The 57671-nt window shown below is 58.7% G+C and carries 46 protein-coding genes (2 of these 46 cut by a window edge); 26 read left to right on the forward strand and 20 right to left on the reverse strand.

Features of this window, described 5'->3' with window-relative positions; translation table 11 throughout:
- The 3 genes from FTW19_RS23095 to FTW19_RS23105 form a co-directional block, all read right to left on the reverse strand.
- A protein-coding gene (locus FTW19_RS23095; RefSeq protein ID WP_147645881.1) for an IS5 family transposase crosses the window boundary here: on the reverse strand, positions 1–586 show its 5' portion. Its footprint begins 491 nt before the window's first position; the window shows 586 of its 1077 coding nt (coding positions 1–586); it begins with the start codon at positions 584–586; the stop codon falls past the left edge of the window.
- A gap of 142 nt (positions 587–728) precedes the next feature.
- Positions 729–1880, reverse strand: coding sequence for an IS481 family transposase (locus FTW19_RS23100; RefSeq protein WP_147645759.1), 1152 nt, complete (start codon positions 1878–1880; stop codon positions 729–731).
- Positions 1881–2212: 332 nt separating this feature from the next.
- On the reverse strand, positions 2213–2653 hold the full coding sequence (locus FTW19_RS23105; protein WP_147649932.1) for an REP-associated tyrosine transposase: 441 nt from the start codon (positions 2651–2653) through the stop codon (positions 2213–2215).
- A 137-nt stretch (positions 2654–2790) separates the two neighbouring features.
- On the opposite strand from FTW19_RS23105, the gene FTW19_RS23110 reads away from it, so the two are divergent.
- Complete coding sequence (locus FTW19_RS23110; RefSeq protein ID WP_147645881.1) at positions 2791–3867, forward strand: IS5 family transposase; 1077 nt, start codon at positions 2791–2793, stop codon at positions 3865–3867.
- Between the two features lie 397 nt (positions 3868–4264).
- Here the strand turns inward: FTW19_RS23110 and FTW19_RS23115 are convergent, their stop codons facing one another.
- The 3 genes from FTW19_RS23115 to FTW19_RS23125 form a co-directional block, all read right to left on the reverse strand.
- The gene (locus FTW19_RS23115) at positions 4265–5416 is read right to left on the reverse strand and encodes an IS481 family transposase (protein WP_147645759.1); all 1152 of its coding nucleotides are present in this window, start codon (positions 5414–5416) and stop codon (positions 4265–4267) included.
- 160 nt (positions 5417–5576) lie between these two features.
- On the reverse strand, positions 5577–6215 hold the full coding sequence (locus tag FTW19_RS23120) for a Vgb family protein (RefSeq protein ID WP_147649933.1): 639 nt from the start codon (positions 6213–6215) through the stop codon (positions 5577–5579).
- 27 nt (positions 6216–6242) lie between these two features.
- Positions 6243–7463 (reverse strand): helix-turn-helix domain-containing protein, encoded by a 1221-nt coding sequence (locus FTW19_RS23125; protein WP_147649934.1) that lies wholly within the window; start codon positions 7461–7463, stop codon positions 6243–6245.
- Between the two features lie 103 nt (positions 7464–7566).
- Here FTW19_RS23125 and FTW19_RS23130 point away from each other — a divergent pair, with 103 nt between their 5' ends.
- Together FTW19_RS23130 and FTW19_RS23135 are read left to right on the forward strand one after the other, a co-directional pair.
- Complete coding sequence (locus tag FTW19_RS23130; RefSeq protein WP_147649935.1) at positions 7567–8334, forward strand: DUF899 domain-containing protein; 768 nt, start codon at positions 7567–7569, stop codon at positions 8332–8334.
- Between the two features lie 356 nt (positions 8335–8690).
- Entirely contained in the window at positions 8691–8924 is a 234-nt protein-coding gene (locus FTW19_RS23135) for a hypothetical protein (protein ID WP_147649936.1), read from the forward strand.
- A 1-nt stretch (position 8925) separates the two neighbouring features.
- On the opposite strand, the gene FTW19_RS23140 is transcribed toward FTW19_RS23135, so the two are convergent.
- Positions 8926–9384 carry a cupin domain-containing protein gene (locus FTW19_RS23140; RefSeq protein ID WP_147649937.1) on the reverse strand — a complete coding sequence of 153 codons (459 nt, stop codon included), beginning with the start codon at positions 9382–9384 and terminating at the stop codon, positions 8926–8928.
- Positions 9385–9840: 456 nt separating this feature from the next.
- Between FTW19_RS23140 and FTW19_RS23145 the strand changes: the two genes are divergently transcribed.
- Positions 9841–10956: a homocysteine S-methyltransferase family protein gene (locus FTW19_RS23145; protein WP_147649938.1), complete on the forward strand. Its 1116-nt coding sequence runs from the start codon at positions 9841–9843 to the stop codon at positions 10954–10956.
- On the forward strand, positions 10953–13673 hold the full coding sequence (gene metH / locus FTW19_RS23150) for a methionine synthase (RefSeq protein WP_147649939.1): 2721 nt from the start codon (positions 10953–10955) through the stop codon (positions 13671–13673). Before FTW19_RS23145 ends, metH begins: the two co-directional genes overlap by 4 nt.
- Positions 13674–14036: 363 nt before the next feature.
- Here the strand turns inward: metH and FTW19_RS23155 are convergent, their stop codons facing one another.
- Together FTW19_RS23155 and FTW19_RS23160 are read right to left on the reverse strand one after the other, a co-directional pair.
- Positions 14037–15188 (reverse strand): IS481 family transposase, encoded by a 1152-nt coding sequence (locus FTW19_RS23155; protein WP_147649897.1) that lies wholly within the window; start codon positions 15186–15188, stop codon positions 14037–14039.
- A gap of 410 nt (positions 15189–15598) precedes the next feature.
- On the reverse strand, positions 15599–16663 hold the full coding sequence (locus FTW19_RS23160; protein WP_147649940.1) for a hypothetical protein: 1065 nt from the start codon (positions 16661–16663) through the stop codon (positions 15599–15601).
- A gap of 165 nt (positions 16664–16828) precedes the next feature.
- On the opposite strand from FTW19_RS23160, the gene FTW19_RS23165 reads away from it, so the two are divergent.
- From FTW19_RS23165 to FTW19_RS23185, 5 genes are all read left to right on the forward strand, one after another.
- Complete coding sequence (locus FTW19_RS23165) at positions 16829–17338, forward strand: winged helix-turn-helix domain-containing protein (RefSeq protein WP_147649941.1); 510 nt, start codon at positions 16829–16831, stop codon at positions 17336–17338.
- Positions 17331–17663 carry a hypothetical protein gene (locus FTW19_RS23170; RefSeq protein WP_147649942.1) on the forward strand — a complete coding sequence of 111 codons (333 nt, stop codon included), beginning with the start codon at positions 17331–17333 and terminating at the stop codon, positions 17661–17663. Before FTW19_RS23165 ends, FTW19_RS23170 begins: the two co-directional genes overlap by 8 nt.
- An 88-nt stretch (positions 17664–17751) precedes the next feature.
- The gene (locus FTW19_RS23175) at positions 17752–18039 is read left to right on the forward strand and encodes a hypothetical protein (protein ID WP_147649943.1); all 288 of its coding nucleotides are present in this window, start codon (positions 17752–17754) and stop codon (positions 18037–18039) included.
- 4 nt (positions 18040–18043) lie between these two features.
- Positions 18044–18991, forward strand: coding sequence for a LysR substrate-binding domain-containing protein (locus FTW19_RS23180; protein ID WP_246153460.1), 948 nt, complete (start codon positions 18044–18046; stop codon positions 18989–18991).
- Positions 18992–19037: 46 nt separating this feature from the next.
- Positions 19038–19520, forward strand: coding sequence for a lipocalin-like domain-containing protein (locus FTW19_RS23185; RefSeq protein ID WP_147649944.1), 483 nt, complete (start codon positions 19038–19040; stop codon positions 19518–19520).
- A 622-nt stretch (positions 19521–20142) separates the two neighbouring features.
- Here FTW19_RS23185 and FTW19_RS23190 read toward each other — a convergent pair.
- Positions 20143–20916, reverse strand: coding sequence for a hypothetical protein (locus FTW19_RS23190; protein ID WP_147649945.1), 774 nt, complete (start codon positions 20914–20916; stop codon positions 20143–20145).
- 215 nt (positions 20917–21131) lie between these two features.
- Here FTW19_RS23190 and FTW19_RS23195 point away from each other — a divergent pair, with 215 nt between their 5' ends.
- The 9 genes from FTW19_RS23195 (at position 21132) to FTW19_RS23235 (ending at position 34833) form a co-directional block, all read left to right on the forward strand.
- Positions 21132–21458 carry a PadR family transcriptional regulator gene (locus FTW19_RS23195; RefSeq protein WP_147649946.1) on the forward strand — a complete coding sequence of 109 codons (327 nt, stop codon included), beginning with the start codon at positions 21132–21134 and terminating at the stop codon, positions 21456–21458.
- Positions 21455–22174, forward strand: coding sequence for a hypothetical protein (locus FTW19_RS25950; protein WP_187143143.1), 720 nt, complete (start codon positions 21455–21457; stop codon positions 22172–22174). Before FTW19_RS23195 ends, FTW19_RS25950 begins: the two co-directional genes overlap by 4 nt.
- Positions 22175–22391: 217 nt before the next feature.
- A complete protein-coding gene (locus FTW19_RS23205) occupies positions 22392–23450 on the forward strand; it encodes a tetratricopeptide repeat protein (protein WP_147649947.1) in 1059 nt (352 codons plus the stop codon).
- A 408-nt stretch (positions 23451–23858) separates the two neighbouring features.
- Positions 23859–24812 (forward strand): RNA polymerase sigma factor, encoded by a 954-nt coding sequence (locus FTW19_RS23210; RefSeq protein ID WP_246153461.1) that lies wholly within the window; start codon positions 23859–23861, stop codon positions 24810–24812.
- On the forward strand, positions 24809–26146 hold the full coding sequence (locus tag FTW19_RS23215; RefSeq protein ID WP_147649948.1) for a carboxypeptidase regulatory-like domain-containing protein: 1338 nt from the start codon (positions 24809–24811) through the stop codon (positions 26144–26146). The genes FTW19_RS23210 and FTW19_RS23215 overlap by 4 nt, the downstream gene beginning before the upstream one ends.
- A 483-nt stretch (positions 26147–26629) precedes the next feature.
- On the forward strand, positions 26630–31954 hold the full coding sequence (locus FTW19_RS23220) for an alpha-2-macroglobulin family protein (protein ID WP_147649949.1): 5325 nt from the start codon (positions 26630–26632) through the stop codon (positions 31952–31954).
- A 6-nt stretch (positions 31955–31960) separates the two neighbouring features.
- Positions 31961–32494, forward strand: coding sequence for a hypothetical protein (locus FTW19_RS23225; protein WP_147649950.1), 534 nt, complete (start codon positions 31961–31963; stop codon positions 32492–32494).
- A 67-nt stretch (positions 32495–32561) separates the two neighbouring features.
- Positions 32562–34559 carry a hypothetical protein gene (locus FTW19_RS23230; RefSeq protein WP_147649951.1) on the forward strand — a complete coding sequence of 666 codons (1998 nt, stop codon included), beginning with the start codon at positions 32562–32564 and terminating at the stop codon, positions 34557–34559.
- Between the two features lie 25 nt (positions 34560–34584).
- On the forward strand, positions 34585–34833 hold the full coding sequence (locus tag FTW19_RS23235) for a hypothetical protein (RefSeq protein ID WP_147649952.1): 249 nt from the start codon (positions 34585–34587) through the stop codon (positions 34831–34833).
- A 122-nt stretch (positions 34834–34955) separates the two neighbouring features.
- Here FTW19_RS23235 and FTW19_RS23240 read toward each other — a convergent pair whose 3' ends face one another.
- The gene (locus FTW19_RS23240; RefSeq protein WP_147649953.1) at positions 34956–35279 is read right to left on the reverse strand and encodes a hypothetical protein; all 324 of its coding nucleotides are present in this window, start codon (positions 35277–35279) and stop codon (positions 34956–34958) included.
- Between the two features lie 485 nt (positions 35280–35764).
- Complete coding sequence (gene eat, locus FTW19_RS23245; RefSeq protein ID WP_147649954.1) at positions 35765–37141, reverse strand: ethanolamine permease; 1377 nt, start codon at positions 37139–37141, stop codon at positions 35765–35767.
- Positions 37142–37589: 448 nt separating this feature from the next.
- On the opposite strand from eat, the gene FTW19_RS23250 reads away from it, so the two are divergent.
- Positions 37590–39299, forward strand: coding sequence for an alpha/beta hydrolase-fold protein (locus tag FTW19_RS23250; RefSeq protein WP_147649955.1), 1710 nt, complete (start codon positions 37590–37592; stop codon positions 39297–39299).
- Between the two features lie 192 nt (positions 39300–39491).
- Complete coding sequence (locus FTW19_RS26515; RefSeq protein WP_147649956.1) at positions 39492–39932, forward strand: REP-associated tyrosine transposase; 441 nt, start codon at positions 39492–39494, stop codon at positions 39930–39932.
- 175 nt (positions 39933–40107) lie between these two features.
- Here FTW19_RS26515 and FTW19_RS23260 read toward each other — a convergent pair whose 3' ends face one another.
- Entirely contained in the window at positions 40108–41184 is a 1077-nt protein-coding gene (locus FTW19_RS23260; protein WP_147645881.1) for an IS5 family transposase, read from the reverse strand.
- 234 nt (positions 41185–41418) lie between these two features.
- The gene (locus FTW19_RS23265; RefSeq protein WP_147649957.1) at positions 41419–42309 is read right to left on the reverse strand and encodes a transaldolase family protein; all 891 of its coding nucleotides are present in this window, start codon (positions 42307–42309) and stop codon (positions 41419–41421) included.
- Between the two features lie 382 nt (positions 42310–42691).
- Between FTW19_RS23265 and FTW19_RS23270 the strand changes: the two genes are divergently transcribed.
- The 5 genes from FTW19_RS23270 to FTW19_RS23290 all read left to right on the forward strand — a co-directional run bounded on the left by FTW19_RS23270 (position 42692) and on the right by FTW19_RS23290 (position 46351).
- Complete coding sequence (locus FTW19_RS23270; RefSeq protein WP_147649958.1) at positions 42692–43630, forward strand: alpha/beta fold hydrolase; 939 nt, start codon at positions 42692–42694, stop codon at positions 43628–43630.
- A gap of 15 nt (positions 43631–43645) precedes the next feature.
- Positions 43646–44299 carry a leucine-rich repeat domain-containing protein gene (locus tag FTW19_RS23275; RefSeq protein ID WP_147649959.1) on the forward strand — a complete coding sequence of 218 codons (654 nt, stop codon included), beginning with the start codon at positions 43646–43648 and terminating at the stop codon, positions 44297–44299.
- Between the two features lie 476 nt (positions 44300–44775).
- The gene (locus FTW19_RS23280; RefSeq protein WP_147649960.1) at positions 44776–45321 is read left to right on the forward strand and encodes a hypothetical protein; all 546 of its coding nucleotides are present in this window, start codon (positions 44776–44778) and stop codon (positions 45319–45321) included.
- Positions 45322–45323: 2 nt separating this feature from the next.
- Complete coding sequence (locus tag FTW19_RS23285) at positions 45324–45569, forward strand: ATP-binding protein (RefSeq protein WP_147649961.1); 246 nt, start codon at positions 45324–45326, stop codon at positions 45567–45569.
- Positions 45566–46351: a LytR/AlgR family response regulator transcription factor gene (locus tag FTW19_RS23290; RefSeq protein WP_147649962.1), complete on the forward strand. Its 786-nt coding sequence runs from the start codon at positions 45566–45568 to the stop codon at positions 46349–46351. Before FTW19_RS23285 ends, FTW19_RS23290 begins: the two co-directional genes overlap by 4 nt.
- A gap of 453 nt (positions 46352–46804) precedes the next feature.
- Here the strand turns inward: FTW19_RS23290 and FTW19_RS23295 are convergent, their stop codons facing one another.
- The 6 genes from FTW19_RS23295 to FTW19_RS23320 form a co-directional block, all read right to left on the reverse strand.
- Complete coding sequence (locus FTW19_RS23295; RefSeq protein ID WP_147645759.1) at positions 46805–47956, reverse strand: IS481 family transposase; 1152 nt, start codon at positions 47954–47956, stop codon at positions 46805–46807.
- A 153-nt stretch (positions 47957–48109) separates the two neighbouring features.
- Positions 48110–49498 (reverse strand): hypothetical protein, encoded by a 1389-nt coding sequence (locus FTW19_RS23300; RefSeq protein WP_147649963.1) that lies wholly within the window; start codon positions 49496–49498, stop codon positions 48110–48112.
- 121 nt (positions 49499–49619) lie between these two features.
- Entirely contained in the window at positions 49620–51203 is a 1584-nt protein-coding gene (locus FTW19_RS23305; protein WP_147649964.1) for a M28 family peptidase, read from the reverse strand.
- An 18-nt stretch (positions 51204–51221) separates the two neighbouring features.
- A complete protein-coding gene (locus FTW19_RS23310; protein ID WP_147649965.1) occupies positions 51222–54449 on the reverse strand; it encodes a TonB-dependent receptor in 3228 nt (1075 codons plus the stop codon).
- A gap of 686 nt (positions 54450–55135) precedes the next feature.
- Positions 55136–56287: an IS481 family transposase gene (locus FTW19_RS23315; RefSeq protein ID WP_147645759.1), complete on the reverse strand. Its 1152-nt coding sequence runs from the start codon at positions 56285–56287 to the stop codon at positions 55136–55138.
- A gap of 211 nt (positions 56288–56498) precedes the next feature.
- Positions 56499–57671: the 3' portion of a GGDEF domain-containing protein gene (locus FTW19_RS23320; RefSeq protein WP_147649966.1), read on the reverse strand. It continues 360 nt past the right edge of the window; the window shows 1173 of its 1533 coding nt (coding positions 361–1533); the start codon falls outside the window, past its right edge; the stop codon is at positions 56499–56501.

The following is a 57671-nucleotide window of genomic DNA, read 5'->3' on the forward strand; positions in this document are numbered from 1 at the left end:
TCTTGCGATACAGCCGCGCTTCCGGATCGGTAGAGGACTCATGAGTATCACGCAGTAGCTTTTTACCACCCGCTCCCGTCCCACGGTCCGGAGGATCGGCCTTCTCATGGAAGCTGCGCCGGTTGGCCCATGCCTGGATCAGCGTGCCGTCCACCGTGAAGTGTTCTTCGCTGAGCAGCTTGTGCTGGCTAGCTTCCTCCAGCACCGCCAGCAGAAGCTTCTGGCTGGCTTCGCCGGCGATCAGACGCTCCCGGTTCTTGGTAAATACCGTCACGTCCCACACCGGATCGTCAATCTCCATGCCCACGAACCAGCGGAACAACAGGTTATAGTTCAGCTGCTCCATCAACTGCCGTTCCGAGCGAATCGAGTACAGCACCATCAGCAACTGCGCACGCAGCAGACGTTCCGGCGCGATCGATGGTCGCCCTGTCGCCGCGTAAAGCTGCGACAACTCACCATCCATCCGCTTCAGTGCCGCATCCACCATAGTCCGGATCCTCCGCACCGGATGATCCGATGCGATCCGCTGCTCCATCGTTACGTAACTGAACATCCCGCTCTGCTTCGCTTCTTCTCCCCGCATACCTCTCTCTTACGACAATCCCCGAAAAACGAAAAGAGTTTTTCCGCAAACTGTAAAGCCGCGTGCTTTGCGGCTTTTTTTACGGCACGGCTGAAGCTGTCTAGTCTCCAGAGATGGTTTACAGTTTGTCTCCAGACATCCTTTACAGATTGAGTGAGTTTGCGGGGCAGGGTTCCACGATCGTGGAACCCTGCCCCGTGAGGTCGAGTTCCCGGATGGGCGTGTCACCGTAGAAGATCAGGATGCGTTGATCGATGCGAGCGAGACGGACAGGCTGATGAGCCAGGGCTCCGGCTACCTGCCAGCTGCGTCCGTCCAGCCAGAGCGCTCCGTTGCTGTTGAGCTCGCGCACTTCGGCATCCGGGGCATACGCGGGGTTACGTGGTTCGGTGTACTCTCGCTGGCTGGGGTGCCAGTGGTCTGCTGGCGTTTCCATGTCCAGCGCTTCATGGGGACGAACATGGTTGTACTCTTCCCGGAAGCGGTCCAGCCATGACTGGCCAGGCGGCGTATCCATCGGCCCGCACCTTCTCCGTGCCCGCTCCAGGGCACCGTGGAAGCGTTCCACCTTACCCTGGGTCTGCGGGTGGCGGACTCCGGAGAAGTACAGCCGGATGCCCAGCCGCATCAGCCACACGGATAGCTGCGTCCATCCTCCTGGTGACTGCGCGTTCCACCAGGGCTGGCCGTGATCCATCAGCATGGCCTCGGGCAACCCACAGTCAGAGAACGCCTTATCCAGCCTCTGTTGGACGACGAGACCTTCACCCGAGGACAGTTGCTCCAACACCAAGGCATAGCGGCTGTGGTCATCCAACACGGATAAGGGGCCAAGATGCGCGTTCCATCCCTTAGGGCTTTTGAAATCCATCTGCCAGAGCTGATTAGGCGCCTCGCGACAGAAGCTGCCAGTGGCCTGTGGATGGCTGTCCAGCCGGTGGATCAGACCGTGCCGACGCAACACTCGATGTACGGTCGACGATGGCACCTTCACCCCAGATCGGCCGAGCAGAACGCGAAGCTTACGTGCACCCCAGTCAGGATGCTGGCGCCGTAAAGACACGATCTGCTCTTCCAACTCGGCAGGGCTCTGACGGGGACTCAGCAGAGGCCTGCGGCTGGCTTCCTGCATGCCGGCCGCTCCATGCTCACGGTATCGCTTCAGCCACAGATAACCCGTCGGACGGCTAATCTCGTACTCCACACACAGAGACGAAAACGATCGCTCTCCAATCATCGCCGCCTCCACAAACCGCAATCGCTGCGCTTCCACTTCCACCTTCCTCCATGCCATCCAAAAACACCCCTAAACAGGCATAAACCTGTAAAGGATGTCTGGAGACAAGGTGTAAAGGATGTCATGGAACTGAACAGCTTCAGCCGTGCCCTTAAGCAAGGCATTCGCGCCTGCGGTGCGAAATGGTCGCGCTACGCGCAACGGCTGGTTTGGCCAATGCTGAAGATCATTCGAAGATTGAGTACCGCAAAGCTTCAAACGAGATGCGACGTCAGAATGTTGAGAATTATTATCGAGAGGCGTTTTCTCCGTTCGCGCGAAGCGCGAATGTCTTGCTTAAGGGGACGGCTTTAGCCGTCCCGTACAGAGAGCTGGGGAGGAAGGCGGCTTTAGCCGCTGAGGTACTCGTCCAGCCGAATCGTTGGATTGACGGAAGAATACGGATACTCCTCCGCAGCAGTACACAGCCTAGCTCGCACAGGATTCTGAGCGATGTATTCAAGGCGCGTTGCATAGTCCTCTGCATTCCGAATCCGATGGTCCGTAAATCCTCGCTGCCATACAGGTTGCGATGCATGAAAACGATGAGAGAACCCTCCCTTGACCAGTTGCATTGTTCGTTCGAGCGTTATCTGTGTCGGAGTCAGCAGCAGATGGATATGGTCGGGCATGACGACGTACGCGTGTAGAAGATAGTTCTCACCGTAATGATCCAGGGTTTCAAGAAGCAGCTCGGCATTGCGCGTAACTTGAAAGACTCTACGTCGATTGGCTACTAAGGATGTGATGAAGTACGTCCCGGGTCTCGCAGTACGTGTCGGGATCGCCATAACGTGAATTGTATTTGACGTTGACGAATTAGCCCTCAGCGGCTAAAGCCGCGTGTTTCGCGGATTTTATACGGCACGGCTGAACAGTTTGCGGAAAAACTCTTTTCGTTTTTCGGGGATTGTCGTAAGAGAGAGGTATGCGGGGAGAAGAAGCGAAGCAGAGCGGGATGTTCAGTTACGTAACGATGGAGCAGCGGATCGCATCGGATCATCCGGTGCGGAGGATCCGGACTATGGTGGATGCGGCACTGAAGCGGATGGATGGTGAGTTGTCGCAGCTTTACGCGGCGACAGGGCGACCATCGATCGCGCCGGAACGTCTGCTGCGTGCGCAGTTGCTGATGGTGCTGTACTCGATTCGCTCGGAACGGCAGTTGATGGAGCAGCTGAACTATAACCTGTTGTTCCGCTGGTTCGTGGGCATGGAGATTGACGATCCGGTGTGGGACGTGACGGTATTTACCAAGAACCGGGAGCGTCTGATCGCCGGCGAAGCCAGCCAGAAGCTTCTGCTGGCGGTGCTGGAGGAAGCTAGCCAGCACAAGCTGCTCAGCGAAGAACACTTCACGGTGGACGGCACGCTGATCCAGGCATGGGCCAACCGGCGCAGCTTCCATGAGAAGGCCGATCCTCCGGACCGTGGGACGGGAGCGGGTGGTAAGAAGCTACTGCGTGATACTCATGAGTCCTCTACCGATCCGGAAGCGCGGCTGTATCGCAAGAGCTCCAGCGGAGCATCGGTTCCCAGCTATCTGGGCCATGTGATCACCGAGAACCGCAACGGTCTGGTGGTGGCGGCCATGGCCACACAGGCCGGGACGACAGAGGAACGTGCAGCGGCTCTGAAGATGTTGAAGCGGATCAAGCGTAAAAAGCGGATCACGCTGGGAGCCGACAAGGGCTATCAGTACGAGAAGTTCATCAAGGCCCTGCGCCGTCGCAAGGTCAGGCCGCACGTGGCCGAGTATGAGCCGAACCCCAAATGGCCCAACTGGCTCAACAGCAAGGAACGCAGCGAGCCGGGATATGCGATCAGTCAGAGGAAACGCAAACTGGTTGAGAAGGTCTTCGGTTGGATGAAGCTGGACCGTTCGATGCGACAGACCAAGCTGCGTGGGCTACGCAAGGTGGACTGGATGGTACAGCTCATGGCCGCAGCCCATAATCTCCTGCGGCTGGTGAAGCTGATACCTCCCATCCCAGCACAGTCATGACACGGCCGTAGTGTGTCTAAACACCCTCTAAACCCACCCAAACCGCATAACAACGTGCCATAGAGAACCAAAACAACTCACCGATCCCTCACAACAGACTGACCCGCAGGCGAAAAGACGCGTTTTTCCGCAAACTGTGAAGCCGTCCCCTTAAGCAAGGCATTCGCACCTTCGGTGCGAAATGGTTGCGCTACGCGCAACGGTTGGTTGAGCCAAACGCAGGAATCATCTGGAGCTTGAACTACACTCCGGCTTCCAAGAAGACGCGGCGTCAGATCTTGCGGATTATTCCCAGGGCAGTCTCTCAGTTCGCGCGAAGCGCGAATGTTTTGCTTAAGGGCACGGCTTCAGCTGTCTAGTCTCCAGAGATGGTTTACAGTTTGTCTCCAGACATCCTTTACAGATTGAGTGAGTTTGCGGGGCAGGGTTCCACGATCGTGGAACCCTGCCCCGTGAGGTCGAGTTCCCGGATGGGCGTGTCACCGTAGAAGATCAGGATGCGTTGATCGATGCGAGCGAGACGGACAGGCTGATGAGCCAGGGCTCCGGCTACCTGCCAGCTGCGTCCGTCCAGCCAGAGCGCTCCGTTGCTGTTGAGCTCGCGCACTTCGGCATCCGGGGCATACGCGGGGTTACGTGGTTCGGTGTACTCTCGCTGGCTGGGGTGCCAGTGGTCTGCTGGCGTTTCCATGTCCAGCGCTTCATGGGGACGAACATGGTTGTACTCTTCCCGGAAGCGGTCCAGCCATGACTGGCCAGGCGGCGTATCCATCGGCCCGCACCTTCTCCGTGCCCGCTCCAGGGCACCGTGGAAGCGTTCCACCTTACCCTGGGTCTGCGGGTGGCGGACTCCGGAGAAGTACAGCCGGATGCCCAGCCGCATCAGCCACACGGATAGCTGCGTCCATCCTCCTGGTGACTGCGCGTTCCACCAGGGCTGGCCGTGATCCATCAGCATGGCCTCGGGCAACCCACAGTCAGAGAACGCCTTATCCAGCCTCTGTTGGACGACGAGACCTTCACCCGAGGACAGTTGCTCCAACACCAAGGCATAGCGGCTGTGGTCATCCAACACGGATAAGGGGCCAAGATGCGCGTTCCATCCCTTAGGGCTTTTGAAATCCATCTGCCAGAGCTGATTAGGCGCCTCGCGACAGAAGCTGCCAGTGGCCTGTGGATGGCTGTCCAGCCGGTGGATCAGACCGTGCCGACGCAACACTCGATGTACGGTCGACGATGGCACCTTCACCCCAGATCGGCCGAGCAGAACGCGAAGCTTACGTGCACCCCAGTCAGGATGCTGGCGCCGTAAAGACACGATCTGCTCTTCCAACTCGGCAGGGCTCTGACGGGGACTCAGCAGAGGCCTGCGGCTGGCTTCCTGCATGCCGGCCGCTCCATGCTCACGGTATCGCTTCAGCCACAGATAACCCGTCGGACGGCTAATCTCGTACTCCACACACAGAGACGAAAACGATCGCTCTCCAATCATCGCCGCCTCCACAAACCGCAATCGCTGCGCTTCCACTTCCACCTTCCTCCATGCCATCCAAAAACACCCCTAAACAGGCATAAACCTGTAAAGGATGTCTGGAGACAAGGTGTAAAGGATGTCATGGAACTGAACAGCTTCAGCCGTGCCGTACAGAGCCTGAATGAGTGTGCGGCTTTAGCCGCTGAGGTACTGAGAGAGTCTCCAAATTCACCGTCTATTTCTTCGACTTCCTCCGTACGGCGCGGATCACGCCGCTGCGGCCGCCGCCGCAGTAGAACTGGTCGCTGCCGTTCGATTCCAGGCCGGAGACGACTGTGCCCTGTGGCATCTCGATCTGTTCCAGTACCTCGCCGGTCTTTGGGTCGATGTGGCGCAGGTTGCTCTCGTCGCCTTCCCATGTGCCGTGCCATAGCTCGCCGTCGACCCATGTCACACCCGTAACGAAGCGGTTGGACTCGATGACGCGGAGCACCTTGCCCGTCTCAGGATCGACCTGGTGGATCTTGCGGCTGCGGTATTGGCCGACCCAGAGCGAGCCTTCGGCCCAGGCCATGCCTGAGTCGCCACCGCCGCCGGGAGCGGGAATGGTCGCAAGCACCGTGCCGGTCGTTGGGTCGATCTTGTGGATGCGGTCTTCGGCGATCTGGAAGAGATGCTTGCCGTCGAAGGCAGTTCCGGCGTGTCCGGCGACGTCGAGGGTGCGGACCGTCTCACCGCTTGCTGGATCGAGCGCGTTGATGCTGCCGCCTGCGGCGAACCAGATGTTCTGCCCGTCGAAGGTCACTCCGTGGACCTGGTCAACGCCCGGGAATGGGCCGTACTCGCGGACGATCTCTGCTTTGGTGCGGTTCATGGTTCGATCCTCTCGTCAGCTCAAATCTTAGTCACCGGGAAGAGGAGATGGGAGTAACAATGTGGTCGTGAATCCCGGCAACGGTGGCGTCATCCAACGGCGGGCGCGTCCGTGTCCGAACCACTGTGTCTTGCCCGATGCCGCCAGTGAATCCAGCGCGCGCTGCACGGTGCGTTGACTGGTTCCCAAAGCAAGCGCCAGCGCCGAGCTGGACCACGATTCCCCATCCGCCAGAAAGGCTAACACCGCGGCATGTTCTTCTTCGACCGGCCGTGCCAGCACCACCACTTCGCGCGGGTGTGGAAGGGAGAAAGCAAAGCCCTTCTTCGTTGCATGGATGTCGGTGACAGGGCGAAGCATGCGGCGCAGGCGGCCTATCTCCACCCGCAGGCGGCCGCGGTGCGACTCATCCACGAACCTTGCTCCGAAGGCTCGTGCCAGCAGCACATCGCGTGCGACGTCGCCGGGCCAGGCCTCTGCCAGAGCCTGTGCCAGCGCGAAGAGCACCGGGCGGGTGGTCAGTGGGATTACAGTGCTGCCGCTGCGTACGGCATAACGGCAGGCGTCAACGACCACTGTCTTTGAGGCAAAGAGAGCCTCTACCTCTTCCAGCAACAATGGACGTTCTTCGCCGTTGGCAATGCGGCGCGCCGCTGGTGTCTGCAAGGTGCTCCAGGCGTTTTCTACTTCCGCGAGCAGCATGGGGATGCGTGCCTGGCGAGCGGCCTGTTCTGCGCGAGTGAGTGCGGCGCGGGCGGGGCTGGTCTGCAGGCGGCGGAGGGCGATGCCGGCTACGGCCAGTTCGTGCACCGTCCGCAGGGCGGGCGGGAGAGGCGCGGGGTCGAGCGTGGAGAGCAGCTCCTCTGCATCATCGAGCCGGCCGATCAGCAGCAGACGGCGGACCTCGAGATAGCGTGCGTGGGCGGCGTTGAGGTGGTCGCCGTGTGCTTCCAGCACCGCCCGGGCGGCATTGAGCGTCTTTGCAGACCAGCCCAGGTCACGCGAGGCCAGGGCGATCTCGGTTTCGGCGACGAGGCAGCGGGCGCGGGCGACAGCCTCCCTTGGCCCAAAGGCGCGGGCGGCGTTGCGCAGCAGCAGCTTTGCCCGGGCGAGGTCGCCGAGCTGGGCCATGGCGATACCACGAAGGGCGAGGGCCGGCGGGTCGTCGCGGAGGGCGATGCGCTTCAGGGCTCCAAGGGGATCGCCGGCGGCCAGGGCACGGGCGGCGGCGGTGATCAATGAGTCCATCGGAATCCCGCCACAGTTGTCACTCCCACCCCGCGTTTGCCCTGCGCTAAATCTATCTCATCCTCGGTGCTGGATAGAGCGTGCCGACGAGAGGGAGAAGCCAATGCCGACATTGACGAAGCACAAGGTAGGAACGCGGGAAGAGTGGCTGACGGAGCGGATCGCGCTGCTGGAGGCCGAGAAGGAACTGACACAGCGCAGCGATGAGCTGGCGCAGATGCGGCAGGAGCTGCCGTGGCTGCGTGTCGAGAAGGAGTACCGGTTCGATACTGAGGCCGGCACGGTCTCGCTGCCCGAGCTGTTTCAGGGGCGCTCGCAGCTGATGGTCTACCACTTCATGTTTGGGCCGGAGTATGCGGCGGGATGCCCCTCCTGCTCGATGATCGCGGACGGCTTCAACGGCTTTGTTCCGCACCTGGCGAATCATGATGTGACGCTGTGCGCCGTATCGCTGGCTCCGCTGGCGAAGCTGAAGGCTTACGAGCAACGCATGGGATGGAGCTTCCCCTGGGCCTCGTCGCACGACAGCAGCTTCAATCACGACTTCAACGTATCCATCACGGAAGAGCAGCAGAAGCAGGGCGGCTTTGAGTACAACTACCGCCGCAGCCGCCAGAAGATGGATACGCTGCCGCCTCCGGTGGTGCAGTTCGCGACGATGTGCGGAACGGATGGACCGACGTATATCCGCGAGCGCCCTGGGATGAGCACGTTTGTGATGGAGGATGGCGTTGTGTATCACACGTACTCCACCTATGCCCGTGGGTTGGATGGTTTGTGGGGTGCATACCAGTGGCTCGATCGCGCTCCGAAGGGACGGAATGAGAGTGGGGTGTGGTGGAAACGGCGGGATGAGTATGGACGGGTTTGAGTAGCGATGGATGAAGGTTTTATTGATTCAAGGTCTTGTTCGGTTCTTGTTTTGCTTAAGGGCACGGCTTTTAGCCGTGCCGTAACAGGTGGGCAAGGAATGCGGCTTTAGCCGCTGAGGTCATGGCTTTGAGTACCTCAGCGGCTAAAGCCGCGTAGTTGCAGGGCTTTTTGCGGCACGGCTAAAAGCCGTGCCCTTAAGCAAAACGAAAAGCGATTCGAGCTTCGCTCGAACGTCCCACATAAGCTTCGCGTATGTGGGGCACCCAGTGTGGTGGTTAGTCAGATGTGAGGTGAAGGATGAATTGCTTACAGAGAGACGATCGGGCTTGCTGCCGTGCGGTGTCACAACACGGCATGTTGCAGCGCTGGTGGAAAAACGCAGGTGCATCCGCCGGTTCCGGCGTGCTGCTGCTCCTGTTGCCGAAGTGCCCGTTGTGTCTGGCCGCGTATCTTGCCGTGTGGATGGGAGCCGGCGCGGCGATGTCGATCGCCACGCAAGCCAAACCGGTGTTGGAGCTGCTGTTTGTTGCTTCCCTGATTCTGCTGGCCATACGCTTCTGGCGGCAGCCACGCAGAGTTGTGTCCTGATCTACTTCTTGTCCTTGTTCGGCGACCAGTTGATGACGTGGTACTGGGCGGGAACCTTGCCGACGTTGCGGAACTGGTGCAGGCTGTTCGAGGCGTTGAAGATGATGTCGCCCTTGGTCACCTTGATCCACTTGCCGTCGGAGAGCGTCTCGCACTCGCCGCTGTCCATGATGATGAGCTCTTCGTTCACGTGACGATGCGCGGGGTGTGAGGTCTGGCCCGGGTTCAGCGTGGTGATGTGCATCTCCAGTTGGTCGACGGTGGCCGTGGGCTGCTTGACCACGGAGCGGACCTCGCCGGTGGCATTCTTCGTGACCGGCAACTGGTCGAACTTGAAGACCGTGGGGCCGAGGATGGAGGTCTTTTCTACGCCGACGGCCTCAGGGGCCTTGTTCTGCGCCAGGGCAGAGACTGCGGTCAGCAGAACTGCGGCCGCAATGCTGCGAATCTCAAGCTTCATTGTCGTGCTCCTTTTTTTGTGACGAGACCATCGTAGATCAGGAGGGTTGGTTGGGGTTGATGGGGGCTGAAGCAGGGGTTTCTTGTCTTACGGTTGAAGGTCTTGTTGGGGTTCTTGGTCTTGCTTAAGGGCACGGCTTCAGCCGTGCCGAACGGGGTTGAGAAGAAGCGCGGCTTTAGCCGCTGAGGGCATAGTTCTGGGTACCTCAGCGGCTAAAGCCGCGTCTTTGCAGGGCTTTTTACGGCACGGCTGAAGCCGTGCCCTTAAGCAAAACGGTTCGCGCGAAGCGCGAATGCCCAGGTCCCTTTAGGGACCCCGGGGCACCCAGCCCTTGCCTATCAGACCTGTCGATACGTGACCGGCCATGACCACACCCCCACTTGCCATGAATGAGATAATGAAGAGTGGCCTACAGGCGCTGTTGCGTGGGTCAGGATATGGGGGCATTCGGAAGCTATGACCAATCCACAGCATCCTCTTCAGAAGATTCTGGAAAATCGGATCGCCATCATCGATGGAGCGATGGGTACCACCATTCGCACCTACGGGATGAAGGAAGCCGATATCCGTGGAGAGCGCTTCAAGAATGCCACCAAAGACCTGCTGAACAACGGCGACCTGTTCTCGCTGACGCAGCCGGAGATGATCGGCGATATCCATCGCCGCTTCCTCGAAGCCGGTGCCGACATCATCGAAACCAATACCTTTGGCGCCACCAGCATTGCGCAGAGCGAGTTCTTTGTCGACGATCCGCGTGAGCATGGCGGCCGTAAGGACCCTGAGTTCTACCAGAAGATCATCGACGATGCTTCGCTGAGCGCGCTTGCGTGGGAGATCAATGAGCAGTCGGCGCGGCAGTGCCGTGAGTGGGCCGACCGCGTCGGCAACGACACCGGACGCCAGCGCTTTGTCGCCGGAGCCATCGGGCCGTTGACCGTCTCGCTGTCGAACTCGCCGGATGCTGACGATCCCGGTTTCCGCGTCGTGACCTTCGACCAGGTGAAGAAGGCGTACACGGAAGAGGTACGCGCCCTGATTGCCGGTGGAGTCGATCTACTGCTGGTGGAGACCATCTTCGACTCACTGAATGCCAAGGCGGCATTGGTCGCCATTCAGGAGGTCTTCGAGGAGGATGGCAAGAAGCTGCCCATCATGATCTCCGCGGCGGTTGGCCGTGGCGGTGAGACGATGATCTCTGCGCAGACGGTTGAGGCCTTCTGGAATGCGGTCAAGCATGTGAAGCCGCTCTCGGTGGGCCTGAACTGCTCGCTCGGTCCGGACCTGATGTATCCGTTCCTGGAAGAGCTTTCCGGCAAGGCTGATGTCGCTATCTCGGCGTATCCAAATGCTGGTCTGCCCAATCCGCTTTCGCCCACGGGCTTCGATCTGGAGCCCGCCGATATGGGCCGTTATCTTGGCGACTTCGCCAGGGGTGGACTGATCAATATCGCCGGCGGATGCTGCGGCAACACGCCGGAGCACATCGCCGCTATCGCCAAGGCTCTGGCACATCTGGAGCCGCGCAGCCTGGAGCACCATCAGGAACCGGAGGCCGTGGGAGCCAAGGGATGAGTATCGACACGACAGAATCAAAGCCTCTTCGCCTCTCAGGATCGCAGCCCTTCACCCAGCAACCCGGCGTCTTCATCATGATCGGCGAACGTACGAACGTCGCCGGCTCGCCGAAGTTTGCCAAGCTGATCAAAGAGGGCAAGTACGAAGAGGCCGTCAGCGTCGCCCGCCAGCAGGTGGAGAACGGCGCCAACGTCATCGACATCTGCATGGACGAGGGCATGATCGACGGCGTTGCCGCCATGTCGCGCTTTCTGCAGTTGCTGGCCAGCGAGCCCGAGGTTGCCAAGGTTCCGTTCATGGTCGACTCCTCCAAGTGGGAGGTGATCGTTGCCGGCCTGAAGTGCCTGCAGGGCAAGGGCATCGTGAACTCCATCTCGCTGAAAGAGGGTGAGGAGAAGTTCCGCAAGAACGCCGCCACGGTGCAGCGCTATGGCGCTGCCGTGGTTGTGATGGCCTTTGACGAACAGGGCCAGGCGGCGACCTACGAAGATAAGATCCGCATCTGTGAGCGCGCTTACCGCATTCTGGTGAACGAGGTTGGCTTTGCTCCCGAAGACATCATCTTCGATCCCAACATCCTGACGGTTGCGACCGGCATGGAGGAGCACAACAACTACGCGGTCGACTTCATCAACGCGACTCGCTGGATCAAGCAGAACCTGCCGCATGCCAAGGTGAGCGGCGGCGTCTCCAACATCTCATTCAGCTTCCGCGGCAACAACAAGGTCCGCGAGGCGATGCACGCGGCCTTCCTCTATCACGCCATTGCGGCTGGTATGGATATGGGCATCGTCAACGCCGGCATGCTGGAGGTCTATGAAGAGATTGAGCCGGAGCTGAAGGAGCTGGTCGAGGACGTCCTACTCAATCGCAGGCCCGATGCGACGGAACGCCTGGTTGAGTTCGGCGAGCAGTTGAAGGCCTCGGCCACTACGGGCGGCGCCACCACCGAGAAGAAGACCGAGGAGTGGCGCAACGGCACCGTCGAAGACCGGCTGGCACATGCGCTGGTCAAGGGCATCGACACCTATATCGCTGCCGACACGGAAGAGGCGCGCGCGAAGCTGGGCCGTCCGCTGCTGGTAATTGAAGGTCCGCTGATGGCGGGCATGGGCATCGTTGGCGATCTGTTCGGTGCGGGCAAGATGTTTCTGCCGCAGGTGGTGAAGTCCGCCCGCGTGATGAAGAAGGCTGTCGCCTATCTGACGCCCTTCATGGAAGCCGAGAAGGAAGCGATGGCCGCCGCCGGCATCGAGGTAAGGACGCAGGGCAAGATTGTGCTGGCCACCGTCAAAGGCGACGTGCACGACATCGGCAAGAACATCGTCGGCGTAGTGCTGGCCTGCAACAACTACGAGGTCATCGACATGGGCGTGATGGTGCCCGCCGAAAAGATCCTCGAACGCGCCAAAGAGATTCGCGCCGACATCATCGGTCTGAGCGGCCTGATTACGCCGTCGCTCGATGAGATGGTGCATGTCGCCCGCGAGATGGAGCGGCAGAACTTCAAGATTCCGCTGCTGATCGGCGGTGCGACCACCAGCCGTGCGCATACAGCGATCAAGATCGCTCCGCACTACAGCGAGCCGGTCGTACACGTTCTGGATGCCAGCCGCGCTGTGCCGGTAACCACCAGCCTGCTGAGCGAAGAGAGCCGGCAGAGCTTCATCGATCAGCATCGCGCCGAGTATGAGGGCGTGCGTAAGGCTCATGCTGCTCCGAAGCTGAAAGCCGTTCCGATTGAAGCGGCGCGCGCGCGGCATACACCGATTGAGTGGCGGGCGGAGGATATCTCGCAGCCTGCATTTACCGGTGTTCGCGTGCTGGATAACTTCCCGCTCGAAACGCTGCGTGAGTTTATCGACTGGTCGCCGTTCTTCCATGCCTGGGGTTTGAAGGGGATCTATCCGCGCATTCTGGATGATGAGAAGCAGGGCGCTCAAGCCCGGCAGATCTTCACCGAGGGCAATGCCCTGCTGGACAAGATCATTGCAGGCAAGCTGATTACGGCGCGTGCGGTGTATGGCTTCTGGGCTGCCAACGCTGTTGGTGACGATGTTGAGCTGTACACCGATGAGACACGCTCCACGGTGCTGGATCACTTCTACTTCCTTCGTCAGCAGGTAAACCGCGAAGGCAAGGAACCGTGCCGCTGCCTGTCAGACTTTGTCGCACCAAAGGAGACCGGACTGCAGGATCACGTCGGCGCCTTTGCCGTCACCAGCGGTATTGGCCTGCGTGAACTGTGCGACCGCTTCAAGGCGGATCATGACGACTACAGCGCCATCATGGCGGAGGCCCTGGCTGATCGCCTGGCCGAGGCCTTTGCCGAGTGCCTGCACAAGCGTGTGCGTGAGGAGTGGGGCTATGGCTGTGAGGAGAATCTCACCAACGACGAGTTGATCCAGGAGGAGTATCGCGGTATTCGTCCTGCTCCGGGGTATCCGGCCAGCCCCGACCATACGGAGAAGGGCACCATCTGGAAGCTGATGGATGTGCAGGCGAAGACCGGCATCATGATCACGGAGTCGTACGCGATGTGGCCGGGTTCGAGCATCAGCGGGATTTACTTCGGGCATCCGGAGTCGCGGTATTTCAGCGTCGGTAAGATCGATCGCGATCAGACGCAGGATTACAGCCAGCGTAAGGGATGGACATTGAGTGAAGTCGAGCGGTGGCTGGGACCGAATCTTAATTACGATCCTGAGAGGTAGTCGGTTGCGTAGCGAGGATCTCGATACCCCATTCTTTCGCGAAGCGAAAGGGTAGCGTATCGCGCTATGCGCGACCGTTTTTCTTCAAGCATGTACCTCAGCGGCTAAAGCCGCGTTTGCTCTTAAGTCTTATACGGCATGGCTAAAGCCATGCCCTTAAGCGAGGCGTTCGCACCCTCGGTGCGAAACGGTTGCGCTTGCGCGCAACAGAACAATACAGCAAAACTCGCTACCTCCATTCGCGCGTTGCGCGAACGAGAAACCATCTTTCGTTTGAAGAGGCTGTCTTTTTGTTTTGCTTAAGGGCACGGCTTCAGCTGTCTAGTCTCCAGAGATGGTTTACAGTTTGTCTCCACACATCCTTTACAGATTGAGTGAGTTTGCGGGGCAGGGTTCCACGATCGTGGAACCCTGCCCCGTGAGGTCGAGTTCCCGGATGGGCGTGTCACCGTAGAAGATCAGGATGCGTTGATCGATGCGAGCGAGACGGACAGGCTGATGAGCCAGGGCTCCGGCTACCTGCCAGCTGCGTCCGTCCAGCCAGAGCGCTCCGTTGCTGTTGAGCTCGCGCACTTCGGCATCCGGGGCATACGCGGGGTTACGTGGTTCGGTGTACTCTCGCTGGCTGGGGTGCCAGTGGTCTGCTGGCGTTTCCATGTCCAGCGCTTCATGGGGACGAACATGGTTGTACTCTTCCCGGAAGCGGTCCAGCCATGACTGGCCAGGCGGCGTATCCATCGGCCCGCACCTTCTCCGTGCCCGCTCCAGGGCACCGTGGAAGCGTTCCACCTTACCCTGGGTCTGCGGGTGGCGGACTCCGGAGAAGTACAGCCGGATGCCCAGCCGCATCAGCCACACGGATAGCTGCGTCCATCCTCCTGGTGACTGCGCGTTCCACCAGGGCTGGCCGTGATCCATCAGCATGGCCTCGGGCAACCCACAGTCAGAGAACGCCTTATCCAGCCTCTGTTGGACGACGAGACCTTCACCCGAGGACAGTTGCTCCAACACCAAGGCATAGCGGCTGTGGTCATCCAACACGGATAAGGGGCCAAGATGCGCGTTCCATCCCTTAGGGCTTTTGAAATCCATCTGCCAGAGCTGATTAGGCGCCTCGCGACAGAAGCTGCCAGTGGCCTGTGGATGGCTGTCCAGCCGGTGGATCAGACCGTGCCGACGCAACACTCGATGTACGGTCGACGATGGCACCTTCACCCCAGATCGGCCGAGCAGAACGCGAAGCTTACGTGCACCCCAGTCAGGATGCTGGCGCCGTAAAGACACGATCTGCTCTTCCAACTCGGCAGGGCTCTGACGGGGACTCAGCAGAGGCCTGCGGCTGGCTTCCTGCATGCCGGCCGCTCCATGCTCACGGTATCGCTTCAGCCACAGATAACCCGTCGGACGGCTAATCTCGTACTCCATACACAGAGACGAAAACGATCGCTCTCCAATCATCGCCGCCTCCACAAACCGCAATCGCTGCGCTTCCACTTCCACCTTCCTCCATGCCATCCAAAAACACCCCTAAACAGGCATAAACCTGTAAAGGATGTCTGGAGACAAGGTGTAAAGGATGTCATGGAACTGAACAGCTTCAGCCGTGCCGTATCAGGGTAAGAAGAAGTGCGGCTTTACAGGCTGCGGAAAAACTCTATATGAGGGGATAATCGGGTCAAATTTGGGGATAGAAAATCATCACCCAATGTCCCCGGATCGCTTATAGGTCATTCTGACGCGATCGTTTTTTTTGCGCTTCTCGAAAATCGAGTTTTTCCGCAGCCTGTTTAGCCGCTGAGGGCTTGCGCCAGCGAAGATCTAATTCGCACTACGGGACGAAGAAAAAACGATTCGAGCTTCGCGTATCTTCACCCCAACGAGCGAAGCCCGTTGGGGACCCCGATGTGGGGCACCCCGTGTGTGCTCTATTCCTCATCCGGCAGCCCCGCAAGGCTTCGTACCAGCTTGCTGACTCCGTGGGCAACACTGAACGACTGCGGCACTGATTCTGGTTCCAATAGACCGAGACCACAGGTCGCTGTAATCATGGCCCGTTGCGCAAGCTTCTGCGGATCGCCGGCGCGCGATGCGCACTCGAGCCAGCGGAGGAAGATCTGTGCCGCATCCATGGCGTCGAGATGCTTCTTCGTCGGCACCAGACCATAGGCGACCGTTCCACCCTGGTTCACGAAGTCCATCGCCTGTGGATGCGCGAAGAACGATTCCAATCCTTCATGCGCATCGAAAGAGAGGATGTCGGGCCTGACGCGGAACATGCGATCAAAGGGTTGCGATGCACAACAGTGCAGACCGGCGTAGACGCCACGCGTGCGGGCATCGTCGAGAATTGCCGCCAGCGCGCTGAGCCGATGGTCTTCCGGAAGTCCGGGGATCTCAAGACACAGGCCCGGCTCATCGACGAACAACAGCACGGGGAGGTTTGTTGCGCGAAGGCGATTCGCCTGCCAGCAGATGAGCTGCGAGACATGGAAGGCGACCGACGAGAACAGCACGGGGTCAGAGAGAAACGGACGGCCCTTGTAGAAGAGAAAGGCTGCCAGAGTAATGGGGCCTTCGATCTGTCCTTTAACGGCAGTCGCCTGCGGGAAGAGCCCTGAGGCGAGCGCCTGTTCCAATGCGAAGAAGCCGGCGGCATTGTCTTCGGTGAGGTAGCCATCACCGTTGTGCAGGACATCGATGACGGCATCGATGCTGCCTTCGGGGACCTGATAGCCATAGCCGTCTGTGCGCGGCTCGACCAGGTGGCGGATGCAGTCGAAGCCCTGCCCGATGGCGGCCTCACGTTCTGAACGCTGCGGAAGCTGCGGCCAGAAGGGCACCTGCGGCGAAAAGGTGATCACCGATTCCAGGGCTTCAGGAAGCGAGGTCAGCGGCAGGCTGCCGACTCCGGTAACAGCTCCGGCGGGATCGAAGGTCGGGCGGCGGAGAGCTGTCTGCGACGTCGCGAATACGGATGGGGTTGACGGCAAGCGTTGAGGTTCTCCTTCGCTGATTTCAAGCTAACATGCGGAGCCGTCACGTCATATGCAGCTGATTCTAAACAGATTATAGTGCTAGCCCATGCCTAATTGATCTATCGAGAGAATCTCTATATTTCCAATTTCCAAATCGGAAATTGGAAATATAATAAATCTATGCAAGGACAAGACATTGCGCTTCTCCTAAAACTCGCAATGCAGCGTGATCCACGCATGCCATCCAAAGATCTGGCGGATGGTCTCTTCATTTCGCCATCCGAGGTGTCGAAGTCTTTGAAGCGAAGTGCGGAGTCCGGCCTGCTACACATGGCCAAAGGCGAAAAACGGGTCAATCGGTCTGCCTTGTTGGAGTTCTTGTCCCACGGACTCAGGTATGTCTTCCCGCCGGCAAAGGGATCGCTTGTTCGTGGTGTCCCTACGGCAGTGGCTGCAGCTCCGTTGAACTCGCGTTTTGTAGATAACGGCGATCCACCCGATGTTTGGCCGTATGCCGAAGGAGATGTCCGAGGCATAGCATTTTCTCCCTTGTATAAGGGTGCGCCGCAAGCAGCGCTGAAAGATGCTGGGCTCTATCGGGTCCTTGCTCTCTGTGACGCAATCCGTGGTGGAAGAACGAGGGAACGGAATCTCGCCATTGAACTGCTCGGGAAAGAGCTCAATGCCTGATCCAAACAGCTCTCTGCTTGAAGATGCGGTGCATAAGCTCGCTCCCTTTCTGGATGAGATCGTCTTCGTCGGTGGTATCACACTGGGACTTCTGATTACCGACAAAGCAGCCGCACCGATTCGCGGCACGAATGATGTCGATGTGATTGCCGAGATCATCTCGTACGCCGACTACATCCAATTCTCTGAACGTCTTCGTGATGCCGGCTTTACCGAAGATGCAGGTGAAGCACCTCTCACGTGTCGATGGCACCATGGGAATCTGATTGTAGACATACTGCCTCTGAGCAAAGAGGTAACTTGGCTTCACCAATCGCTGGTATAAGCCTGCCCTCGAATATGCATCAGCGTTCACGTTGCCGAGTGGCTCGTCGATTCGAGTGATTACCGCTCCATTCTTCCTGGGAACGAAGATGGAAGCATTTCGAGGACGCGGCAATATGGACTATCAGGCCAGTCATGACCTTGAAGATTTTGTCGCAGTGATTGAGGGACGGGAGACACTGATGCAAGAGATTGCTGCATCCCCTCAGGATCTTCGCGACTATCTTGCGGAGGCAGCGTCAGCTCTACTTGCAGAATCCCGCTTCCTGGATGTGCTTCCAGGATTTGTTCTGGATAGCGAGCGTGTACCGATCATCGAAGAGCGGCTGGCTATGATCGCCGCCAACGATTCGACCTCCGCTAGCAGATCACCCTAGGGGCGTGTCGTCACTTTTCGGCTACACTACGCGCACGATGGCTACACGGCTTACGCTCGATCTCGACACGTTGCGCACACTCACCGTTGCGAATGATCTTGGCAGTCTGGCGCTGGCGGCGGAGCAGCTGGGGCGCACGCCCTCTGCGGTAAGCCTGCAGATGAAGCGGCTGCAGGAGGAGCTGGGAGCTCCGGTCTTTCGTAAGCGCGGGCGCGGCCTTGCCCTGACCGAAGAGGGAGTGGTGGCGCTCGCGTATGCCCGTCGCATGCTCTCGCTCAACGACGAGCTTCTGGACACGATGCAGGGCGCCAATATCGACGGACACATCCGCATCGGCTGCACCCAGGATTTTGCCGCAGTGCTGCCCTCCGCGCTGTCGCACTTTGCTCTGCTGTATCCGCGTATGCAGGTGGAGCTGCGCATCGAAGGCAATGCGGCACTGGCCGATGCTGTGGAGGCATCGCAGATCGATCTTGCGGTCGCAATCGGCCACGAGACACGCGCAGCCGCCGAGACCATCGGCCAGCTTGAGATCGTCTGGATTGCGGCTTCCACCTTTGCTCTTCCGCAGAATCATCCTCTGCCGCTGGCAGCCCTGGGGCCGCAGTGTGCCTTTCGCCGGTGCGCGATCGAACATCTGGAGACGGCCACAACACCGTATCGCATCGCCGCCAGCAGTCCCAGTCTCGACGGCCTGTGGGCCGCGCTGCTTGCGGGTCTGGGCATCACGGCGAGGACTGGATTGCGGCTTCCCGAGGGCCTGGTCTCAGCAGCGTCGCTCTTTGGCTTACCCGCGCTCGGCGCGTTGCCGGTTACAGTTCATCGCAATCCGCAGTCCACAGGTATCGCGGTCGATCGCATGAAGATCCTGCTGACAGAAGCCGTGCAGGCAGCGCTGGCCTCGCAGACGAAGACCGCGAAGAAGCATAAGCAGAGCTCACGTGTCGCTTGAGAACAATCAAATTGTTCTTGCGATACCGCGTTGTTAGAGTTGCGGCATGAAACGGTATTTGCTTCTGCTCACTGCGCTTCTGCTTGCCCCGCTCTCCGGCATCGCACAGACATCTTCCATCGTCGGCACATGGGCTCTTACTGCCGCAGATAAGCTGATGCCGGATGGCACAAGAGTCTCCGATTACGGGCCAAATCCTCACGGCCTGGTGATCTTTACCGCCGATGGACATTACGCGGTACAGATCTATCGTGGAGACCGTGTGAAGTTTGCCTCGGGCGACAGGCTTAAGGGAACGCCGGAGGAGTATCGTGCGGTTGCGATCGAGATGAGTGTTCACTTCGGGACCTATACCGTCGATGCTGCCAAACACACCATCAGCTTCCACATCGATCGCGCTTCGGTTCCGAATCAGGATGACACCACCGCGGTGCGGGCTTATGAGCTTCAGGAAGATGTTCTCTCGTGGAAGGTCGCGGCTAGACCGGATGGATCGATTCCGATTACGGTGTTGAAGCGGGTGAAGTAGGGTGTGGCTAATCAGAATGATGGGGTGGTCTTTGCCACCTTGACTTCATGAGGGTGTGGCACCTGGACGGCGTGTACCTCAGCCGCTAAAGCCGCATTTCGTTCTTGCTCTGATACGGCACGGCTAAAGCCGTGCCCTTAAGCAATGCATTTCGCACCTTCGGTGCGAAACGGCTGCGCTCCGCGCAACGGATGGATGGAGCTGAGCACGATCCGCCCGTATCCGGTCGCGCGTAGCGCGATGTCGTGCTTAAGGGCATGGCTTTAGCCATGCCGCACATGACATAAGGAACAACGCGGCTTTAGCCGCTGAGGGCTTGCATCTAAGACAAATCCACTGCTCCCGCCCGGTTCACGCTTCGTGCGAACGAACACGTGCGTTGGAGACCCCGCAGCTTGGTTAGAGCATTCTTATCGAAAACCCCTGCAAATATGTAAACTCGCTGCGAGTGATCGCGTCTTGCATAATGCGCTCGGCGATTTTGTTCGGCAGATGAGAATGAATTCCCTCTTGTTTGCTGGGCAACTTCGCCGAGGGCGGCGAATCTGAAGCTACGTCCCCCCAAAAATACAGGGTGAAGAACCTTCCCGGTTCTTCACCCTTGTTCCTGAAAAGCAATTTGCTAAACCATGAAGCTAACCGCGCTGGAAGCGTTGGACTGCGGCGGACCGTATTGATTGAAGCTGGACATCTGGTCCTGGAACGTAGTGAGCGCTGCTTGCGCCTGGCTTGTGCTGCCGCTTGCAATGGCTGCTTCAACACTCGACAGAAAGGCACTGAGGGGATCGTTGCTGCTGTCGGTGCTACTGCTACTGCTGTGCGAGTGATGGCAACCACCGCTTGCGCTCGTGCCGGAGGTAGAGGACGTCGATGACGTGGAAGAAGTGCTGCTGGTTGAGGATGTGCTGTCAGAGGACGAGGTAGAGCTACCCGGCGCATTCTTTTCCAGATCCGTGAGATATGTCTGCGCTGCGGTGAGATCGCCGGACTGAATGGATGAGATCAGTCCAGAGAGATCTTTACCGAAGCTATCTCCCGATGAGGACCCAGACGAGGATCCCGCCGCCGGTGAGGATTGCAGTGTCTGCAGAGCAGTCTGCGCGGAAGACATATCGCCGGAGGAGAGAGCGCTTTCCACGCTGGTAAGGAAGGTGCCGATGGGATCGGTGCCGTTGGTGGCGCGAGGGCTCGACTGCTCGACCTGCGCCAGATATTGCTTGGCAGAACTTAGATCGCCCGATTTGATGGCGGACTCCAGTTCAGAGAAGCTGCTTTTGAAGGTATCGGTCTTGCTGGAAGTGATTGAGTTGGTGGACATTGAACTCGATGAGGCCAATGAAAAAAGGCCCGGATCGAAGTAGGCAAGGCTGCTCGAACTGATGCTCGATATGCTCATACGTGCTCCTAATGAAGATTGATTAGTGAACAACTGAGCGGTCCACGTCGGTAGACGCAAACGAGCGGCGGGAGCGAGAGCTCCGCAGACCAACAAAGCAACCGGCATGCCAAAGTGGGAAAGGGCTTTTTAAGTGCCTTCTTATCGATAGCATCAAAAATCTTCTTACCCGCCTTGACAGTCCCACCCATTACTATCACAATGTAGTACTAACGATGCTTGGAGAGTTTGAGTACCTGATCATTACGGCGGCAGCGGGGCTTGGCGAACGGGCGTATGGCGCCACCATCCGCGAAGAGGTTGAGGCCAGTGGCCGAAGCTGTTCGATCGGCGCGCTGTATACCACCATCGACCGGCTGGAGACGAAAGGTCTGCTGAAGACCTGGATGAGCGATGCCACGCCCGAACGCGGTGGCCGCGCCAAGCGCATGGTAAGCATTACGCCCAGCGGTTTGAGCGCGGCGAAAGAGTTCTATGAGACAGTGATGCGCATCAGCCGCGGAGCCTCATGGGTGGCAAACCAGAGCAGGAGTGTTCTATGACGGGCTGGACCCTGGTGGAAGTTGTCGCTTCACGTCTTCTGGAACGCAATGAGTGTGAAGCAGTGCTTGGCGATCTTGCGGAGACGCGTGAGTCCACGTCGGCAGCGATGCTGGATGTACTGGGTCTTGCATTTCGCCGTAAGGCAACGCCATGGCGCACTCTAGGCCCATGGGTTGCTGCCTTCGGCCTGGCGCTGCCGTGCAGCCTGCTGTTGATGGGCTTGTCTGTTTCTATCAGCGCGACCTATCTAAAGCTGTTCAATACCACGGTTCTGAAGAACACCGGTTTCACGCTTGGACCTGGTATCGCCCTGCTGCTCTGGAATGTGATTCTGCTGATCGGCTGGGCGTGGACCGGTGGCTTCGTAATGGGATCCATCTCACGCAAAACCATTCGCATCAGCGTACTGATGTCATCGGTTCCGTGCGTCTTCTGCATGGCGCGTTTTCATGTGGAATCTCTTTCACGCTTCTGTCTGCTTCTCTTCCTTCTTCCCGCGGCGTGGGGCGTCTATCGAGGTCTGCGGCTCACACGCATTTACTTTCCCGCAGCACTGGTGCTTGCGCTCGGTATCACGCTGCTGACGATTCCCATGTGGCGCATTCCTGGTGCATGGCTGCCTAACTGGGCGCTGAGCTGGCCCGCGTGGTACTTAGCGCTGACTGCGTGGAGAAACTCCAGGCACGCAGAGCGCGCACGGCCGCTGGCCACCTGACACACACTGATATCCGGCCGTTTTCTACGGCTGCACCCACCGTCACTGCGAACCGGTACGGAATTCCCTGCGTTAAAGTTCGTGATTTTTTCTAAAAGCGCGGAACCATCGTTCTGAATGAAACGTATCAGCGGGCGTACGTCGCAATACCGCGCGGCCGTCTCAGCTCGTAATCAGGATCTACAGGCTTCACACCTTATCTCTGAGGAGCACTCTCATGTCGACTGCTCGCGTAGCCCCGTGCGTCTTAAAGCAACGCCTGGCGATGATCTGGCTCATCGTTACGGCACTTTCCCCGGTCTTCTTTGATAGCGCTATCGTGTACGCACGTCCTGCGATGCAAGCGAGCCCCGGCGCTGAACATACCGCAAAACCTATCCAAGCAACGACACAGCAGATGTATCGCAAGCTGATTCAGGAGTCTGAACAACGGAACGATCCGCCTGCGCGGCAGGGTTATCTGTGGGCCGTGCTGGCCGCGTCGTATCACGACATCGGCAACATAGCTGAGTCACAGCGAGCCTATGAACATGCATTGCCCTTGCTGGCGCAGTCGCCGCAGTCACGCGGCAACTATGCGACGGCGCTCGATAATCTTGGAAGTATTTATCTCGAGCTCGGCAACATTGCCGATGCGGAGAAGGTAAGGACACAGGCCTTCCATCTTCGCGAAGAGATCGGCAATCCCATCGATCTTGCCCGTGGTCACGAGCATCTCGCCGAGGTGCTGCTGGCGCGGCATCGCTTCAAAGAAGCCGAGCAGCACGCCCGCGCAGCCTACGACACGCTCTCTGCCAAACCGGAGCCCGACGATATGGACGCTCCAACGGCGGAACATCCGCAGTACACGCAGAGGCGCGGCAACACCATGCTCGCCGCACTGATCACGCTGGTCTTTGCCGAATGCAACCAATCGGAGCTGCAGGAGTGTCTGCAGGCAGCAAAGCAGGCCGATCAGATCGCGACGCAGGAGTTCGCTTCCGGATCGCTGGAGCAGGCACATGCCGCCATGGCGCTGGGCTTTGCGCAGTGGAAGACGGGGGATGTCTCCACTGCGGATCAGACATTGCGCAGCGGCATGGCCATGATGAAAGCCAGGTTGGGCGAAGGGCATCCCCTGGTGCTTGATTCGATGTATGAATACCGGGAGTTCCTGCAGGCGCAGCACCGCAAGGCGGATCTTTCGTCGCTCGATCATCAGATCAAGGATGTGAAAGAACATCGTCCGGCGACAGCGTGTGCGAATTGCACGATTAGCGTGTTTGCGTTGCGGTAGTGGTCGGGTAGTCCTCACTACGGTGTCCCATTCATCGATAGTGATGAGTGGGACATTCGCAACGTACCTCAGCGGCTAAAGCCGCATGTATTCCCGGGCCTTCTACGGCACGGCTGAAGCCGTGCCCTTAAGCAAGGCATTCGCGCGATGCGCGAAGGGAAAAGCAAGCAATCTGAGGAGGTTAACGAGTTTGAGGGGGCCAGGTTTTCGTCTTGCTTAAGGGCATGGCTTTAGCCATGCCGAACCGAGACGGAAAAAGATGCGGCTTTAGCCGCTGAGGGCTTTGCTTCTTTGCCTTCATCGTCAACGTCGCGCCTTTCCACCCCAACGACACAAGTTCGTTGGGGACCCCGGCCTTCAGCTCTAAAACAAAGACGCAGCTCCCTTCGCTCGCGGTATCTTGGGAGCGTGGATTCTCTGCCGTTACAGGACGGGATACAGAACGGGCTTGCGGAAGAGCTCTCTCCTGCTGCACCGGTGGAGCGTGCAGGTATCTCGCCCGGGAATCTGAGGGAGTTGTGGACACAGGCGCAAGCTGCGGCCTATGACCTATCCGAAGTGGAGTTTGCCCTTGCTCTTGCCGCTGCCGGTGGGAAGTACAACTTTGGACTTCCGGCACAGCAGGCCTCCACACCCAGCCAGCGGCTGGCGTTTTACCGGAACCTGCACCTGAAAGAGCTGGCTTTGGCGCATGCCTGCGCGCTGGGCCGCGATGCGGCGTGGCAGGTATTTGTCTCCCAGTACCAGGCGGCTCTCAAACAAACCGCGATCAGAATCACCGGGTCTGCTTCCCTGGGAGAAGATCTTGCGGGCGCGCTTTACTCCGAGCTCTTCGGACTGACGGAGCGTGATGGTGTGCGCCGATCTCCGCTGGCGAGCTATACAGGTCGCGGATCGCTGATGGGCTGGCTGCAGGCCACGCTGGCGCAGCGGCATGTGGATCATCACCGCCGCACCCATCGTGAGACTCCGCTTGAAGACAATGATTTCGCCGCGGCACCAGTCTCTCCTGTTGCTGCAACACATGAGATCGAGCGGCTGAAGGACGCCATCGGCAATACCTTCAATGCCTTGCCGGCAGAGGATCGCCTGCTGCTCGTATCTTATTTTCTGGATGGACGTACGCTGCTGGAACTGGCGCGGCTTCTTCGCGTGCATGAGGCCACGATGAGCCGGCGGCTGAAGCGGCTGACGCAGGATCTGCGAAAGAGGCTGCTCAAAGATTTGCAGGCGCATGGCATGAGCCGTGCAGCCGCGGAGGAGGCGCTGGGAACCGATCCGCGGGACATCGACATCAATCTGCGAAGTCTGCTGCAAGCTTCGCCACCTTCTCCGTTCTCTCAACAGGCAGGAACCAGATGAACGAGCCTCTCCAACCCGGACACCACCTCGACGCGGACCAGCTTGCCGCATTCGTGGAGGGCGCGCTCACTCCGCAGGAGCGCCAGGAGAGCCTCACCCACATGGCCGTGTGCGAGCAGTGCCGCAGCATCGCTTTCCTGATGCAGGAGCCCCAGACCGCGATCAAGCCGGCAACCGAGCCCGCACCTGTTGCGGCTCCGCAACTTCCCTTCTGGCGGCGGTTTACGCCGCTGGTCTATGCAAGCGGGTTGGGTGTCTTCGCCACGGTGTTGATCGTCTTTGCCTGGATGCATCAACGCTCCGTACCACCGCCGAAGGCCGACATTGCTCATATCGCTCCTGCTCCTGTGCCGGAAGCGACGCCTCGTACGACACCTGAAGCGACTCCTGCGAAGCCAGTCATTAAGGAGAACGCGAAGAGGGTATCACCGCAACCGGCAATCGTACGTCGGAGTCCGGTGGCGGCCCCGGTTACAGCATCGGCAGTGATGTCGAAGACGGCGGCCTCGGATGCGGTTGCAGTCGCTACGCAAAACCGGACCGCGCGTCTGGTTACGCTTGCCCCTGGGGCGACGATCACATCCCCACTGGAGAGCCGCCAGCTGCATGATCTTCCGCTGAATGGCCGCGCTGCCTCTCAATATGCAGCGGCCCCTGCGGCAAAGTCCGTGTCTCCGGCGCTTTTGTTCCCGCCTCCGAATGGAGAACTCGCGCTGCGCATCGAGCATGGGCAGTCTGTACCGGGGTCGCAGGCAAAGGTGACCGGCGTTGTGCTCGATCTCAGCGGAGCCACGATCCCAGGAGCTACTATCACTCTGCGTCAACCTAACACGCCGCTGCGTCAGACAAAGACAGATAACACCGGCAACTTCACCCTTGCCTCGCTTCCCGCGGGGAAGTACAACCTGGAGATTGCAGCGCCGGGATTCCAGACCGTGAACCAATCGCTGGACCTGCTGGCGAATGATGTTGCGCTGCTCACCTCGCAGGTTCCGGTCGGATCCACCACGGAGTCGGTCGATGTTACGCCCGAAGCGGCCGTGCTAATGACGCAATCTGCTTCGGTCGCTTCCATCCCGGTCGAGACGAAGCTGCCTTACGATGCACAGATAGCGGAGAGGGTTCAACGGGACAAACGGATACTCGTGCTCGGCTCCGGCGGGAAGATCTATCTCAGCACCAACAACGGCAAACGCTGGAAGACGATCAAACCGCTGTGGGATGGGAAGGCCTCACGGATCGAAGCGGCAGAACATGGGCCTGGATTCTCTCTCACCACTGAAGCAGGCACGGTCTGGTCCAGCGATGACGGGCAGCACTGGCGGAAACGATAGGACAGATATTTCCTCATCCAAACTGGCATTGCCAGCGTTCAGTGAAACGGCAGATTCGCCGGGGTGAGGTAAGCATCCGGCAGCAGCAATACAAGCGCTGAAGGCGCGCTCTATACCAGCCTGGGGCAACGCCCCAGGTTGCAGCCAACAAGATGCTTTAAAGGGCTGAAGGCCAGTTCCATAGAAGCGTCTTCAATCCCACTCGCACCGTTCGTTGGTTGACGCACAGTCTCGGCGAGAGAGATTGTGGCATTGCACGATTGGCAATTATAGATCGGGCCTTCAGCCCTCCTGCCATCTCGCTATCCGATACCTGGGGCGTTGCCCCAGGCTGATATAGAACGCGCCTTCAGCGCTCTTTCTTCCTTCCCCAAAACAAATCTGAAAAAAATCCTGCAAGTTTTCCGGCAAGGCGCGTTCTCCGCATAGAGACGAAGAATACCGACGCGAAGACCCTATGTTCGCGCCGCGAGGGGCCCTGTCATGAACGCTCGTTTGTCACGCTGCTGTGGGCTGCTTTTCTGCCTTCTGACATTCTCTCTGTTCCTGTTGCCGCTGCAGGCGCAGACCATACATGCCACGCTTGCGCATCATGTGCTCTCGCTTGAGGTTCCCTTTCATGCCGATCATGCGAGCAGTGGCAGGCTGATCGTCGATCTTCTCAACCCCGAAGATGAGGTGCTGGGACACAGCGAACGCAGGGTCCACGCGGCCGCCGGCGACAATCTGTGGCGGGCAGAGATTGCCGGCAAGTCACCCATCGCCGACGACGAGCTGGTATGGCACCGGGTTCGCTGCCGTTTTCTTCCCGATGGTGAAAATGCTCCTGCGATGGAAAGCACGGAGACTGTCGCCACCATCCTGCGCAGGCCCGCGATGCGTATTCTTGCGCAGAACTCCTACCTCTCTGGCGCACAGGCAGCGATCCGCGTCATCGTTCTTGACCGGGATACCGGCGATCCGTTGCCGGGTGTGGAGAACAGCACGCTTCGTATCGAGCTCACAGAACAGTGGGCAAACGCGCCTCTCCTTGCTGCCAGGCGTGACCGCCAGGGCAATGTCGCGATCGAGCTGGACGACAGCCAGAAGAAACCCATGACGCTGTTCAGCGGAAAGTTCGATCGCCGGGGTACCGTCGATGCCGCATTTCGCTTTCCCGCGGGACAAACCGGTCCACGTATATTGCATCTCGTCGCGGAGACACCTCTCGGGACTGTCGAGAGCACGCAGCAGATTGCGTTGGAAGACAAGACCGGCATTCTGTTGACTACGGAAAAGCCGATTTACCAACCGGCACAGACCATTCACGCCCGGGCACTGGCTCTGGACCGCGCCAACCATCACGCAGTCGCCGATCGCAAGCTGACCTTCGAGCTCGAGGATTCGCGCGGCAACAAGGTCTTTCGCCGCGCAACGCAGACGGATGACTACGGTGTGGCCTCGGCAGAGTTCGCACTCGCCGATGAGGTCAACCTCGGCGCCTATCATCTTCGCGCCCTGATGGGCGACACCGACAATCCTTCTGACACGCAGGAGCTGACGCTACAGGTGCAACGCTATGTGCTGCCCAAGTTCCGCGTTGCCATCGATCTCGCGCAAAAGAACGGTAAGCCGAAGCGCGACTACCGCCCGGGAGAGCACATCACCGGCACGGTGCATGCGAACTACTTCTTCGGTAAGCCTGTCGCCGATGCTCCCATCAGCCTTACCGTGCATGGGATGGATGTCTCGTTATTTACCGCGGCACACGTTGAGGGCCGCATTGATGCGAACGGCGAGTATCGCTTCGATGTGACTCTGCCGGAGTACATGACCGGACGGAAACAGAATCAGGGCGCCGCGCCTGTCGTGATAGAGGCCTCTGTCAAAGACGCTGCCGCACACACCGAGACAAAGAACGAGTCCATTACGGTAAGCCAATCACCGCTGCTGCTCACCGCCGTACCGGAAGGCGGAACACTGGTTCCCGGTATCGAGAATCAGGTCTTTGTCCTGGTCTCGTATCCGGATGGCTCTCCCGCTCCCGCGGAGGTACACGCCACCATTAATCACGGCAGCTCACAGCGCATCGAAACAGACAACGGCGGCATTGCCATACTGCGCGTAAGCCCTGCACGCGGTGGGGAGACGAAGCTGAGTCTCGATGCGGACGATCACCGTGGCAATCGCGCAACCAGCGCCATCAGTCTGAATGCACGTTCCGGCGAAGACCAGGTTCTGCTGCGCATCGCTCACGCCGTCTACAAACCAGGTGATCTACTGCGGGCAACCGTCCTTACCACGCGTCAGACCGGTACGGTCTACATCGACATCGTCAAAGACGGACAGACGATCCAGACGCGCGATATCGACATCGTTCATGGCCGCGCCGAGCTTTCATTGCGCACCACGCCGCAAATGGCAGGCACGTTGAGCATGCACGCTTACATCTTCGGCGGCGACGCGCAGACCGTGGCAGACCATCGCATGATCTTCGTACAACCCGCGGATGAACTGCATATTCAGGCCACAACCGATGCGGCCAGCTATCTGCCGGGCGCAGAGGCGCGAGTTCACTTCCATATCACCAATGACAAGGGCGAGGGCGTACAGGCAGCGCTCGGTCTTGAGGTGGTGGATGAGGCTGTCTTCGCATTAGCTGAAAAGCAGCCTGGATTCGCCAAGGTCTTCTTCTATCTGGAAGAGGAGCTGCTGAAGCCCCGCTTTGAGATTCACTCTCTTTCCATGAGCGATGTTGTTGCTCCGGTCGATCTCCCGCAACAGGAGGCTCATGACCGTGCGGCACAGGTCCTGTTCTCCGCAGCTGAAGGCGTGACCGAACATGCGGTCCGAACCGAGGCGCGACAAGGGCTGCCCATGGCACAGGCCTCTGCCTTCCACGACCGTTACCAGGCAGCGTACATCGAACACGTTCACGTACTGCTGCAGCAACTGCCGGAGGAGAACGGTCACATCCAGGATCTTCCCCGGCGCTTTGCCCAGATCAAAGAGGATGATGGCAGTAGACCGCACGATGCCTGGGGCGTATCGCTTCGTCTCGAGCCCGCCCGGCAACCGGTACGCCGCCAGTATCAAGTGGTCCATCTCTATACCATCCGCAGCGCCGGCCCCGACCACACCTTCGGCACGCAGGATGATCTCTCAATGATGCTGACCAGCTCGGGAGACACCTTTCCGGAATACGAAACTGGAACGATCAAACTGCAACTCGAGCATGATCGCGGGCCGTGGAATGGCCGCGCGGAGATTACCGGTATGGTCACAGATGCAAGCGGCGCCGTCGTTCCCAATGCTTCCATCCAGCTACGGCACGTGGGCGTTGATGGAGCACAGCGTACTGTCTCCGCAGAGGATGGTTCGTTCCGGCTCTCAGCACTCGCTGCCGGTCGCTATCGCATCGAGATCACGTCACCGGGCTTTCGTTTTGCGCTGCGTGAACTGTCATTGCGGCCGCGTGATCGCGCAATCCTCACCTGCTCGCTTGAGGTTGGCGAGGTCAACGCGTCAATCGATGTCGCGGCGCCGGTGATGCTCCAGACCGAGTCGGTCTCCGTCACGAATTTGCCGGTGAGTACGCGCGCGGTGGCACAACTGGCACGAATGACTCCGGGGGCCGCATTGAAGTATGCGGATAGCAGCGCGAAGGCTCCTGCCTCTGAAGGCAATGCCGATCACGTTCGCTCTTACTTTCCGGAAGCCCTGTACATCAATCCGGAGATCATTACCGATGGACGCGGCAACGCCAGCATCGGCATTCCGATCGCCGACTCCATTACGACCTGGCGCATGGCGATGTTTGCCTCTACCAAAGCAGGGGCCTTGGGCAGCGGTGTCTCCAGCCTGAAGGTCTTTCAGGATTTCTTCGTAGATCTCGATCTGCCGGTGACTTTGACGCAGGGAGATCGCGTCTCGATTCCCGTTGCCGTGTACAACTACACCTCGGGCCGAGGCGAGGTAACGCTTTCACTGCAGCATGAGGACTGGTTCGACCTGGTTGATGACGACGCGGAGAAACACGTTCGTGTCGATGCGGGCAAAGTCGGCGGTGAACAGTTCACGCTGCAGGTGAAGCGTCTGGGAAAGTTCAAACTGACGCTTGCCGCTCATCTGAACGGCGAATCAGACCGCAAGGATACCGTCGTTCGCGAGATTGAGGTTGTGCCGAACGGGCAGCAGCAGGAGACGGTCTTCAACGGACGCCTGGAGTCTGCGGCACAACACACCGTGCGCTTCCCGCAGAATGCGCTTCCCGATGCCAGCAAGTTGTTCGTACGGCTGTACCCAGGTCCTCTCAGCCAGGTGATTGAAGGGATGGACGGCATTCTCCAGATGCCGGGCGGCTGCTTCGAGCAGACCTCATCGAGCACCTATCCGAATGTGCTGGCGCTGGACTACATGAAGCACACTAAGAAGCTGACACCTGAGATCCATGCAAAGGCCGAGGGATATATCGCCAACGGATATCAGCGTCTGCTTACCTTCGAGGTTCCCGGCGGAGGGTTCTCATGGTTCGGCCAGGCGCCGGCGAACAAGATCCTGACGGCTTATGGCCTGATGGAGTTCCGCGATATGTCGCATGTCTACGATGTCGATCCGCGTTTGATCGAGCGAACGGCAGCGTGGCTGGCGTCACAACAGCAGCGCGATGGAAGCTGGAAGCCAGATACGCAGTTCATCAACGAGGGCGCGACCAACCGCTACAACTCAGATGTGCTGCGCATTACGGCGTATCTCGCATGGGCGCTGGAAGGAGATGACGGGCAACGTGCAGCCGTGGAAAAAGCAAAGGGCTACATTGCGTCACATCTGGATGCTCTCGCCGCTGGCAAGGCGGATGCATACACGCTGGCGGTGCTGGCCAACTTTGCCGTGAGCGAGGACAAACACTCCGAGCTGACACACCGCGTCCTGCAACTGCTGGCGGATGCCCGCACCGAAAAGGGAGAGCAGGCATGGTGGAGCAGCACCGAAACGGGCCTCTACGCTACCGGAGACTCCGCAGCGGTGGAGACCACGGGGCTGGCGGTGCAGGCTCTGCTCCACTCCGGAGGATATCCCGAGATTGCACGCCGCGCGCTGGCATGGATCCTCAGCAAGAAGAACAGCTACGGCAACTGGGGTTCGACTCAGGCCACTATCATGGCTCTGCGCGCTCTGCTGCTGGCCTCAGGGGCGAGTGGTGGCGATGCAAGCGGCAAGGTGCAGGTGCTGCTGAACGGCGAGACGGTGCAGACCCTGAACCTTGGTGCAGACAATAACGATCTGCTGCACCAGTTTGTGCTGCCGCAGACGGCGACCAGTGCGGAGAATATGGTGGAGCTGCGCTTCACCGGCTCAGGCAGCATGGCCTACCAGATCGCCGGCCGTTACTTTACTCCCTGGCCAGTAAAGAAAGATGTGCCTGCACTCTCCATCGACGTCGCGTACGACCGCACGCGTCTGGCGCAAAACGATGTTGTGACGGCAACCGCCACAGTGCATAGCAATCTCGACAAACGGGCCAACATGGTGATGGTCGATCTTGGGATTCCTCCGGGCTTCGATCTTCAGAGTGAAGATCTGCAGCAGATGGTGGAGAAGACCGCGAACAAACAGACCGGGCGGCTGGAGAAGTTCAGTCTCACAGCCACCCAGGCGATTCTCTACTTCAACGCTCTCGGCGCGGGCGAGACGATGACGCTGAAGTTCCGGCTGCGTGCGAAGTATCCCATCCGCGCCGCCAGCTTCGCGTCGCATGTGTACGAGTACTACGATCCGGCGGTGAAGGGTTCGGCCAAACCGGCACAACTGGAAGTTACGGCGAGATAGGAGCGAATGATGAAGATCACTATCCTTTCCATACTTACGGCTCTGCTTCCATCGGTTATATGCGCACAGCAGCCACATGGACCCGAGCTACAGTTCAATCCGCGGCGGTGGCACACACTCAATCCGATCTGTCCGGTTGTCTTTGGAGCGCAGGCCAATGCCGCCCCACTCTTCACGCTCACGACAGACGGAAGCTCAGCGCCGGTGCGGACCGTCTCGCTTCAGTTCGGCAGCAGGGATGGCCGCGCCGTCGACAGCGCGACCGTTACGATTCGCGGCGTGACGCAGTCACATCTTTATCTCAAGACCGGCAGCGATTCGGAAGAGAAGCAGGAACGTACCTTCCACATCGAGTCACGTGCGGGATCGAATGGATTCACGCAGAGCGATCTCTCAGTCTCCGGCATCACCTCGTTGCGCACGGCTGAGGTTACGGAGATCCGCTTTACCGATGGAACGAGCTGGCATCCGACCGGCGTCGCCGGATGCTTTGCTTATTTCAATGGAATTCATCTGGTGAATGCGAGTGCGGCGAAGTAGCTACGCGCAGCCTCCACAAGTTTCAGGTCGAAAATGCAGCGAGTATATCCAGAAAGAGTTGCTCCAAATGCATCCCAGATTTTATGTATTCCTGCTGTTAATCTTCACCTTCTGCGGCGGCTTGCACGCTCAGACATCTGTACCGTGGTGCACAGCAGAGATGCTGGATGTGCGTCTGTTTCTCCCGCCCGAGTCATCGAATCACTCCGACTCGGCGCATCTACTTGTAGTCGATCTGCAGAATCGCGGGACGGGGACCTGTAGCCTGAACAGTTTTGATGTTCACCTTCCTATTGAAGACGGTTCCGGCTTCCGTTTTGGCGGCGAAACGGACCACAGTCCGGCTGCCAAGAAATTTGCTGACGCCCAATTTCACATGGCGCCCGGTGATGAGGCTCACAGGGTAATCGCATGGTCATCCGTCCCTCAAATGCAGGAGCAATCTGCATACGATGACTGCCGCTCATACGAGGGCTTCACCACTGCGACTCTTGCCAACCAACAAATTCTGACAGTTGAACATCTGTGGCTGGAGCAGTGCGGGCAGGCCTTGATTTCTGCCATGCGAGCCGGCCCCTTCGTGCCTGGTGAGGAATTATCTGCGGAATGGTTAGCCCGTTACGGAATGCATCGAAGCGACATCGTAGAGCCGCCGTCGTCCATTGTGCCGACCAGGCTCGGCAGCTTTGATTCAATTCAATACGTCAAGAGCACGTTTGAGTCCGGCTACAGCGGCTGGTTTGCGCTCTGGCTTGAACGCCTGCATGGTGCTACAGGATCATGCGCATTTCGGACGCTGCGCAGGCGGGAAGCAGATGGACGGACGACCATCGTCGTCAATCACTGCCCGCCTGTCAAAGCAAAGACTTCCGAAAGCTCAAAGCGATTCTCCCAATTCGCGCTCCGCGATTACAAAATGCTTCCTGAGCGCATTGGCCGTGTGGACTACGAAACGACCGCCGAACTGACCCAGAATGGAAAACCTGCTACTGCAATTGGGATTACCACCGTTGAGATTCGCGACCCGACCGATCCAATGCTCCCAGCAATCGAGACCGATCTCAAGCCGTGTCGTGCGAACCAACTCGCTCTGCAAGCCACAGTCGAGCTTGGCGATGCGATCGACGTCCATGATTCTTCCCCTTTCGCCAACGTGCCCCGAGCGGGGCGCGCTTATACCTTCACCAACGCCTCGCAGGAGACCTGTCTTATCGGTGGCACGCCTGATCTGCAAGTTCCAGTGTTGCCCGAATCTTCAGGGAAAAAGGTTGGCCTGGGCGTTTGCCGCAATTGTACTGACGCCTTGTTTGCCGGGCGCAGCCAACACTGGATCACATTGGAGCCAACACAGTCAGCACACTTTATTGTGACCGGAAAACCTGTATACGGCATTTATCACCTCCCATGCGCTTTCTGGTCGAAGCTTTTTCTGGCGAATATGGGGGGAACGATCGAACTCGACTATGGGCTTCCGGCATGCGAAGGGATTGATGTCTCCGCCTGGCGCGACGGCGCCTACGACGATGACCCACTGAACCTCCATTATGTGAGCTCGAAACCAAGCTCTGACAAACCCTTGGATCTACCCGACAAATGCGCCAAGGATGTCACGCCTTCGACTGGCCGTCCTGTTATGTTTGCACCAGATGGCGCAGTCCAGTTCGGTCTTTCGTCCCGATCCAGCGCGTTCCACGACAACGCACCACTGGCAATCTGGGCCTACAACCCTACTGACAATGATGTCGAACTCACAAAAGCATGCGCGGACATCAATGAGCTCTTCCTCGAAAGGTTTGATGTTCTCGACCAAAGCGGAAATCGAGTGCTCACCAAGCAGGAAGTAAAACCTTGGCGTGACATCATAGTGTGCACCAGAGACTTTCCCATCAGCATCGCGTCGCATAGTTGCATCCACGGCAATCTCGATTACCATGGCTCCGGTTTCGTAGTGAACCTCCCCTCGATGTACACACTCCCCGTGGGACATTATCAGGTTGTGCCGAAACTCAAGAAAGGAGACCGGAGGCTGTCGATAACAGGTCTTGCGGTTGATGTAACGCCTTGATATGAATCTCTACCCGAGCGGGCTAATGTGTATAAATCGCGCGACCGGTTTTCCGGCCGTGATCGATCTACAGCATCTGACGAAACAGCTATGGAACTGGCCTTCAGCCCTTCCATGTCTGGTTACTCGAAACTCCGGCATTACCTCGTTGCGCACGGCCGAGATTACGGAGATTCGCTTTACCGATGGAACGAGCTGGCATCCGACCGGCATCGCCGGATGCGTTGCTTATTTCAATGGAGTTCATCTGGTGAATGCGGACTCGGCGAAGTAGTTCGGCGTAGGAAGAATTCGTTGTGTGTTGCTTTGCGGTAAGAGGTACAAGGATTTAGTTGCAGCGCACAAAAGCGCTGAAGCAACGTTGAAATACGTCGAGGTCCCATGTGTAAGGTTGAATTACCTCTGGTCAACGATCTGATAAGTAACAGGATTCTTGCCCTGGGCACATTCGAGCTCGACTGTTTGTCCGTTTGACAGTGTGTAAACAACCTGCCGGGGAGGATTGGTTGAGTTATCCGATCGCAGGAGCGTCACCACAACTGTGCTTGGCTGACTGTTTCGGCCCAATGGCAGTGGCTGCGGATTCTGCAGCACCCACATGCCACCTTCTTTTGCTTTCATACAGCGGTTGTTGGGATCAGAATCCAGTCTCAACACGGCTGAGCCGCCGGCAGTGGATGCAAAGAACGGGACAAGAGCAAACAGAGATAGGATTCGCATAACACCTCAACAGGAGCGATCGGGATGATGATACGCGCTTTGATCTGTACAGCAAGGACACGAGAACATCATCCGGCAGCGACCTGCACGGATTGCATAGTGGGTGTGTTTGCGTTGCGATCGTGTAGATGAGGTCTTAGAACGCTGAAGGCGCTCTCTATACCAGCCTGGGGCAACGCCCCAGGTATGAGGCACCCAAGAACGATAGAGCGCTGAAGGCGCGTTCCATAGTTGTTTCGCCAGATGTTGCAGATCGATCGGTGATGCATAGAACAATGATCGCGGTTCGAAAAATATTGGGCTCGCTCGATAGACCGCTCCTATAGAGCGGGCCTTCAGCCCTTGGTCCCTTTCCCTACTCACAACCTGGGGCGTTGCCCCAGGCTGGTATAGAACGCGCCTTCAGCGCTCAAAGACCTTAACTCGACAGCGGTGCGGATCGTCGCTGCGCTGATGGATCGTCGGCGGGCTTTTGATTATGAAGCTTACCTCTCCTGCATGACTCGTGCGCGGCTTTCGCGCTTCGCTCTATTCGACCATCCCAGGCGGAGGCCAAGGTAGCCCACAACCAATAGAGCGGCGAAGAGCATTGCGATCAGGCGGTTGTAATAGACCAGGCTTGCCAGGCAGATGCCTGCCGCGATCAGGGTCCAGATGGGCAGCAATGGATAGAGCGGAGCGCGGAAGGGGCGGGCCATCGCGGGTTCGCTCTTTCGCAGACGGAAGAGTGCCAGCATGCTGACGATGTACATCACCAGCGCTCCCAGCACCGACATGGTGACGATGTTGGCGGTCAGCGGTTGGCCGCCGAACTGGATCCAATTGTCACTATAGATGGCCGCAATACCAACGACCCCGCCGGCGAGGATGGCAATGTGCGGTGTGCGGAAGCGTGGATGGATCTTGCCGAGGAGTGCGGGGAGATAGCCGGCGCGGGCCAGCGCGAAGATCTGGCGAGAGTAGCCGAAGACGATGCCGTGCAACGAAGCCACCAGGCCAAAGAGCCCGAGCCAGACCAGCATGTGCAGCCATCCGCTGCTGCCGCCAACCACGATCTTCATGGCTTGCGGCAGCGGATCGTTGATGTTGGCCAGTACGCTCCAATCACCGACTCCGCCGGCAAAGACCATGACACCCAGCGCAAGGATCAGAAGCGTGATGATGCCGCCGATGTAGGCGATGGGGATAGAACGCGCCGGGCGCTTCACTTCTTCGGCCGCCATCGCGACACCTTCAATGGCAAGAAAGAACCAGATGGCAAACGGTACTGCGGCAAACATCCCAACTGCGGTGTGCGGTGAAAGGTGATCGTGTCCTGCCCATCCGTGGGCAAGGAAGTTCGTGAGCCGGAAGCCGGGCGCGACGACTGCCATGAAGACCAGCAGCTCCACGATGGCGAGCACCGTCACCATCAGCTCAAAGCTGGCTGCCACGTGCACGCCGAGGATGTTGATCGCCATGAAGAGCAGGTAGGCGAGTACGGCGGCATGCTTTGGAGCGAGCCCGGGGAACTGCACATGAAGGTATGCTCCGATGGCCAATGCGATCGCGGGCGGAGCGAAGACGAACTCGACCAGCGTAGCCGCAGCAGCGATGTAGCCACCGGTGTCTCCGAAGGCACGTTGTGCATAGGCAAACGGACCGCCGGCGTGCGGGATCGCCGTGGTGAGTTCGGTGAAGCTGAAGATGAAGGCCGCGTACATCGTCGCTACCAGGACGGTGACCAGAAGAAAACCGAGGGTACCGGCGCTGGCCCAGCCGTAGCTCCAGCCGAAGTATTCGCCGGAGATGACAAGGCCGACAGCGATTCCCCAAAGCTGCCAGGTGTTCAGGGTGGCTTTCAGGTGCGAGTGATCTTCCAAGGTCGCCTCGATGCGATGCGTATGATGTTTGAGCTTATCTGATTTGTCATCCCGCAGGGATCTGCTTTCTGTCTGGCCAGGATAGAAGCATTGGTGGAAAAGCAGATTTCTCCGCTACGCTACGAAATGACAAAAAAGGATCGAGCTTCGCTCGATACATCACCCGTGACATGGAGTACTGTTTTATAGAGCGGGCCTTCAGCCCTTCCTCGCCTGGTTACCCGGAGTCCTGGGGCGTTGCCCCAGGCTGGTATAGAACGCGCCTTCAGCGCTTTAAAGCTGATCGCTACGGGACGACAAACAAAAAACGGATCGGGCTTCACTCTATACATACCCGTGAAATGGAGGACCGTTTTATAGAACGGGCCTTCAGCGCTTTAAAAAGCAGATCCCTACGGGATGACAAAAATAAAGATCGAGGGCGATCCCGCGATACCATAGCTTGCACATGCGACACGCTGCCCTTCTCTGCTCTCTCCTTGTCAGCTCCTTCGCCTTCGCTGCACCTGTAAAACATGCTGCCGGACCACGTATCGAGGTCACCGTTACACCGACGGCTGCTGGTAGCGCTCCGCTGACCGGGCGGATTCTTGTCGCCATCTCGAAGGCCGCCACGGGAGAACCGCGCAATCAGATCGATGAATCGTATGAGTCGCAGCAGGTCTTTGGCATGGACGTCACCGGCGCTGCCCCTGGCACGCCGATTGTGCTCGATGACGCCAGTGCGTATGGCTATCCCATTCGGCATCTCGCCGATCTGCCTGCTGGCGAGTACACCGTGCAGGCCGTCTTCAATCGTTACGAAGAATTCCATCTTGCCAATGGCAAGACCGTCCTGCTGCCGCCTGACAAAGGTGAGGGACAGCACTGGAACACCAAGCCCGGCAACCCGATGAGCAAGCCCGTCAAGCTGACCTTCGCGAAGAATGGGGCTGTAACGATTACGGCGGATGCAATGATTCCCGAGCCTCCGGCCCCGGCGCCCGATACGAAGTACATCCGTCACGTGCGTATCCGCAGTGAGCTGCTCTCGAAGTTCTGGGGACGCGAGATGTTCGTCTCGGCCATTGTGCTTCTGCCGGAGGGCTTCGACAGCCATCCCGATGCGCACTATCCCACGGTCGTCTATCAGGATCACTTTCATCCCAACTTCAGCGCCATTGGCTGGCGCGAGACGCCGCCTCCATCGGATCTGCAGGGACGCGAAGCCGTCCGCGCCAAGTGGCAGTATGCCTTTTACCAGGCATGGACCAACGGAACCCTGCCGCATGTTCTGATCGTTGAGCCGCAGCATGCCAATCCGTACTACGACGACTCGTATGCGGTGAACTCAGCCAGCATTGGACCGTATGGCGATGCCATTACGCAGGAGCTGATTCCGGCCGTGGAGAAGCAGTTTCGCGGCATCGGCCAGGGATGGGCGCGTGCGACCTATGGCGGCTCGACCGGAGGCTGGGAGGCGCTGGCGTCGCAGGTCTTCTATCCGGAGTTCTACAACGGCACCTGGTCGTTCTGTCCCGATCCGGTCAGCTTCCACGCCTACCAGGGCGCCGATCTTTACACCGACACCAATGCCTACACACGCACGGGCCCCTTTGAGACCATCGACATTCCGTCCGACCGTCGCGGCGACTCGCACATTACCGCCCAGATGGCGCAGGTGAATCACTATGAGCTCGCTCTCGGATCGCATGGCCGCTCGGGCGAACAGTATGACATCTGGCAGGCTGTCTTCTCGCCGCAGGGCGCTGACGGTTTGCCCGCTCCGGTCTATGACAAGGACACCGGCGCCATCGACAAAGAGGTGGTGAAGTACTGGCATGATCATTACGATCTGGACGCCATTCTGATGCGCGACTGGACGACGCTTGGGCCGAAGCTCGAAGGCAAGCTGCACATCGCCGTCGGCGACTCCGATACCTACTACCTGAATAACGCTGTCTATCTGCTGGAGGCCGATCTCAAGAGCACGCGCAATCCGCATTCGGATGCGACCTTCGACTTCGGTCCGCGCAAGCCGCACTGCTATACCGGCGCGCTGCCGGAGTGGGATGAGAGTCAGGGTGCTGACATGAATCAGCGTGTGCTGCCGTTGATGACCCGTCACATGCTGGAGACCGCGCCGAAGGATGCGGATACGAAGTCTTGGGTGTATTGAACGCGACGAACACCCATACACTGGGTGCACCATTTCATGCTAATCATCGAACGAACTTGTTCGTTCGATCCATCGTGCGTCGCGCGATTGTCTTGCTTAAGGGGACGGCTTCAGCCGTCCCGTAGGGAGACCGCAAGACATGCGGCTTTAGCCGCTGAGGGCTAATCGTCCACGTCAAATACCATCCATATTATGGCCATCCCGACACGTACTGCGAGACCCGGGACGTACTTCGTCACATCCCTAGTAGCTAATCGATGTAGAGTCTTTCAAGTTACGCGCAATGCCGAGCTGCTTCTTGAAACCTTGGATCATTATCGCGAGAACTATCTCCTACACGCCTATGTCGTGATGCCCGACCACATCCATCTGCTACTGACTCCAACACAAATCACGCTTGAACGAGCGATGCAATTGATCAAAGGAGGGTTCTCTCATCGCTTTCATGCATCGCAACCCGTATGGCAGCGAGGATTTACGGACCATCGGATTCGGAATGCAGAGGACTATGCAACGCGCCTTGAATACATCGCTCGGAACCCTGTGCGAGCGAGGTTATGTGCAACTGCTGAAGAATATCCGTATTCTTCCGTAAGGCCAACGATTCGGCTGGACGAGTACCTCAGCGGCTAAAGCCGCGTTTCTCTCTTGCTCTCTACGGGACGGCTAAACAGTTTGCGGAAAAACGCGTCTTTTCGCCTGCGGGTCAGTCTGTTGTGAGGGATCGGTGAGTTGTTTTGGTTCTCTATGGCACGTTGTTATGCGGTTTGGGTGGGTTTAGAGGGTGTTTAGACACACTACGGCCGTGTCATGACTGTGCTGGGATGGGAGGTATCAGCTTCACCAGCCGCAGCAGATTATGGGCTGCGGCCATGAGCTGTACCATCCAGTCCACCTTGCGTAGCCCACGCAGCTTGGTCTGTCGCATCGAACGGTCCAGCTTCATCCAACCGAAGACCTTCTCAACCAGTTTGCGTTTCCTCTGACTGATCGCATATCCCGGCTCGCTGCGTTCCTTGCTGTTGAGCCAGTTGGGCCATTTGGGGTTCGGCTCATACTCGGCCACGTGCGGCCTGACCTTGCGACGGCGCAGGGCCTTGATGAACTTCTCGTACTGATAGCCCTTGTCGGCTCCCAGCGTGATCCGCTTTTTACGCTTGATCCGCTTCAACATCTTCAGAGCCGCTGCACGTTCCTCTGTCGTCCCGGCCTGTGTGGCCATGGCCGCCACCACCAGACCGTTGCGGTTCTCGGTGATCACATGGCCCAGATAGCTGGGAACCGATGCTCCGCTGGAGCTCTTGCGATACAGCCGCGCTTCCGGATCGGTAGAGGACTCATGAGTATCACGCAGTAGCTTCTTACCACCCGCTCCCGTCCCACGGTCCGGAGGATCGGCCTTCTCATGGAAGCTGCGCCGGTTGGCCCATGCCTGGATCAGCGTGCCGTCCACCGTGAAGTGTTCTTCGCTGAGCAGCTTGTGCTGGCTAGCTTCCTCCAGCACCGCCAGCAGAAGCTTCTGGCTGGCTTCGCCGGCGATCAGACGCTCCCGGTTCTTGGTAAATACCGTCACGTCCCACACCGGATCGTCAATCTCCATGCCCACGAACCAGCGGAACAACAGGTTATAGTTCAGCTGCTCCATCAACTGCCGTTCCGAGCGAATCGAGTACAGCACCATCAGCAACTGCGCACGCAGCAGACGTTCCGGCGCGATCGATGGTCGCCCTGTCGCCGCGTAAAGCTGCGACAACTCACCATCCATCCGCTTCAGTGCCGCATCCACCATAGTCCGGATCCTCCGCACCGGATGATCCGATGCGATCCGCTGCTCCATCGTTACGTAACTGAACATCCCGCTCTGCTTCGCTTCTTCTCCCCGCATACCTCTCTCTTACGACAATCCCCGAAAAACGAAAAGAGTTTTTCCGCAAACTGTAAAGCCGTCCCCTTAAGCAAGACATTCGCGCGTCGCGCGAACGGAGAGGCATTGATCTGGATTCGAATGCCTCACGGCTGTCGCCAAGAACTTCTCCGGGGACCCCACCCTTCGCGACAAGTCGCGAAGAATGGGGCAACGAGTGTATCGGTAGATCCGGACTATGTTGAAACCTTCTCGTTACGACGCCTTGCGCAGGGTCGAGCGGTAGTCTTCGACGAACTTGCGGATGCCTTTGTCTGTGAGCTCGTGTTTGATGTTGAAGTTTTGCCACGGCTGGTTCAGATCGATCTGGCGATACTCCATCGGCTTACCGTTGAACTGGTAGCGGAAGTTCGCATCCGGCATCGGACGGCCGGCTGTCACCCATTCCAGAATCACCTTCGCGGGAACAGTAACCAGGTCCACACCGATCTGGAAACAACGCATCAGGTGCGGCAGACTGCGGATGCTTGCGCCGAGAATATGGACATGGCCGTCGCCGGTGGTGAACATGCGCTTGATGTTCGCCAGCAGGTCCATGCCGTTCCATCCGATGTCGTCGAGACGTCCGACAAAAGGCGAAACATAGACCGGGGCCTTCGATCCTTTGGTCGCCGCATAGACTGCCGCGGCCTGCTCCTGCGAGAAGCACAGAGTCATGTTCACGCGCATTCCCTGGGCAACGGAGCGCTGCGCAGCCTTCAGGCCTTCGGGCGTGCAGGGATATTTGATGTAGGCGTTGGGGATCCAGGTAAACATCTCCTGGCCCTGCTTCACCATCCGGTCGGCCGTTGTGTCGAAGTCGGCGAAGACCTCGATCGAGACTCCGGCGCTTCCGACCATGGGCGAGATCTCCTGCACGATCTTGCGGTAGGCGGCGCTCTCCTCGGCTTCTGAGAGCGAGCGGCCGGACTCGACCCGCTTTTTCACCTCGGGGTTTTTGGCGATCAGGGATGGATTGGTAGTCTGGCCGTCGACGTATCCGAGCGCCTCTTTGACCCGCATCGTCTCCGCCGGATCGCCGCCATCGACAAGAATCTTTGTGGCCAGGTGGCCAGCCTTGGTTTGAGCGGTATCAACTTTTGCCATGTGATTTCCCCCTGACGGGTTGGCGGCTCACAGAATCAGGCGATGAAAGGTTGCCGACACACGAAATCCGCGCCATCCGGTGATGTCACCGGAGGCAGGCGGACAGGCTAGCCAATGCCTGTGTCCTTGTCGCGCCGTCTTCCCCTTAAAAGTTAGACGCTGGAGGTCTTCAGCCCGTGGCCTCATGATGCAAATTTGATATCCGGGAGCGGGGAGTGTCCAGCCAGAATTTCAGGCGCTCTTCCCATTCTTAGGATAGCAAGCCTGCCTTTTCAGAAACAGACTGTTTTTCGGCCTCGTTTCCGGATACGTTCAACCCTCGGGCTGGAGGAACGCGCAGGCGCGCGGCGTCCTTCATCGCCCAAACGGGAGGGGGAACAATATGCTAGTTGCGGCGAACAGGTTCGGGGCTTCCACGGTGGATGCGATCGCAAAGCAGGTTGGACCGGCGGGCATCGATATCGCCTACCAGCGGCTCGGCGATCCGCTGGCGCCTGCGGTGCTGCTGATCATGGGAGTTGCGGCACAGTCCATCCACTGGCCGGATGGCTTCTGCAATGCCCTGCTCGATTGCGGGCTGCAGGTGATCCGTTTCGACAACCGCGATGCCGGGCTCTCGACACACTTCAGCGACGCGGCGGTTCCCGATCTTCCCGCGGTGCTTGCCGGAGATCTGTCGTCGGTGTCCTACACACTCTCCGATATGGCCGCCGATGCGATAGGCCTGCTCGACGTACTGGATATCGAGAAGGCGCATGTCGTGGGTGCTTCAATGGGCGGACAAATTGCGCAGACGATGGCGATTGAGCATCCCCAGCGTGTCCACTCGCTGTGTTCGATGATGTCGACGACCGGCAACATGGCCGTAGGCCAGCCCGCTCCGGAGGTGTTGCGAGATCTGTTCTCCGGAGCTCCGGCGGAGACGCGCGAGCAGGTCATCGAGCAGTATCTGCGGGCGATGCGCATCGTCGGCTCGCCGGGATATCCAGTCGACGAAGGCGAGGTGGCCGCGCGTGCAGGCCTGGCCTATGACCGCTCACACGATCGAGTTGCCACCGCACGTCAGGCGGTGGCGACCGTTGCCTCGGGAGACAGGACAGAGCGGCTGCGGCTGCTCCAGGTTCCGGCGCTGGTGATTCACGGCCCGGCCGATCGTATGTGCGACGTCAGCGGAGGGCGCGCCACCGCCGATGCTATCTCGGGGGCAAAGCTCGTTCTGATCGAAGGGATGGGACATAATCTTCCGCCGGGGCTGCGGCTGCAGCTGGCCGCACAGATTACCGAGTTCGTCTGGCATGTGGAACGTGTCTCGCTGCGGTGAGTTTAAGATTTCGTTATGCCCGCAGACATCACGATCAATCTCTGGAAGCAGCACCTTGGCGCCGTCCCGATAGCCATATGGGAACAGACGGATACTACCGTGTTGATTCTGGCCGACAACGATCTGACAGAGATCTCGTCGCGCATCGGCGGCATGCAGCGTCTGCGAACGTTGGACCTTGGGCACAACCAGCTTGCATCATTACCGGAAGAGATCGGAGAACTCGCCGGGCTTTCCGACTTTCTCTATCTTCACGACAACCGGCTGACGTCTTTGCCGTCTTCGATTGCTGCGCTTGCTCGACTGCGCTATCTGAACATCAGTGAGAATCAGCTCACGGTATTTCCCGAGAGCATCTGTCGGATGTCCGGCTTGCTGGAACTACGAGTGACAGACAATCAGCTCTCGCAACTCCCGACGTCGATCGGTAGAATGACGCAACTGCGGGAGCTTCATCTGAGGAATAACCGGCTGCGCACGCTTCCGGAGGAGATTGCTGGTTGCTCGGAGCTGCGGCAGATCGATCTTCGCGGGAATCCGATTGAAGCTCTTCCGGATGCGATTGTGCAACTTCCTAAATTGGAAAAGCTGGATCTGCGATGGGTGACGATTGAAGAACCTGCGTGGTTGAGTGATCTGGAAGCGCGTGGGTGTTTGGTTTATCGGTGATTGTTGAGACTACCCATACACTGGGTGCCCCATTCACGCGAAGCGTGAATGGACGTTTGAGCAACGCGCGAGTTGGTGGGAGCGGTGGGCTTCAGCCCTGGGCTTTTCTGATTGTCAAAGCAAAAGGCCCAGGGCTAAAGCCCGACGTATTCTTAGGTCTAAATCAGCGGGCTGAAGCCCGCTGCTCCCACCCAAAAGACAATTCGCGTGTTGCTCGAACATCCCACCCATCGCGATACCACCCCAACGAACGAGTTCGTTAGGGACCCCGATACGCGATGGATGGGGAACCCGGTTTCGTAGTAACTCCAAAAGCAGGTCCTTCGCTTACCCACCCCAGCCAGCGAAGCTGGCCGGGGACCCCGTCCGCTCAGGATGACAAACTACGTTGCACCCTTGATCCGTTTCGCAACTTGCCTGTCCGGTCTGCAACATTTCAGAAGACGCGTTCGTAACTCCCGCATAGGCTCGGGCGCATGCAAACTCATTCGCCAGCGCTCCTTTCGGAATGCGGCTCGTCGTATCGCCGCCGGTTCTCTCTCTGGATACTTCTAACGCTCTTTGCCCTGGCCGCCGGGCAACTTGCTTACGCGGCCGACACCATCAAGGTCCCCATGACCAATGACGGTTGGACAGTTACGGCGGGCACCGTAGACTTCGTCGAGTACATGGGCCGTCCAGCGATCTCCCTGAAGGCCGGCAACTTTGCCAAGCACATCCCTACCGGAGCGGCGGTGCTGAAGTCAGTCAACTTCCACAACGGCACCATTGAGTACGACGTCATCGCCAGCGGAGGCATGGGTGCGGGCTTCGTCTTCCGCCGCTCCGATAAAGATAACTACGAGATGTTCTACCTTCGTCCGCGTCCGAAGTGTGAGGATGCTCCGGACTGCATTCAATACGCTCCCGAGACGAAAGGCGCTCTGCTGTGGGATGTCTTTCCGCAGTACCAGGGGCCGGCGCCGTTGCAGCAGGAAGGCTGGAATCAATCATGTGAAGCTCGTGGTCGGGCGGTTCCGTAACGGTGATTGCACAACGCCGTGCAGAGCAGGTTGAGATCCGCATCGCCGATGATGGCGTCGGTCTGCCGCCGGAGTGGTCGCTGGAGACCTGCGAAGGCCTGGGGCTCTCCGTCACCCGCGAACGCATTACAACGCTGCATAACGGAGCCAGCAGTTTTTCCGTGACGCGCCGTCCCACCGGCGGAACCGAAGTAGAGATCGTGCTTCCGCTCCGGTCGGTGGATGGGAACGAACGAGGGAACGGATGACGTCACAGCCTTCGGAACGGCTTCGCGTGCTTGTCGTCGACGATGAGGCTCCCGCGCGCCAGCGCATTGTCGATCTGCTGAAGAAAGATGCGCAGATCGAAGCGGTGCTTGAGGCAGGTGATGGCCTGGCAGCGGTAGAGGCAATCGAACGCGAGGCGCTCGATCTCGTCTTCCTCGATGTGCAGATGCCGGAGCTCGATGGGCTCGGCGTGATCGAAGCGATCGGCGCGGAGCGTATGCCGCTCACCATCTTTGTCACGGCATACGATCAGCACGCGATCCGCGCCTTTGAGGCCAACGCTCTCGACTATCTGCTCAAACCATTCAGCGATGAACGTCTGGAAGCGGCGGTCTGCCGCGCAAAGACTCGTCACCTGGAACGCAATATGCAGGCACTGGGAATGGGCATGCTGCGTATGGTCGCCGCCGCTGGGCCATCAGGACGCAGCATCGATCGCCTGGTGGTGAAGTCCGCGGGAGTAACGCGTTTTCTTCGTGTCGTTGAGATTGACTGGATTGAAGCGGCGGGGGTGTATGCCAATCTGCATGTGGGCGGGAAAGAGATTCTCTATCGTGCCAGTCTGAACGAACTTGCGGAGAGTCTGGATGCGATGCGGTTTATCCGTGTCCATCGGTCGGCGATTGTGAACATCGATAGCATTCTTGAGCTGCACTCGATGTCGCATGGTGAGTTTGAGCTGGTGTTGAAGGATGGCCATCGTTCTCGTGTGAGCCGGACGTATCGGGCGGAGTTGGAGAAGCGGTTGGGGCAATCGTTGTAGAAGCAGTGCTGCTTCCCAACGAACTTATTTGGTCGACGTACGTATGCCGGATAAGAACCGTACCTCAGCGGCTAAAGCCGCGTTTTTTCTCAGACTTTTGTACGGCACGGCTGAAGCCGTGCCCTTAAGCAAGGCATTCGCACCTTTGGTGCGAAATGGTTGCGCTGCGCGCAACGGAGTAAAGCAGCTAAGTACGATTCGTTAGCAAACAAAAGCATATCTCTCATTCGCGCGCGATGTTTGCCGTACGGCACGGCTGAAGCCGTGCCTTTAAGCAAGGCATTCGCACTTTTGGTGCGAAATGGTTGCGCTGCGTGCAACAGAACAATGCAAGTGCGATCCGTCGGCGACAAGGCATGCCTTCGTTCGCGCGTAGCGCGATGTTTTGCTTAAGGGCATGGCTTTAGCTGTCTAGTCTCCAGAGATGGTTTACAGTTTGTCTCCACACATCCTTTACAGATTGAGTGAGTTTGCGGGGCAGGGTTCCACGATCGTGGAACCCTGCCCCGTGAGGTCGAGTTCCCGGATGGGCGTGTCACCGTAGAAGATCAGGATGCGTTGATCGATGCGAGCGAGACGGACAGGCTGATGAGCCAGGGCTCCGGCTACCTGCCAGCTGCGTCCGTCCAGCCAGAGCGCTCCGTTGCTGTTGAGCTCGCGCACTTCGGCATCCGGGGCATACGCGGGGTTACGTGGTTCGGTGTACTCTCGCTGGCTGGGGTGCCAGTGGTCTGCTGGCGTTTCCATGTCCAGCGCTTCATGGGGACGAACATGGTTGTACTCTTCCCGGAAGCGGTCCAGCCATGACTGGCCAGGCGGCGTATCCATCGGCCCGCACCTTCTCCGTGCCCGCTCCAGGGCACCGTGGAAGCGTTCCACCTTACCCTGGGTCTGCGGGTGGCGGACTCCGGAGAAGTACAGCCGGATGCCCAGCCGCATCAGCCACACGGATAGCTGCGTCCATCCTCCTGGTGACTGCGCGTTCCACCAGGGCTGGCCGTGATCCATCAGCATGGCCTCGGGCAACCCACAGTCAGAGAACGCCTTATCCAGCCTCTGTTGGACGACGAGACCTTCACCCGAGGACAGTTGCTCCAACACCAAGGCATAGCGGCTGTGGTCATCCAACACGGATAAGGGGCCAAGATGCGCGTTCCATCCCTTAGGGCTTTTGAAATCCATCTGCCAGAGCTGATTAGGCGCCTCGCGACAGAAGCTGCCAGTGGCCTGTGGATGGCTGTCCAGCCGGTGGATCAGACCGTGCCGACGCAACACTCGATGTACGGTCGACGATGGCACCTTCACCCCAGATCGGCCGAGCAGAACGCGAAGCTTACGTGCACCCCAGTCAGGATGCTGGCGCCGTAAAGACACGATCTGCTCTTCCAACTCGGCAGGGCTCTGACGGGGACTCAGCAGAGGCCTGCGGCTGGCTTCCTGCATGCCGGCCGCTCCATGCTCACGGTATCGCTTCAGCCACAGATAACCCGTCGGACGGCTAATCTCGTACTCCACACACAGAGACGAAAACGATCGCTCTCCAATCATCGCCGCCTCCACAAACCGCAATCGCTGCGCTTCCACTTCCACCTTCCTCCATGCCATCCAAAAACACCCCTAAACAGGCATAAACCTGTAAAGGATGTCTGGAGACAAGGTGTAAAGGATGTCATGGAACTGAACAGCTTTAGCCATGCCGTACAGAGTTAGAAAGAGACTGCGGCTTTAGCCGCTGAGGGCTATCTGTCGCACAACACGCTACGGCATCAAGACAAAGTTTTGAATCGCGATCTTTGAGCCTCCGCGAGCACGCTCTTTATCGGGAGCAATCACCAGTGTGATCTCGTCGAACTGGTGATGCCGTGCCGCTGCGGGTAGTTCGAAGCGCATTGATTCATGTACCGGCGGCCGCGTCAGTGAGATGTGTTTGACCTGGCTTGATGGAATCACGATGCTGCCGAGCGAGATCGATTGCCGGGTCTTGAGCGAAGTATCTTTCAACCGTACTTCGAGACGAATGATTCCCGGGCGGGCGTCGCCGTTCAGCAAGTCCACCCGCAGTGCATGGCAGCAGTCCAGACTGATGGGGTTGGGCAGGAGCTGGTGCGCCTCCATCTGGAGGGGGTATTCGTCTGTCGAGCGGACGTTGGCCTTGATGGGATCGCCGTGCTGCACCCTGGCATCCCGCCTTGGCTGCAGGTCAGGATGCTTGAAGTACCAGTAGACGCCATCGAATGGAATCACGACCGGCTCCGCAATTGCAGCGGAGAAAGATGTCTGTTCGCCCTTGGTCGGCGGCACAATACGCGGATGCGGCTTTGGCGGCAGCATCAGGATGACGCCGGAGTATCCACTGCTGGGTACGCTCGCGTGGACGGATTGAACGACTGGCGGGCGGATGGCGAGCAGTCCGCTCAACGACTGCACGCCATAGGCGCGCTGCAGAAAGGGCGTAAGTGCAGTCGCCAGCAGGAAGAAGGCCGTCGCGGTCTGTACGAAGGCTGCTTTGGAGAAACGGCGGCGCTGACGGCGCAGGCGGTCGGGACGAACGATGGGATGACGCAGCAGCAGAATCAGCAGGCAGATGGAGAACAGGCCCGCGGCCATCCATGGGCTGCCGTTCATCAGCAGTGCGGCCCCTGACTGTACGGCGACAACGACGACTACGTACGGCAGGAGCGTACGCCACAACGGCACGACCGTCTCGACCTGGAAGAGCGGCCGGGCGGAGCGGGCGGTGGGATCTTCCTGTTCCGGCTTCTCGAAACGATCATTCCAAAGTGCGAGATAAATGATGGCGTTCGCGCATGCCCAGGGCACGATGCAGCAGAGCCAGAGCGAGTGTTCCGCATTCAGCAGCGAGACCAGCGGCAACCAGACAATCGCAGCCCAGATATGCAGCATGAGCAGGCCAACCGGCGCATGCAGATACTCACGGATGAGCCGCCAGATCGCCCAGACGGTCGCCAGGTGAATACATGCGGCAATCGTAAGATCGATGGCAGCACGCAGGAAGAGTTGGGCCAAACTGAGACTGGGCCGCGACGGAGGCGCCAGGATCAGCGTGACTGCGACGCTGGTGGCAAGAATGCTGCCGATGAGCGGCAGCAGCATGGGCGATGAGATCTGGTTGGAGCGCGTGAACATCGGTAAGCCCTCAGAACGGAAATCACGAGCGCTCCCATCTTGCCTGTATTTTCGCGATTGCGAAAGTGCTTAAACAAGAAAAGGCCCGGCAAAGGATGCCGGGCCTTACTTGTATTGTTGTTTACTTGGTTGCCGGTTCAGGAGTTGGATTGCGCGGCAGCATCTCGGCGCGCGTTGCCGTGTTGTACACGAACCAGGCTTCAACCGCCGCTCCCTGCATGACATCGCCCTGCTGCACTCGGTCGTAAAGATCCATGTTGGAGTGGTGCGTGCGGGTACCGTACTCCAATGGATCCTGCATGAAGCCGTATCCGTTGAGGCCGATCCAACTGAAGGAGGTTGAGTCGGTGCCGCCGGGCTCGCGGGTGGGCGGAGCGGTGGCGCCGATGACCGTAGTGATCTCGAGATCCTTCAGCGGAGCGATCCACTGTTCGAAGATTTCCTTGGTCAGCAGGTTGCCGTTGGCGGAGATGCCGCGGAAACGTCCGCTGCCCGAGTCGTCGTTGTAATACGCGTCGAGCTTTGCATACTCCGGCGTCAGCTTCATGGTGTTGCGCGGAGCGAAGTGTTGCTGGACATAGAACTTCGATCCCAGCAGACCCTCCTCTTCCCCGCCCCACAAGGCGATGCGCACGGTGCGAGCCATCGGCTTGTGCAGCGAAGTGAGAATACGGATGGCCTCAATGGCGACCGAGGATCCGGTGCCGTTGTCGGTGGCTCCGGTGCCTCCCTGCCAGGAGTCGAGGTGGCCGCCCAGCATCACAACCTCGTCGGACTTCGACGTGCCGGGAATCTCACCAACGACATTGAAGCCCATCTGGTTGTCCTTATAGGTGGTGGTCTCGATATCGAAGGTCAGTTTGGGCGTCATGCCATGCTGCAGCAGACGGACAACGCGGTTGTAATGCTCCGGCGTGATGGCCACCATCGGCGGAGGAACCGGATCGTTGGGGTCCTGTGAGCCGCCCCAGGTGGCGAAGACTGTGCCGCCGTCGCCGTTGGTGCCGTAGTTCACGGCGACCAGAGCGCCCTCATCGCTGAGGAACTTGCTGGTGTCGTTGCGCAGCTTCAAAGCAGCGTTGCGATCGACAGGCACAGGAGCCGGCCCGCGTGCAGGCGCTCCGCCGAACCCGCCCATACGGGAAGGATCGGGAACACGCGTGCGGGCCGCGATCTCTTCGTCCGTAAGGCGATGTGCTTCGGCCTCGGTGTGCATCGCAACCACCTTGGGATCGGCAATGAGCACCACCTTGCCCTTCAGCTTGCCCTTGTATTTGGCGAAGTCGGCCTGCGAGTGGATCGGCGCGAGAATGGCTTCGCCAGTCACAGGCCCATTGGTTCCGGGAGTCCAGGCCAGCGGGAAACCGATCAGCGGAGCGTAGTTCGGTTCGACCAGGGCGCCGTAAAACTTCCTGTACTGCCAGGAGTTGCCGAAAGGTCCCCAGGGCTCGAGGTGAACATTCTTCAGCCCGTAAGATTCAAGCCGCTTTACGATCCACTCAGCAGCAGCGCGGTGATTTGGAGATCCGTTCACGCGAGGACCATAAACATCGCTCAGATAGAAGAGATGCTCCATGACCTGCGAGTTGTTGAAGGCCTGCCACTTGATCTGGTTCAGGACGCCGAGATCAATGGGCTCAGAAGACTGCTGGCCTGCCAGTGGCATTGCCACCAGCAGGCCAAGGGCGATGAGACTTCTTTTCATCGTCGTAACCACTTCCTTTTAGAAGCTGAGCTTCACAGCGAATTGGATATTGAACGGCTCGCCGACGCCGAGACCCGGCGCTGAAGAGGCATTACGCGTGTTGGTGATCAGACCGTAGGAGCTTGAGGTCGGTGTCACCGTTGGATTGGCGAAGTTGTTCAGGTTGAAGACGTTGAAGATTTCTGCGCGGAACTCGCTCATTACCCTCTCGGTCACCGGCGTACGCTTGATCAGGGAAAAATCGACCGTGTGGAAGATTGGTCCCGTGAAGGCATCGCGCCGCAGGTTGCCGTAGGTAAAGTTTGCCGGTGTGCTGAACGTGACGCTTGCAGGTTGCAGGTAGCGATACGTACGGCCGGAGGACGAGCTGGTAGCAAGCTGCGCGCCGCCTACATACGGGCTTACGCCGTTCCAGTTCGGACGATTCTTCAGCTCGCCGGTTCCATCCACGTTGGTGGAATACTGCGGGTTGATGGGCGTTCCTGAGGTGAACTGCACCAGCGCATTCACCTGGTAGCCTTGCGTGATCCGCTTAGCCTTATCAGTGAACTTGGGCAGCGTGTAGTAGGCAAACCCGTTCAGTACGTGGCGATTGTCAAAAGTGCTTGGACCGTAGTCCGCCTTCAGGTCATAGCTGTTCATCGGCGTTGTATTGCTCGACGCATAGTCCAGCGACTTCGACCAGGTGTAGTTGAAGGTCGTGATCAGCCCCTTCCATGCTGCCTGCTTGATCGTGGTCTGCAGCGAGTGGAAGTTTGAGTTTGCAGCGAAGTTCAACTGGTTGATTGCCAGCAGCTTCTGGTTGAACTTCGAGTTCATGCCCTGGAAGCTGGTCTGCTGGTACGGACGCGCATTCGCAAGAGATACGCCGGCCGCCAGGTCGCTGACCTTCGGCTGGTTGATGTTGTAGAGCACTTCCAGATGACGTCCGAAGGTCCCGACATAGCCGATGGTGAACAGTGTCGTACGCGAAAGCTGCTGTTCGATATTGAAGCTTACCGTCGAAGAGCGCGGCATCTTGAAGTTCTGATTGACGCCGTATGCTCCAACCTGCGGAGCCGTGGAGCTGGCAAACGGATTCACGTTCACCGCCCAGCGGACATTGGTCTGGTTGTAGATTACCGCGGCATCGTCCCCGGCAGGATTGTTCTGCGCGTATGCGGCTCCACCGTTAGTGGTAATGCCGGCGATCCAGCTGTTCATCGCCGGGAAATCGTAGAACAAGCCATACGAACCGCGAATGACGGTGCGGTCGTTGTCGAACGGCGAGTAGGAGAAGCCGACACGCGGAGCGGCGCCGGAGAAGTAGTTCGGGTAGTAGCCCTTGTTGAAGCCAGGAGCGGAGCCGGACGTGGAGCCGGGAACGAACATATAGATATCGTCAGCCTCGGCATTGATCACACCGGGAACGGTGTAGCGCACACCAAGATTGAGGTTCAGCCGCTTGTTGAGTTTGATGTTGTCCTGTGCCCACAGATCTTCCGTATTCAGAGTCCACACACGCTGTGCGTTGCCCTGCAGCAGACGGGCGCCCGAGGAGTTGGAAGGCATGCCGGCCAGGAAGTCTGACAATGCGCCAAGCGCCGTACCGGAGCCTCCCCACGGACCACGCGTACCGTCAAAGGCAAAGGTGCCGCGGGCGCTGGAGAAGTAGAGCTGGTTGACGTTGGAGTGACGGAATTCGCCGCCGAACTTCATGTCGTGACGGCCGAGGGTCCAGTGCAGGTTATCCGTTACGTGGCCGGTGACGTCGGTACGGCCCGAGGGCTGCGTGGCGCCGACGCCATCAAACTGCGACATCGTGATGGTGGGCGAACCGGCAGCGATAATTCCCGACAGGCCAAGATTCAGGCCGGCGTTTTGCTGTGGATAGAAGCCCTGGTTGGCGTCGTTGAAGGTCTGCAGAAAGTAGTTGGTAGCCAGGGTAACCTGGTTCAACACGTGCGGCGTGATGGTGTAGGTGTCCACGACCGAGAAGTTGTGGATGTGCATCGGCGCGGTCTGGAAGTAGTCCGCGTAGTACGACGACGTCACCGGAGCCGTCTGCTTGCCGGTGGTTCCCAGGTAGCGGGCCGACAGCGTATGGGCATCGCTGAAGTGATGATCGATCTTGAGAATGCCGTTGAAGCTGTTGTAGTTCGCCGTGTTGTTCATGATGATGTTGTTCGCCGTAGCGGCGGCGGACTTCGTATTGGCGGGATACAGCACCTTGTACAGATTCAGGCTGAGCTGGTTCGCGGCATAGGGAGCGTTCGTCGTCGGATCGGTGTACTTGGCGATATTGGCCGTCGCAGCCGTAATCCATGGATCGGACACAACCGTATCGACGATGGCGGTATTTGCCTTGGCAATCTGCACTTCACCGGCGATGAAGAAGAAGGTACGGTCTCTCCAGATCGGTCCGCCGACCGTAAAGCCGCCCTGATGATTACGGATCAGCGGCTTCTTGCTACCGACAGCGGCCACCGGGGAGATCGCAGCGAAGTACTCATTGCGGTCGAAATAGAACATATCGCCATGCAGGTTGTTGGTTCCCGACTTGATCACCATGTTCGAGTTCGCGCCGGCGTTACGGCCCTGGTCGGCCTCGCCGCCTGACTGCATGGAGAACTGGTCGATCGCCTCAATCGGAATCAGGCCGCCGGCAATACCGGCGATGCCACCCTGGTTGGAGGCAACGTAGCCGAGCCACGGATCGACGTTGTCGGCGCCGTCCACCTGGAAGTTGATGCTGGTGATACGCGAGCCGTTGACGGAGGTGGTGAGAGCGCTGGCGCCGGGAACGAACTTCACCATCTGCGTGAAGTTACGTCCATTCATCGGCATCTCCTGCACCGACTTAGAATCGATCACCGCGACCAGAGCGCTGGAGGTGGTATCGGCCTGAATGGCGTCAGCCGCGACGTCAACGATGGTGTCCTGTGAACCGACCGCCAGTTCGACACGAAGTGTCGTCGTCTTCGAGACGGCGATATCAATGTCATCGATTTTCTTGGAAGCAAAACCGGCGCTGCTGACACTGAGCGAATACTTGCCGACAGGCAGTTCCGTGAAGCTGAAATCTCCAGTACCCGTCGTGGTGGAATTCAGTACCGTGCCGGTCGCAGGATTGGTAAGAACAACTTTGACATTCGTCAGCACAGCGCCCTGAGCGTCCGTGACATTGCCTGAGAGCGTACCGCGGAAGGTCTGTCCTACCGCCGATATGGGAATGAGAAAGAGAAGTATCCAAAGAAGACGTCGCATCGTACCTCCAAAAAGACAGCAAATTTTGGGTTTACCGGAACTACGGTGTGTGTGTGTTCTAGACAGCTGAGCCCGTACAGAGACACGTATCCTGTCTGCGCCGGAGGACGCATTCAGGCGCTCTTTAAAGACATCGACAAAGATGCAGAGCGAACGTGTGTTGACCGTTGGTTCGCAAAGGGCAGTCCAAACTGGCTGAATTGTGAAACGAATTAGATGTACTTTACGAAGGGTATCGAACTAAGTCAAGCGTTCCAGCACCTGATATTGCCGGCCTGCGACGTTTGATCTGGAACTTTCCGTAGAACTACTGCATGCGATGCGAAGACCTGCCGTAGCTTTACTGAATGCACCGTGTCGGCGGGACTGCGGACCGCAATGCTTCTTCTGAAGCGTACGCACGGGAAAGAACCATACCTCAGCGGCTAAAGCCGCAATCATTGAGAGCTTCTGTACGGCATGGCTAAAGCCATGCCCTTAACCACCCCAGCCAGCGAAGCTGGCCGGGGACCCTTAAGCAAGACATTCGCACCTTCGGTGCGAAATGGTTACACTACGCCCAACGGAGCAACCTGGCGAAGTGCTATGAGCGCATCCGTTCGCGCGTAGCGCGATGTTTTGCTTAAGGGCATGGCTTTAGCTGTCTAGTCTCCAGAGATGGTTTACAGTTTGTCTCCACACATCCTTTACAGATTGAGTGAGTTTGCGGGGCAGGGTTCCACGATCGTGGAACCCTGCCCCGTGAGGTCGAGTTCCCGGATGGGCGTGTCACCGTAGAAGATCAGGATGCGTTGATCGATGCGAGCGAGACGGACAGGCTGATGAGCCAGGGCTCCGGCTACCTGCCAGCTGCGTCCGTCCAGCCAGAGCGCTCCGTTGCTGTTGAGCTCGCGCACTTCGGCATCCGGGGCATACGCGGGGTTACGTGGTTCGGTGTACTCTCGCTGGCTGGGGTGCCAGTGGTCTGCTGGCGTTTCCATGTCCAGCGCTTCATGGGGACGAACATGGTTGTACTCTTCCCGGAAGCGGTCCAGCCATGACTGGCCAGGCGGCGTATCCATCGGCCCGCACCTTCTCCGTGCCCGCTCCAGGGCACCGTGGAAGCGTTCCACCTTACCCTGGGTCTGCGGGTGGCGGACTCCGGAGAAGTACAGCCGGATGCCCAGCCGCATCAGCCACACGGATAGCTGCGTCCATCCTCCTGGTGACTGCGCGTTCCACCAGGGCTGGCCGTGATCCATCAGCATGGCCTCGGGCAACCCACAGTCAGAGAACGCCTTATCCAGCCTCTGTTGGACGACGAGACCTTCACCCGAGGACAGTTGCTCCAACACCAAGGCATAGCGGCTGTGGTCATCCAACACGGATAAGGGGCCAAGATGCGCGTTCCATCCCTTAGGGCTTTTGAAATCCATCTGCCAGAGCTGATTAGGCGCCTCGCGACAGAAGCTGCCAGTGGCCTGTGGATGGCTGTCCAGCCGGTGGATCAGACCGTGCCGACGCAACACTCGATGTACGGTCGACGATGGCACCTTCACCCCAGATCGGCCGAGCAGAACGCGAAGCTTACGTGCACCCCAGTCAGGATGCTGGCGCCGTAAAGACACGATCTGCTCTTCCAACTCGGCAGGGCTCTGACGGGGACTCAGCAGAGGCCTGCGGCTGGCTTCCTGCATGCCGGCCGCTCCATGCTCACGGTATCGCTTCAGCCACAGATAACCCGTCGGACGGCTAATCTCGTACTCCACACACAGAGACGAAAACGATCGCTCTCCAATCATCGCCGCCTCCACAAACCGCAATCGCTGCGCTTCCACTTCCACCTTCCTCCATGCCATCCAAAAACACCCCTAAACAGGCATAAACCTGTAAAGGATGTCTGGAGACAAGGTGTAAAGGATGTCATGGAACTGAACAGCTTCAGCCGTGCCGCACGAAGCCTGAGAAGAAATGCGGCTTTTAGCCGCTGAGGGCAATGTGTTGTATCACCTGTAGTGGTTCTGCTTGCCCAACCAGAGGAAGATGTACCTCACTTATTGGCCCGTAGCTCTACTGAATACACCGCGTCGGCGGGACTGCGGACCGCAATGCTTCTTCTGAAGCGTACGACCGCTGCACTGAGCTGAATGCGGCCTGATTGCGTCCGTTTCGCTTTGCCTCGTACAAGCCGGCATCGGCGACCGCAAGCAGAGTGGATGTTGTCATTCCAACCTGCCACCGTGCCACACCGACGCTGATCGTCACTCCGTGTAGAGCGCCCTCGAGCATCGGAATGGCGTTGCAGATGCGTGTCGCAAGCATCAGGGCGTTTTCGGGCGAGGTATCGGGAAGCAGGATGGCGAATTCTTCTCCGCCATAGCGGCATATGTGATCTGAACCGCGGAACAATCGGGGCAGCACCATCCCGAACTCGCGCAATACCTCGTCTCCGAAGAGATGGCCCTTGGTATCGTTGATCGCCTTGAAGTGGTCGATATCGAGCATGATCAACGAGAGAGACCGCCTGCTTCGCGCGGCGTAAGAGACGCACTGTTCCAGCCACTGGTCAAAACATCTGCGGTTCGGAAGTCCGGTCAGCGTATCGGTAATGCTGAGCTTGCCGAGCTCGATAGTCGCCGCCGTCAGCTCTTCCTTCTTACGTTCCAGCTCTTCTTCGTAGAGCCTCTCACGGGTTACATCGATTGCGATGCCGGCGAGAAAGCGCTCGCCGCGCGCGTCGGTGAACGGAAACTTATAGCTCTTCCAGTAGATGTACTCTCCGCGCGGACCGGGAGACCGTTCTTCCTGCTCCACAGCGTGGTTACTGTTTAGAACAGCGAGGTCGGTAGCGCGATATTCGTCCGCCAGATGCGCAGGCCAGATCTCGTGATCTGTCTTATTGAGCCATTCCTTGTTGGTCACGCCGTACAGCGCAGCGAGCCGCCGGTTGTAGAAGCGCATACGGCCGTCCGCATCCTTGATGAAGGCGACGATGGGACTATGGTCCATGAATGCGCAGAAGCGCTCATTGCTGGAGAGCAGATCTTTCGTGAGCGCCTCAGTGTTCTCAACAAGCTGCTGCACCTGCTGCATACGCTGCCGCAGGGCAATCTGTGCCTCTACCTGTTTTGCCAGCATCCGCAGTGTCTCAATCTGTTCCGCACTGAATGGACGTGGAACCAGGTCGACGGCGCATAGCGCGCCAAAGCAGAAGCCATTGAGATCGCGCAGCGGCACACCCGC

Source organism: Terriglobus albidus, from assembly GCF_008000815.1.
Taxonomy (GTDB): Bacteria; Acidobacteriota; Terriglobia; order Terriglobales; family Acidobacteriaceae; genus Terriglobus; species Terriglobus albidus_A.

What these genes read in the sequence shown, in the direction of transcription:
- FTW19_RS23100 (WP_147645759.1), bottom strand. Translation starts at nt 1,880, where the DNA reads ATGGCATGGAGGAAGGTGGAAGTGGAAGCGCAGCGATTGCGGTTTGTG.
- FTW19_RS23105 (WP_147649932.1), bottom strand. Translation starts at nt 2,653, where the DNA reads ATGGCGATCCCGACACGTACTGCGAGACCCGGGACGTACTTCATCACA.
- FTW19_RS23110 (WP_147645881.1), top strand. Translation starts at nt 2,791, where the DNA reads ATGCGGGGAGAAGAAGCGAAGCAGAGCGGGATGTTCAGTTACGTAACG.
- FTW19_RS23115 (WP_147645759.1), bottom strand. Translation starts at nt 5,416, where the DNA reads ATGGCATGGAGGAAGGTGGAAGTGGAAGCGCAGCGATTGCGGTTTGTG.
- FTW19_RS23120 (WP_147649933.1), bottom strand. Translation starts at nt 6,215, where the DNA reads ATGAACCGCACCAAAGCAGAGATCGTCCGCGAGTACGGCCCATTCCCG.
- FTW19_RS23125 (WP_147649934.1), bottom strand. Translation starts at nt 7,463, where the DNA reads ATGGACTCATTGATCACCGCCGCCGCCCGTGCCCTGGCCGCCGGCGAT.
- FTW19_RS23130 (WP_147649935.1), top strand. Translation starts at nt 7,567, where the DNA reads ATGCCGACATTGACGAAGCACAAGGTAGGAACGCGGGAAGAGTGGCTG.
- FTW19_RS23135 (WP_147649936.1), top strand. Translation starts at nt 8,691, where the DNA reads ATGTTGCAGCGCTGGTGGAAAAACGCAGGTGCATCCGCCGGTTCCGGC.
- FTW19_RS23140 (WP_147649937.1), bottom strand. Translation starts at nt 9,384, where the DNA reads ATGAAGCTTGAGATTCGCAGCATTGCGGCCGCAGTTCTGCTGACCGCA.
- FTW19_RS23145 (WP_147649938.1), top strand. Translation starts at nt 9,841, where the DNA reads ATGACCAATCCACAGCATCCTCTTCAGAAGATTCTGGAAAATCGGATC.
- metH (WP_147649939.1), top strand. Translation starts at nt 10,953, where the DNA reads ATGAGTATCGACACGACAGAATCAAAGCCTCTTCGCCTCTCAGGATCG.
- FTW19_RS23155 (WP_147649897.1), bottom strand. Translation starts at nt 15,188, where the DNA reads ATGGCATGGAGGAAGGTGGAAGTGGAAGCGCAGCGATTGCGGTTTGTG.
- FTW19_RS23165 (WP_147649941.1), top strand. Translation starts at nt 16,829, where the DNA reads ATGCAAGGACAAGACATTGCGCTTCTCCTAAAACTCGCAATGCAGCGT.
- FTW19_RS23170 (WP_147649942.1), top strand. Translation starts at nt 17,331, where the DNA reads ATGCCTGATCCAAACAGCTCTCTGCTTGAAGATGCGGTGCATAAGCTC.
- FTW19_RS23175 (WP_147649943.1), top strand. Translation starts at nt 17,752, where the DNA reads ATGGAAGCATTTCGAGGACGCGGCAATATGGACTATCAGGCCAGTCAT.
- FTW19_RS23185 (WP_147649944.1), top strand. Translation starts at nt 19,038, where the DNA reads ATGAAACGGTATTTGCTTCTGCTCACTGCGCTTCTGCTTGCCCCGCTC.
- FTW19_RS23190 (WP_147649945.1), bottom strand. Translation starts at nt 20,916, where the DNA reads ATGAGCATATCGAGCATCAGTTCGAGCAGCCTTGCCTACTTCGATCCG.
- FTW19_RS23195 (WP_147649946.1), top strand. Translation starts at nt 21,132, where the DNA reads ATGCTTGGAGAGTTTGAGTACCTGATCATTACGGCGGCAGCGGGGCTT.
- FTW19_RS25950 (WP_187143143.1), top strand. Translation starts at nt 21,455, where the DNA reads ATGACGGGCTGGACCCTGGTGGAAGTTGTCGCTTCACGTCTTCTGGAA.
- FTW19_RS23205 (WP_147649947.1), top strand. Translation starts at nt 22,392, where the DNA reads ATGTCGACTGCTCGCGTAGCCCCGTGCGTCTTAAAGCAACGCCTGGCG.
- FTW19_RS23215 (WP_147649948.1), top strand. Translation starts at nt 24,809, where the DNA reads ATGAACGAGCCTCTCCAACCCGGACACCACCTCGACGCGGACCAGCTT.
- FTW19_RS23220 (WP_147649949.1), top strand. Translation starts at nt 26,630, where the DNA reads ATGAACGCTCGTTTGTCACGCTGCTGTGGGCTGCTTTTCTGCCTTCTG.
- FTW19_RS23225 (WP_147649950.1), top strand. Translation starts at nt 31,961, where the DNA reads ATGATGAAGATCACTATCCTTTCCATACTTACGGCTCTGCTTCCATCG.
- FTW19_RS23230 (WP_147649951.1), top strand. Translation starts at nt 32,562, where the DNA reads ATGCATCCCAGATTTTATGTATTCCTGCTGTTAATCTTCACCTTCTGC.
- FTW19_RS23235 (WP_147649952.1), top strand. Translation starts at nt 34,585, where the DNA reads ATGTGTATAAATCGCGCGACCGGTTTTCCGGCCGTGATCGATCTACAG.
- FTW19_RS23240 (WP_147649953.1), bottom strand. Translation starts at nt 35,279, where the DNA reads ATGCGAATCCTATCTCTGTTTGCTCTTGTCCCGTTCTTTGCATCCACT.
- FTW19_RS23250 (WP_147649955.1), top strand. Translation starts at nt 37,590, where the DNA reads ATGCGACACGCTGCCCTTCTCTGCTCTCTCCTTGTCAGCTCCTTCGCC.
- FTW19_RS26515 (WP_147649956.1), top strand. Translation starts at nt 39,492, where the DNA reads ATGGCCATCCCGACACGTACTGCGAGACCCGGGACGTACTTCGTCACA.
- FTW19_RS23260 (WP_147645881.1), bottom strand. Translation starts at nt 41,184, where the DNA reads ATGCGGGGAGAAGAAGCGAAGCAGAGCGGGATGTTCAGTTACGTAACG.
- FTW19_RS23265 (WP_147649957.1), bottom strand. Translation starts at nt 42,309, where the DNA reads ATGGCAAAAGTTGATACCGCTCAAACCAAGGCTGGCCACCTGGCCACA.
- FTW19_RS23270 (WP_147649958.1), top strand. Translation starts at nt 42,692, where the DNA reads ATGCTAGTTGCGGCGAACAGGTTCGGGGCTTCCACGGTGGATGCGATC.
- FTW19_RS23275 (WP_147649959.1), top strand. Translation starts at nt 43,646, where the DNA reads ATGCCCGCAGACATCACGATCAATCTCTGGAAGCAGCACCTTGGCGCC.
- FTW19_RS23280 (WP_147649960.1), top strand. Translation starts at nt 44,776, where the DNA reads ATGCAAACTCATTCGCCAGCGCTCCTTTCGGAATGCGGCTCGTCGTAT.
- FTW19_RS23290 (WP_147649962.1), top strand. Translation starts at nt 45,566, where the DNA reads ATGACGTCACAGCCTTCGGAACGGCTTCGCGTGCTTGTCGTCGACGAT.
- FTW19_RS23295 (WP_147645759.1), bottom strand. Translation starts at nt 47,956, where the DNA reads ATGGCATGGAGGAAGGTGGAAGTGGAAGCGCAGCGATTGCGGTTTGTG.
- FTW19_RS23300 (WP_147649963.1), bottom strand. Translation starts at nt 49,498, where the DNA reads ATGTTCACGCGCTCCAACCAGATCTCATCGCCCATGCTGCTGCCGCTC.
- FTW19_RS23305 (WP_147649964.1), bottom strand. Translation starts at nt 51,203, where the DNA reads ATGAAAAGAAGTCTCATCGCCCTTGGCCTGCTGGTGGCAATGCCACTG.
- FTW19_RS23310 (WP_147649965.1), bottom strand. Translation starts at nt 54,449, where the DNA reads ATGCGACGTCTTCTTTGGATACTTCTCTTTCTCATTCCCATATCGGCG.
- FTW19_RS23315 (WP_147645759.1), bottom strand. Translation starts at nt 56,287, where the DNA reads ATGGCATGGAGGAAGGTGGAAGTGGAAGCGCAGCGATTGCGGTTTGTG.